Raw genomic sequence first — 50280 nt, 5'->3', positions numbered from 1 at the left:
GTTGATAGGCCGGATCTGGAAGCCTGGTAACAGGTGGAGGTGACCGGTACTAATAGGCCGAGGGCTTGTCCTCAGTTGCTCGCGTCCACTGTGTTAGTTCTGAGGCAACGAACCGTTGCCGGCTTTGAGCTGAACACACAATTGAAGAGTGTGCTTGTTCGCTCGAAACCATTAGGGTTTCGGTGGTCATAGCGTGAGGGAAACGCCCGGTTACATTCCGAACCCGGAAGCTAAGCCTTACAGCGCCGATGGTACTGCAGGGGGGACCCTGTGGGAGAGTAGGACACCGCCGAACAATCTTTGGAGGACCCTTGGTCCCAGCGACTTGCTGGGACCAAGGGTCCTTTTCTTTTTCCCGGAGCTCACCCGGGTACCCGGGTGAGCGAGAATGACTTGCGGTACCGAAGACAGGAGTCACCGATGTCCACCAACTCTCCCGACGAGCGTCCTGCGCGCGACCAGCGCCGGCGGGACAGCGGTGACCGCGGGGGCTATCGCGGGGGTCCGCGTCGCAGCGACGACCGTGGTGGCTACGGTGACCGGGGTGGGTATGGCCGCCGTGACGACCGAGGCAGCGACGATCGCGGTGGCTTCCGCCGTGACGACCGCCGTGACGACCGAGGCAGCGACGATCGCGGTGGCTTCCGTCGTGACGACCGAGGCGGCGACAATCGCGGTGGCTTCCGTCGTGACGACCGTCGTGACGACCGCCGTGACGGCCGAGGCGGCGACGATCGCGGTGGCTTCCGCCGTGACGACCGCGGTGGGTACGGACGCCGCGATGACGACCGTGACCGCGGGTTCCGCCGTGACGACCGTCGTGACGACCGTGACCGCGGTGGACGCCCCGGCTTCCGGCGCGACGACCGGCCGACCGGTCCCCGCCGTGACGATCGCGACCGCGGCTTCCGCCGCGACGGCGACCGCCCCGCTTTCCGCCGCGATGACCGTCGTGACGACCGTGGCGGGCACGTGCGCCGTGACGACGACCGGGACCGTGGGTTCCGTCGTGATGACCGCCGTGACGACCGTGGCGGGTATCCGCGTCGTGATGATGACCGGGATCGTGGGTTCCGTCGTGACGACCGTCGCGACGATCGCAGGGACGACCGTGGCGGATACGCGCGCCGTGACGACCAGCGCGGTGGGTACGGCCGCCGTGACGACCGTCGCGACGACCGGCGTGACGACCGTCGCGGTGACGAGCGCGGTGGCTTCCGCCGTGACGACCGAGGGGGATACGGGCGCCGGGACGACGACCGTGACCGCGGCTTCCGGCGGGACGACCGCGGTGCCCGTGGACGCGACGACAGCCGCGGTGACCGCGGCGGCTTCCGTGGACGGGACGAGCGTGGTGCGCGTGGCCCCCGTCGAGAGGAGCGCGGCAGCCGTCCTGGTGGCTTCCGTGGCCGCGACGACCGACGCGGTGGCGGCCAGTTCCGTGAGGAGCGGGAGCGCGACCGCGAGCCGATCAAGCGGCTGCCGATCCCGGAGGACGTCACGGGCGAGGAGATCGACAAGGATGTGCGGCAGGAACTGCAGAGCCTGCCCAAGACGCTCGCCGACGACGTCGCCAAGAACCTGGTGATGGTCGCCCGGCTCATCGACGAGGACCCCGAAGGCGCGTACGGGTACTCGAAGGTGGCGCTGCGTCTCGCGTCCCGTGTCGCCGCGGTGCGTGAGGCGGCCGGTTTCGCCGCCTACGCCAGCCAGAAGTACGGGGAGGCGCTCGCGGAGTTCCGTGCCGCTCGGCGCATGACCGGGAACCTCGACCTGTGGCCGGTCATGGCCGACTGCGAGCGGGGTCTCGGCCGGCCCGAGAAGGCGCTGGACATGGCCGGTGCGCCCGAGGTGCAGAAGCTCGACAAGGCAGGCCAGGTCGAGATGCGGCTGGTGGCGGCCGGCGCACGGCGGGACATGGGGCAGCTCGACGCCGCCATCGTGACGCTGCAGAGCCCGGAGCTGGCCTCGAACTCCGTCCAGCCGTGGACCGCGCGGCTGCGGTACGCGTACGCCGACGCGTTGCTCGCCGCCGAACGGGAGAGCGAGGCGCGCGAGTGGTTCGCCAAGGCCGTCGAGTCGGACAAGGACGGCACTACGGACGCCTCGGACCGGCTCGCCGAACTGGACGGCGTGGAGTTCGTCGACGCGCTCGACGAGAGCACGGGTGACGAGGACGGCACCGACGGCGGCTCCGAGGACGAGAAGGGCTGACCCCGGGGCCGTTCACCGCACTCAGAGCGCGTCGGGAGGCGTCAGGGCGCGCAGCACCAGCCCTGACGCCGGCTTCGGGCCGAACGACGTCGACTTCCGCGGCATCGTGACGCCCTGCCGGGCCAGTTCGCGCACGACGTCCTCGCGGACCGGATGCAGCAGAACGGCCGTGCCCCCGTCGCGCTCCGCCTTCTCGACCGTGGCGGCCGTGTCGTGGATGTACGCGATGTGCTCGGGAGAGTCAGGGATGTGCCAGACCTCCTCCAGGAGCGCGGCGTGCAGGACCGTCGCGTCCAACGTGCGCCAGGCATCCGGGCGGTCAGCCGGAACCGTACGGGCCAGCAGGTCCGGGGACGGCTGGTCGACGAGGTGGAAGGCACCGTCGCCGGCGAGCAGGAAGGCGTTGCCGGCGCGGGCCGCCTCGGCCAGCGCGTCCAGTGCGTCGGCGAGAGGGACGCGCAGGTCGCGCACCCGGAACAGACCCGTGAGCGTGGACAGCGCGTCGGCCACCGGCAGACGGTGCAGGAGGCGGTGGATGGCGCGCACCCGCAGGGGGTAGCGGGCGGTGTCCACCAGGAGGACCAGGCCGTAGTCCCAGGGGCTGGGGGAGGCGTGCTCCGCGCGCAGCCGCAGATACGTCGCCCAGCGGTGGTGGCCGTCGGCGATCATCGCCTGGTGCCGGGTCAGATCCCTCTGGACCTCGCTGATCTCGGCCGGATCCGTGACCGCCCAGAGGCGGTGGTCGAATCCGTCCTCCGTCGTCGTGCACACCAGCGGGGAGCGCCCGGAGGTGCGCTCGATGACGGCCGTCGCGCCGGTCCCGGGCCCGTCGCCGCGGTAGGTGAGCAGCAGGGGTTCGAGGTTGGCGCGGGTTGCACGCATCAGGGCCGCGCGGTCGGCGACGATGTGCGGCATGACGTCCTCGTGGGGCAGCACGACGCCGGCCGAGGGCTCGGACACCCGCAGGGCGCCGATGACGCCGCGTTGCAGGAGTCCGTCGCCGCGCTGCTCGTAGACGTAGAAGCCGGGCTCGGAGTCGGCGGTCAGCACGCCTTCGGCGAGCCAGCGGTGCAGGGTGTGTGCGGCCTGTTCGTTGCGCGCAGCGGGGGTGGGCGCCTGCGGGAGGATCAGGCGGACGATGTTGTGCGGATCGGCCGACTCCAGGTGGTGCAGCCCGTCGGGCCGTACGACGACGTCGTAGGGCGGGGAGGTGACCGCGGCGAGGCTGCGGACGCGGTCGGGGTTGTAGCGCAGGCCCCGGAAAGGGGTCAGGTCGAGGCCCATGCGCGTCGGTACGTCCCTGGGACCTGCAGTCTTCATTGATGCATGGTAAGTGCGCCGATGCCATGCGCGATGATCGGGGAAAGCGAGCGAACGAGGAGCGATGCACAATGAGCCAGACCGTCAGGACGCGGCCCGAGGCCAGCGTGCGGCCCCTGAGCGAGGCGTACGACACGGCCCTGCTCGACCTGGACGGGGTGGTGTATGCGGGAGGGAACGCGATCGCGCACGCCGTGGACTCGCTCGGCGCCGCCCGCGCGGCCGGGATGCATCTGGCGTACGTCACGAACAACGCCCTGCGCACCCCGGAGGCGGTGGCCGCGCACCTCACGGAACTGGGGATACCGGCCCATGCCTCGGACGTGGTCACATCGGCGCAGGCGGTCGCCAGGCTCATCAGCGAGGAGGTGCCGGCCGGAGGGCGCGTGCTGGTCGTCGGCGGTGAGGGGCTGCGTGCCGCGCTGCGGGAGCGGGGGCTGGAACCCGTCGAGTCGGCCGACGACGACCCGGTGGCGGTCGCACAGGGGTACGGCGGGCCGGAGCTTCCCTGGGGGCGGTTCGCGGAGGCGTCCTACGCCGTCGCGCGCGGGGTGCCGTGGTTCGCGTCCAACACCGATGTGACGATCCCGAGTGCGCGGGGGATCGCGCCGGGCAACGGCGCGGCCGTGGAGGTGGTACGCCTGGCGACCGGCGCGGAGCCGCGGGTGGCGGGCAAGCCGCTGCCGCCGATGCACCGGGAGACGGTTCTGCGGACCGGCGCCGAGCGGCCGCTGGTCGTCGGGGACCGGCTGGACACGGACATCGAGGGCGCGTTCAACGGCGACGTCGACTCGCTGCTCGTCCTCACGGGGGTGACGGACGGGGCCCGACTGCTCGCCGCCGCGCCGCACCACCGGCCGACGTACGTCGACGCGGACCTGCGCGGGCTGCTGGCCGGGCAGCCGGAGGTGGCCGCGGCCGGCGGCGGTTTCCGGTGCGGTGGCTGGACGGCGGCCGCGGGCGCGCAGCGGCTGCAACTGGAGGGGGAGGGTGAGGCCCTGGACGGGCTGCGGGCGCTGTGCGCGGCGGCCTGGACGGTGGCGGGCGACGGCTCCTGCACGCTGGACGGGGGCAAGGCGCTGGCGCGACTGGGGTTGTGAGCCGTACGGCGGCCACGGGCACCACCTCGCGGGCAAGGGTAGGCTAACCTAACTTCGTGTTGGTTGACGCTCCCACCGAACCATGCGCGGGCACGGGCGCCGCGCCTCCGATCCACCGGGCGGCACGGCCCCTCGGGCTCCTGGCCTCGGCGCTGATCCTTACGCTGGTCGCGCTGGCGAGCGTCGCGATCGGGGCCAAGGATCTCTCGCCGGCCCAGGTCTGGCACGGCCTGGCGCACGACTCGGGGACGTACGCCGACATCGTCGTCGGCGACCGGTTGTCGCGCACGTCCCTCGGACTGCTCGCCGGGGCCGCGCTCGGCCTCTCCGGCGCCGTCCTCCAGGCGCTCACCCGCAATCCGCTGGCCGACCCCGGCCTGCTCGGCATCAACGCGGGCGCGTCCGCCGCCGTCGTCACCGCCCTCACCTGGTTCGGCGTCACCAGCCTCAGCGGTTACGTCTGGTTCGCCTTCCTGGGCGCCGCCGCCGTCGGGACCCTGGTGTGGTTCCTCGGCGGCGGCCGCGGCGCCACACCGGTGCGGCTCGCGCTCGCCGGCACCGCGATCAGCGCCGCGCTCTACGGCTATCTCCAGGCCGTGATGATCACGGATGACGCGGCGCTCGGCACGATGCGCTTCTGGACGGTCGGCTCGCTGGCGTCGGCCACCGACGCGACCATCAGCCAGGTCCTGCCGTTCCTCCTGGCCGGCACGGTCCTCGCGCTGGCCCTCGCCCGGCCCCTGAACGCGGTGGCGATGGGCGACGACACCGCCCGCGCCCTGGGCGCCCACCTGGGCCGCACCCGCGCCCTGGCCATGGCCGCCGCCACCGTCCTGTGCGGGGCGGCGACCGCCGCCTGCGGGCCGATCGTCTTCGTCGGGCTGATGGTCCCGCACGCGGTACGGTCCTTCACCGGCCCCGATCTGCGCTGGATCCTGCCGTACGCGGCCGTCCTGTCGCCCGTGCTGCTGCTGGGCGCCGATGTCGTGGGCCGCGTCGTCGCCCGGCCCGCCGAGCTGCAGGTCGGCATCGTGACCGCGGTCATCGGCGGCCCGCTCTTCGTCCTCCTCGTACGCCGACGCAGGACGGCGCAGCTGTGAAGATCCCCCGCACCCCCGTCCTGCGCGTCCGGGGCGGCCTGTCCGTCCGGATCGACCTGCGCGCCCTCGCGGTCGTCGCCCTGCTCCTGGCCACCGCGCTCACCGCGAGCGTCCTGCTGATCGGCACCGGGGACTTCCCGATCCCCGCGAAGGACGTCGTCAGGGCACTGGCCGGCCATGGCAGCGCGGGCCAGGAGTTCGTCGTCACCGAGCTGCGGCTGCCGCGCGTCCTCGTCGGGCTGCTGGTCGGGTCCTCGCTGGGGCTCGGCGGGGCACTGTTCCAGTCCCTGACCCGCAATCCGCTGGGCAGCCCGGATGTCCTCGGCCTCGGACAGGGTTCGACGGCGGGGGCACTCGTGGTGATCGTGCTGTTCTCCGGGAGCGCCGCGCAGGTCGCGGCCGGGGCGCTCGCCGGCGGTCTGGCGACGGGGGCCGCCCTGTACCTCGCGGCCTGGAAGCGGGGCGTGCACGGGTACCGGCTGGTCCTCGTCGGCATCGGACTCTCCGCGGTCGTCACGGCGGTCAACGGGTACCTGCTGACCCGGGCGGACCTCGTCGACGCGGCCCGTGCCGTCCTGTGGACGACCGGTTCCCTGGGCGGCCGCGGCTGGGACCAGGTGTGGCCGCTGCTGGCGCTGTGCGCCGTGCTCGTGCCGCTCGTCCTCGGCCATGCGCGTGCCCTGCGGACCATGGAGATGGGCGACGACGTCTCGTACGCCCTCGGGGTGCGCGTCGAGCGCGTACGGCTGCTGCTGATGGTGTGCGCGGTGCTTCTCACCGCCGGCGCCACGGCCGCCGCGGGCCCGGTCGGCTTCGTGGCACTCACCGCCCCTCAGCTGGCCCGCCGGCTCAGCCTCCCGCGCCGCCTCGAGGGCGCCGGAGGCGGCCCCGTGCCCGGACCGAACCTGGGGGCCTCCATGGCCATGGGCGCCACCCTGCTGGTCGTCGCGGACTGGGCCGCACAGCGGGTCTTCGGTGCGGACCAGCTGCCCGTCGGCGTGGTCACCGGGGTCCTCGGCGGCGTCTACCTGCTGTGGCTGCTGGTCACCGAACGCCGGGCGGGCCGTCTGTGAGCGCCGTCGGCGAACCAGGCCGGACGCCTACGAGACAGACGCCTACGAGACAGACGCCTACGAGACAGACGCCCACGCCCACGACATGGACGCCGACGGCGGGGGCGCGGAGGGACACGGACGCCGACGACACGACGGATGTGAGCGACATGGAGACCAAGGACATGGACGGCAAAGACACGGACACGAAGGACACGGACGCCACGGACACGGACATCATCGACACCAGGAGCCCCGTGCACCGTCTCGCCGCCGACCACGTCACCCTCGCCTACGACCGGCGTGTGATCGCCGAGGGGCTGTCCGTGCGGATCCCCGACCGCTCCTTCACCGTGATCGTGGGCCCGAACGCCTGCGGCAAGTCCACACTGCTGCGCGCGCTGTCCCGCATGCTCACACCGGCCCGGGGGCGGGTGCTGCTCGACGGGCGGGTCATCCGGTCGATGCCGGCCAAGCAGGTCGCGCGGACCCTGGGACTGCTGCCGCAGTCCTCGATCGCGCCCGACGGGATCACCGTCGGGGACCTCGTCAGCCGCGGCCGCTATCCGCACCAGGGGATCCTGCGCCAGTGGTCGAGGGACGACGAACGGGTCGTGCGGGAGTCGATGGCGCGCACCGGCGTCGCCGACCTGGCCGACCGCCACGTCGACGAACTCTCCGGCGGGCAGCGGCAGCGCGTGTGGATCGCCATGGCGCTCGCCCAGCAGACCCCGCTGCTGCTGCTGGACGAGCCGACCACCTACCTCGACATCCAGCACCAGATCGACGTGCTGGACCTGTGCGCCGAACTGCACGAGGAGGAGGGGCGCACCCTGGTCGCGGTCCTGCACGACCTCAACCACGCCGCCCGGTACGCCACCCACCTCATCGCGCTGCGCGGCGGAGAGGTCGTCGCCGAGGGCGCCCCGGGCGACATCGTCACCGCCGAGCTGGTCGAGGAGGTCTTCGGGCTGCGCTGCCGGGTCATCGAGGACCCGGAGACCGGCTCACCGCTGGTGGTGCCGGCCGCGCGCGGGGCCCGCCCGCGCGCGGTGACCCGGAAGACGCCCTGACTCGGAAGACGCCTTGACCCGGAAGACGCCCTGACCCGGAAGACGCCCTGGCGGGCGCCCAGGGCGCGCGAGGTGGCTACAGCAGCTTCCGCAGGCGGAACAGATCCAGGAGGCCCGCCTCCAGCCGCACCCGGCCCGCCCCCCACGCCTTCGCGAAGTGCAGATCGCCGTCGACCATCGCCACCAGATCGTCGCCGGCCATCATCAGCCTGATCTGGGCCCTCTCGCGCGGCGGCCCCTGGATCGTGTCCAGCACCTCGATCCGGCCGTCCCTGAGGCGGCCGACGAAGGTGATGTCCAGGTCCGTGATGCGGCAGCTGAGCGAGCGGTCCAGCGCCGCGGCGGCGCGGACGTCCCCGTGGGCGCCCGCCAGGTTGTCCGAGAGCTTGTCGAGTGCCCTGCGGCACTCCTCGATCGTCGCCATCGTCAGCGACGGTACCCCAGCCCTTCGCGGTAGCGTCGGGGCATGAGCGACTCTGTGCCCGGGGCCGGGATCCCGGCGGAAGCAGTGGTGGCGGAGCCGGACGCTCCGGCCGACTCCGTGTACGAGCCGGAGCACGGCCCCGCCGCGCCCGCGCCCCTGGGCGTGCCCCGGACCCCCACCGGCAACGCGGACGTCGACGCCTGGCTGGAGCGGCTGACCGACGCCGACCACCTCGCCACCGACGGGCACGTCGAGGTGTACGAGGATGTGCATCGGGGGCTGCGCGACACGCTGACCTCCCTGGACGCCCGCCCGGGGCCTGCGGCGCCCGCCGCTGCGCCGGCCCCCGCCCCCTGATGAGACCCTTTGGGCCGCACTTCCGATCACCGTACGACCGCAGGAGCTGAACCGAACGTGGCAGGAGCCGCACGCCGACGTCTCGACGCGGAACTGGTCCGCCGGAAGCTGGCACGCTCACGGGAGCAGGCCGCCCAGCTGATCGCCGCGGGCCGGGTCACCGTCGGCAAGACCGTCGCGACCAAGCCCGCCACGCAGGTGGAGACCGCGGCCGCGATCGTGGTCGCCGGCGACGACAGCGACCCCGACTACGTCTCACGCGGCGGCCACAAGCTCGCCGGCGCCCTGACGGTCTTCGTGCCGCAGGGCCTCGCGGTCGAGGGGCGGCGGGCCCTCGACGCCGGCGCGTCCACGGGAGGCTTCACCGACGTGCTGCTGCGGGCGGGCGCCGCGCACGTCGTCGCCGTGGACGTCGGCTACGGACAGCTCGCGTGGACTCTCCGCAACGATGAACGCGTCACCGTCAAGGATCGTACGAACGTACGCGAGTTGACGCTCGAAGCGATCGATGGGGAGCCTGTGGATCTAGTCGTGGGGGATCTGTCCTTCATCCCGCTCGGACTGGTGCTGCCCGCCCTGGTGCGGTGCACGAAACCGGATTCCGACCTGGTGGTGATGGTCAAGCCGCAGTTCGAAGTGGGCAAGGAGCGGCTGGGCAGCGGCGGTGTCGTCCGCAGCCCGCAGCTGCGTGCCGAGGCGGTGTGCGGGGTCGCCGAACGGGCCGCGGAACTGGGGCTCGGGGTGAAGGGCGTGACCGCGAGTCCACTGCCCGGACCCTCGGGCAACGTCGAGTACTTTCTGTGGCTGCGAGCCGGCGCACCCGCACTGGACCCGGCCGATGTTGACCGTGCAGTGGCGGAGGGGCCGCGTTGACTCAGAACCGAGTTCGTACTGTTTTCCTGCTCGCCCACACCGGGCGGCCCGCGGCCGTCCGCAGCGCCGAGCTGGTGGTCAAGGGCCTGCAGCACTGCGGGATCAACGTGCGCGTGCTGGCGGCGGAGGCCGCCGACCTGCCCCTGCCGGACACCGTGGAACTCGTCAAGGAGGCCACACCGCAGTGCCTCGACGGCTGCGAGCTGCTGATCGTGCTCGGCGGTGACGGCACCCTGCTGCGCGGCGCCGAGTTCGCCCGCGCCTCCGGGGTGCCGATGCTCGGCGTCAACCTCGGAAGCGTCGGCTTCCTCGCCGAGGCCGAGCGCGACGACCTCGACCGGGTCGTCGACCGGGTGGTGATGAAGGCGTACGAGGTCGAGGAGCGCATGACCGTCGACGTCGTCGTGCACAAGAACGGCGACATCGTGCACACCGACTGGGCGCTGAACGAGGCGGCCGTGCAGAAGGTGTCCGCCGAGAAGCTCCTGGAGGTCGTCCTGGAGATCGACGGGCGGCCGGTGACCGGGTTCGGCTGCGACGGCATCGTGTGCGCCACCCCCACCGGCTCGACCGCGTACGCCTTCTCCGCGGGCGGGCCGGTGGTGTGGCCGGAGGTGGAGGCGCTGCTCATGGTGCCGATCAGCGCGCACGCGCTGTTCGCCAAGCCGCTGGTGACCTCGCCGGACTCCGTGCTCGCGGTGGAGGTGCAGCCCGACACCTCGCACGGGGTGCTGTGGTGCGACGGACGGCGCATGGTGGAGCTGCCGCAGGGGGCGCGGGTCGAGGTGCGGCGGGGCGCGGTGCCGGTGCGGCTGGCGCGGCTGCACCACGCGTCGTTCACGGACCGGCTGGTGGCCAAGTTCGCGCTGCCCGTGTCGGGATGGCGCGGGCGTCCGCACTGACCGTCCCGGGGGCACGGCGCCGCGCCAGGCGTCCCTCCCGGGGGTGATTTGGGCCCTCGGCGCCTTTCTGTCACCTGCCGCTTCGCAGCTGCGGGCCGGGGGCCGTCGCACATCTGCGCCCCGACCTCGTAAGGTCGTGTCCGTGTTGGAGGAGATGCGGATACGGTCGCTCGGAGTCATCGACGACGCGGTCGTCGAGCTGTCGCCCGGCTTCACCGCCGTGACCGGTGAGACGGGCGCGGGCAAGACCATGGTCGTCACCAGTCTCGGCCTGCTGCTCGGCGGCCGCGCCGACCCGGCGCTCGTACGGATCGGTGCGAAGAACGCGGTCGTGGAGGGGCGGATCGCCATGCCCGAGGGCGCCCCCGCCGCCGTCCGCGCCGAGGAGGCCGGGGCCGAACTCGACGACGGCGCGCTGCTCATCAGCCGTACCGTCTCCGCCGAGGGCCGCTCGCGGGCCCACCTGGGCGGGCGCTCCGTGCCCGTGGGCATGCTCGCGGAACTGGCCGACGAACTGGTCGCCGTGCACGGGCAGACCGACCAGCAGGGACTGCTCAAGCTGTCCCGGCAGCGGCAGGCGCTCGACCGGTACGCCGGCGACGCCGTCGCGGTACCGCTCGCCAAGTACGGGGAGGCGTACCGGCGGCTGCGGACGGTCACCACCGAACTGGAGGAGATCACCGCGCGAGCCCGGGAACGGGCCCAGGAAGCCGACATGCTGCGCTTCGGGCTCGACGAGATCGCCGCCGTGGAGCCGCGGGCGGGCGAGGACGCGGAACTGGCCGAGGAGGCGGAGCGGCTCGGGCACGCGGAGGCGCTCGCGTCGGCGGCGACGGCCGCGCACGCGGCGCTGGCGGGCAATCCGGAGGATCCCGAGGGCGTCGACGCGGCCACGCTCGTCGCCGGCGCGCACCGGGCCCTGGAAGCCGTACGCTCGCACGACCCGGTGCTGGCAGGACTCGCCGACCGGATCGGGGAGATCGGGATCCTGCTGGGTGATGTGGCGGGGGAGCTCGCCGGGTACGCCGACGACCTGGACGCCGATCCGCTGCGGCTGGCGGCGGTCGAGGAGCGGCGGGCCGCCCTCAACGCGCTCACGCGGAAGTACGGCGAGGACGTGGGCGCCGTGCTGGCGTGGGCCGAGCACAGCGCCGCGCGGCTGACCGAACTCGACGGTGACGACGGGCGGATCGGGGAGCTGACCGCCGAGCGGGATGCGCTGCGCGGCGAACTGGGTGCTCTCGCCCAGGAGCTGACGGACGCGCGGACGGAGGCCGCCGAGCGGTTCGCCGCCGCCGTCACCGCCGAGCTGGCCTCCCTCGCGATGCCGCACGCGCGCGTGTCGTTTGCGATCCGGCAGACGGAGGACCCCGACGGCGTGGAGGTCGGCGGGCGCACGGTCGCCCACGGGCCGTCGGGCGCCGACGAGGTGGAACTGCTCCTCGCGCCCCACCCCGGCGCGCCGCCACGGCCCGTCGCCAAGGGCGCGTCCGGCGGTGAGCTGTCGCGGGTGATGCTCGCGGTGGAGGTCGTGTTCGCCGGCACGGACCCCGTGCCGACCTATCTCTTCGACGAGGTCGACGCGGGCGTGGGCGGCAAGGCGGCCGTCGAGATCGGCCGCCGCCTCGCCCGCCTCGCGAAGACGGCGCAGGTGGTGGTCGTCACCCACCTGCCCCAGGTGGCGGCGTTCGCCGACCGGCAACTGCTGGTGGAGAAGACGAACGACGGGTCGGTGACACGCTCCGGGGTGAAGGCCCTGGAGGGCGAGGACCGAATCCGTGAACTGTCCCGGATGCTCGCGGGCCAGGAGGACTCGGAGACGGCCCGGGCACACGCAGAGGAACTACTGGCGACGGCCCGTGCGGACCTGTAGGAGGGGTACGGGGAGAAGATGAGCGAGGTGGCCAGGTCGTGGGGGGTGGTATGAGCCGTCTCGCGTACCACCCGAATCCGCGACATGCCTCACCCGGGTGAGTGACCGCGTCCGCCTCCGGGCGCCCGGTCCGCCGTCGGCGCGCGCGCCCGCCGTTGCCGCAACACCCGCGCGCCCTGGCATCCTTGAGTCATCCGCCGAGCACCTCGCGCGGTCCAGTCCACCGCGCGAACCTTCTGTACGTTTCTTCGTGACCGTCCAGACGCCGAACCAGGAGCCCCGGCCACGTGAGCCTTGCGAGCAGCCACTCACCGCACGGCCGGCCGCCGCTGCGCACCGTGCAGGTGCTCGGCGGCGGCAGCGCGGGCAGCAGCGCGCATGTGCGGTCACTGGCCTCGGGCCTGGTCGCCCGGGGCGTCGGCGTGACCGTGTGCGCCCCCACCGAGGCGGAACGCGCCTACGGGTTCTCCGGTGTCGGCGCGCTGCACGTGCCCGTGCCCCGCAGCACGGACCCCGCCTCCCTGGCCGCGCTCCGCCTCGCCTGCGGTGACGCGGACCTGGTCCATGCGCACGGGCTGCACGCGGGCCTGCGTGCCGCGCTGGCGCTCGGCGGCCTGCACACCCCGCTCGTCGTCACCTGGCACACCCGCGTGCACGCCGAGGGCGCCCGCGCCCATCTGGTGCGCCTCCTCGAACGGCGGGTGGCCAGGGCGGCGTCCGTCGTCCTGGGCACCTCGTCGGACCTCGTCGACAGGGCCCGCCGCCGCGGTGCCCGCGACGCCCGGCTCGCCGCCGTCTCGCTCCCGGCGCCCCGCACCCCGGCCGAGCACGACGACCCCGACCGGACCCACCCCAAGATCCTCGCCGAACTCGGCGCAACCGGCCGCCCGTTGCTCATGGCCGTCGGCACCCTCGACCGGCACCGCGGGTACGACGTGCTGCTCGACGCCTCCCGCGCCTGGCGCCGCCTCGACCCGCTGCCGCTGATCGTGATCGCGGGGGAGGGGCCGCTGCGGACGGTGCTCCAGCGGCGCATCGAGGACGAGGAACTGCCCGTGCGGCTGCTCGGGCGGCGCGACGACGTGGCCGACCTGCTCGCCGCCGCCGAGATCGCGCTGGTGACGAGCACGTGGGAGTCCCGGTCCGTGCTCGCGCAGGAGGCCCTGCACGCGCGCGTGCCGCTCGTGGCCACCGACGTCGGCGGCATCAGGGAACTGGTCGGCGACGCGGCCGAACTCGTCCCCTACGGGGACGCGGAGGCCCTGGCCCGCACCGTGGTACGGCTCCTGGACGACCCGGCCCGCCGCCGGTTGCTGCGCGACAAGGGCACACGTCAGGCCGCCGGCTGGCCGACCGAGGACGAGACCGTGGCCCAGGTCCTCAGCGTCTACGACGAGTTGACCCAGGTGCGGCCCGTCCTCTGAGCGTTGCGGACCCGCGGACGACGCACCGGACTGCCCGCGGAGCGCTCAGGGCACGTGCCGGCGCGCCCGCAGCGCCAGGCCCAGGGCCAGCACCGTCTGCGGGTCGTCGAGGTCCGTGCCCAGCAACTCACCGATGCGGGCCAGCCGGTTGTAGAGGGTCTGCCGGTTCAGGTGCAGTTCGCGGGCCGTCTCCGCCTTGCGGCCCGCGTGCGCCAGATACGTCTCGAGGGTGGGCAGCAGCGGCGGCCTGGAGCGGCGGTCGTGGTCGAGGAGCGGGCCGACCGCGCGGTCCACGAAGGCCGCCAGGTCCGGGTGGTCGCGCAGCCGCCACAGCAGGAGGTCGATGTCGAGGCGGCGGGCGTCGTACCAGGGCCGCTCCGGGAGCCCCTGCGCCGCGGTCGCCGTCTCCGCCGCGTGCCGCAGCCCCGCCGAGGCCGCCGCCCAGCCGCCCGCGACGCCGACCACCACGACCGGCGGCGGCGCGCCCGGCCGCCGCATGCCGGCCCGCTCCACGCCCGCCCGCAGCGCCGCGGCCACCCGGTCGGCGACCGGGGAACGCTCCGACTCCGAGCGCAGGCCCAGCAGCAGCGGGACCCGGCCCTCCACCGGTCGTACGCCGAGCAGGACGGGCACGCCCACCGAGCTCAGCTCCTCGGCCACCGCCCGCGCCAGCACGGCCCAGCCGCCGCCGGCCGGGGACAGGCCGTCCGCCAGTCGCATCACCACCGGCAGCAGCGGGCTCCTGCCCGGCTTGAACCCCAGCACCCGGGCCTGCGCGGGCGCGTCCTCCGCGGTGATGCGGCCCTCGGCGAGGTCGGTGAGGAAGTCGCCGCGTCCGCGCGCCGCCAGCTCCTCCTCCTGCCGGGCCTGCATCAGCACCACGGCGAGGATGCCCGCGGCCCGCTCGGCGGCGATCCGGTGCACCGGCGCCACCGGCGCGCTGACCGGCAGCAGCACGAGCCGGGCCCGTACGGAACCCGCGCCGGCCCCGCCGCCGGGCACGTCCACCAGGGTCGTGCCGGCCGGGGGCGTGTCCTTGTGCTGGCCGCGCAGGCCCTCCCACACCTGGAGCGGGTCCGTGTCCGCGGGCCCGGACCCGGCGGCGTACAGCAGCCGGCCGTCGGCGGTCTCCAGGAACACCGGATTGCCGCCGAAGTCGGCCAGGATGCCCAGCACCTGGGGTACTCCGCCCCCGCCCAGCAGCGCCTCGGTACAGCGCCGGTGCACCTCCTCGGCCCGCTGGAGCAGCGCGTAGTGGCCGTTGACGATCTCGGTGTGGATCTCCTCCGTGACCGTGACGAACGGCACCTCGCGATGCAGCTGCACCAGCGGCAGCCCGGCCGTCCGCGCCGTCTCGACCAGGGCCGCGGGCAGCCGGGTGAAGCGCGGGCCCAGCTCCACGACCAGGGCGGCGATCCCCCGCTCGGCCAGCGTCCGCACGAACGCGCGCTGGTCGGCGGGGCGGGTGCCCAGGCCGTACCCGGTGGTCAGGAGCAGTTCGCCGCCCTTGAGCAGCGAGGCGATGTTCGGGACCTCGCCCGCGTGCACCCAGCGCACCGTGCGGTGCAGCCGGTCGGCGGCGGCCACCACCTCCGGCAGCCCGCTGCGCAGTCCGGGCAGCTCCAGCGCCCGCTGCACGGTGATCCCGGTGTCCAGGGTGCTCTGGGGGTCCGAACGGCTGTCCATGCGGCGACGCTACCTGCGTGGATGCCCCGAGCACACCTGGTGGGCCCCGGTCAGGCCGGCGCGATGTTGTGGTTGTACCGGAACACGTTGTCCGGGTCGTAGCGGCGCTTGACCCGCGCCAGGCGGTTGAGGTTCCCGGTGCCGAGGCCCGCCACCACCCGGTCCCTGCCCTCGTCCCCGACGAGGCTCACGCGGACCGCGCCGGTGCGCCAGAGGCGGACGTCGTCACGCAGGTCCCGGGCCCATCGCAGCACCCGCCGGTCGTCCGCCGGGTTCTCCCAGACACCGCAGGTCTGCACCGACCAGAGCGCGCCCCGGTGGGGGACCGGATACCCGCCCGGTCCGGCGGCGGCCGTGCCGCCGAGCGGGAACAGCATCTGCCGGCAGGCCGTGGGGACGGGCATCGTGCGCGCCCGCTCGCAGAAGGCGTCGATCAGCTCGTCGGGCAGGCCGGTCAGATGCCAGGTCCAGCAGTGGTTCCGCAGCCCGGGCGGATCGTCGAGCATGCACTGCACGTCGGCGTACGGCACGGCGGCCACGACCGCGGCCTCGTGCGGCAGCGCCAGCAGCGGCCGGACCAGCTCGCGCAGGGCGGCCCGTCGGCCGACGTAGGTGACCACCACCGCGCACAGCAGCGTCCCGACCAGGTGCCCGGGGACGAACGGCTCGGGCGGCCCGGTCAGGTACAGCACGGTGCCGCCTGCCTCGCGCGGCCCGGTGGCCATCAGGTCCCGCTGCACCCGGATCGCCTCCGGACCCGTCCCGGGCCGGAACAGCACCAGGGCCACGCAGAACTCGGGCAGCTCGTGCAGCCCCAGCGTGAGCGCGGTGGCGACGCCGAAGTTCCCGCCGCCGCCGTGCAGGGCCCAGAACAGCTCGGGGTCGCTCTCGGCACTCGCGCGGACGGCGGTGGCGTCCGCGGTCACCAGCTCCACCTCGAGCAGGTTGTCGACGGCCGGTCCGAAGGCCCGGTCCAGCCAGCCGCCGCTGCCGCCGCCGAGGACGAAGCCGGCGACCCCCGCCGCCGAGTAGCGGCTGCCGGTGGTCGCCAGGGCGTGCGGCTGGGTGGCCCGGTCCAGCTGGCCGGTCGGGGCGCCGCCCTCGACCCGTGCCGAGGCGGCGCGGGGACGGACGGTGACCTGGTGCATGCGGCGCAGGTCCACGACCATGCCGTTGTCGTTGACCGCCATGCCCGCGACACAGTGGCCGCCGCCGCGGACGGCGATCTTCAGGTCCAGGTCGCGGGCGAAGCGCACGGACCGGACGACGTCGGCCGTGCCCGCGCACTGCGCGATGACCGCCGGACGGCGGTCGATCATCACGTTGAAGACCGTCCGGGCCAGGTCGTAGCCCGGATCACCGGGGGCGAGGACATCGCCCGCCAGGTCCGCGCGGAGCGCGGCGAGCGCCGCGCCCGCCGTCGACAGGGGGGCCACGGCAGCCGCCCCCTCCCAACCGAGGACAGGACTGCCTTCAGACTAGCCGGGCGCGGGGTGCCGTTCCCGTTCAGCGGGTGTACGAGGCCCTGCACGCGCGCCGGCGGGCGTACCGGGCCGTGCCTGGCCCCGTACGCCGACGCGCCGTCCGTCCGCGCTCTCAGCCGCCGTAGGCGCCGGACGCCGTCAGCCGCAGTGCCGTGTCGATCAGCGGGACATGGCTGAAGGCCTGCGGGAAGTTGCCGACCTGGCGCTGCAGCCGGGGGTCCCACTCCTCGGCGAGCAGGCCGAGGTCGTTGCGAAGCCCCAGCAGCTTCTCGAAGAGCTTGCGGGCCTCGTCCACCCGGCCGATCATCGCGAGGTCGTCGGCCATCCAGAACGAGCAGGCGAGGAACGCGCCCTCGTCGCCCGGCAGCCCGTCCACGCCCTCCTCGTCACCTGAGGTCGGGTAGCGCAGGATGAAGCCGTCCGGCGTGGACAGCTCGCGCTGGATCGCCTCGATGGTGCCGATCACGCGCTTGTCGTCCGGCGGCAGGAAGCCCATCTGCGGAATCAGCAGCAGCGAGGCGTCCAGCTCCTTGGACCCGTACGACTGCGTGAAGGTGTTGCGCTCCTTGTCGTAGCCCTTCTCGCACACGTCCCGGTGGATGTCGTCGCGCAGCTCGCGCCACTTCTCCAGGGGGCCGTCCGCGTCCGCGGACTCGATGAGCTTGATCGTGCGGTCGACCGCGACCCAGGCCATGACCTTGGAGTGCACGAAGTGGCGCCGCGGTCCGCGCACCTCCCAGATGCCCTCGTCCGGCTCGTCCCAGTGCTGCTCCAGGTAGCGGATCAGCTTGAGCTGGAGCAGGGCCGCGTAGTCGTTGCGGGCCAGACCGGTCATATGGGCCAGGTGCAGGGCCTCGGTGACCTCTCCGTACACGTCCAGCTGCAGCTGGTGCGCGGCGCCGTTGCCGACGCGCACCGGCGCCGACTGCTCGTAGCCGGGCAGCCAGTCCAGTTCCGCCTCGCCCAGTTCCCGTTCCCCGGCGATGCCGTACATGATCTGCAGGTTCTCGGGGTCGCCGGCCACGGCGCGCAGCAGCCACTCGCGCCAGGCGCGGGCCTCCTCGCGGTAGCCGGTGCGCAGCAGCGAGGAGAGGGTGATGGCGGCGTCGCGCAGCCATGTGTAGCGGTAGTCCCAGTTGCGGACACCGCCGATCTCCTCGGGCAGCGAGGTCGTGGGCGCCGCCACGATGCCGCCGGTCGGCGCGTAGGTGAGTGCCTTGAGGGTGATCAGGGAGCGGATCACCGCCTCGCGGTAGGGGCCGTGGTACGTACACTGCTCCACCCACTCGCGCCAGAAGTCCTCGGTCGCCTCCAGCGACTGCTCGGGCTCCGGCAGCGGCGGCGGCTCCTTGTGCGAGGGCTGCCACGAGATCGTGAACGCGATCCGGTCACCGGGCGCGACCGTGAAGTCCGCGTACGTGGTCAGCGACTTTCCGTAGGTCTCGGTCCGGGTGTCGAACCACACGGAGTCGGGCCCGGCGACGGCGACCGTGCGCTCCTCGTGCCGGTGCACCCAGGGGACCACTCGCCCGTACGAGAACCGCATCCGCAGCGCGGACCGCATGGGCACCCGGCCGGTGACGCCCTCCACGATGCGGATCAGCTGCGGGGCGCCGTCACGGGGCGGCATGAAGTCGGTGATCCGGACCGTGCCGCGCGGGGTGTCCCACTCGGACTCCAGGATCAGGGACTCACCGCGGTAGGTCCGCCGGGTCGCTGCCGGCGGCCGGGCGCCCGCCGCGTGGGCCGGCCCCAGGCGCCAGAATCCGTGCTCCTCCGTACCGAGCAGTCCCGCGAAGACGGCATGGGAGTCGAAACGGGGCAGGCACAGCCAGTCCACGGTGCCGTCCCGGCAGACCAGCGCCGCGGTCTGCATGTCTCCGATGAGTGCGTAGTCTTCGATGCGCCCGGCCAATGCAACTCCAGTCGAACGGCCACGTCGCCCTGGCAGGGGCGGTCGGTCTTGCGGTCATGGGGTGGGTGAGAAACACGTTGCCCACCGACCCATTCGAAATTGATGCAGTCGATGTTCAACGCAATGACGAGCCCTTGTTGTTCCGGCGACGTGCGGGGGTGGTGCCGTTTTCCGGGAGCGGCTCGGCAGTGAGTGTCCGAGCAGGATACGACGCACGTGGGGGATCCGCGTGCCGCTCCGGGCAACGAGACTGGTCCGAACGAGTGGGGCGCGGGTGACCGTCGCGCAAACGTGGTGACACGTGTGCGGAGCGTGGCCGGGAGCGCCCCTGCCGCGGCGCTGATACCCTGGTAGCCCGTGGACCGGAGGGCACGAAACCCCCGAACCGCAGCGACGGCACCCCCGGAGACCTTCGGAGGGTGATGTGCATCGCACCCCATACCGCGACCACGGGAGCCCCCTCTTGGCCATGCCGCCCAAATCAACGACGACCAAGCACATCTTCGTCACCGGGGGTGTCGCCTCCTCGCTCGGCAAGGGCCTGACCGCCTCCAGCCTCGGGATGCTGCTCAAGGCGCGGGGGCTGCGCGTCGTCATGCAGAAGCTCGACCCGTATCTGAATGTCGATCCTGGCACGATGAACCCCTTCCAGCACGGTGAGGTGTTCGTCACCAACGACGGCGCCGAGACGGACCTGGACATCGGCCACTACGAGCGCTTCCTCGACCGCGATCTGGACGGCTCCGCGAACGTCACCACCGGCCAGGTCTACTCGACGGTCATCGCCAAGGAGCGGCGCGGCGAGTACCTGGGCGACACGGTGCAGGTCATCCCGCACATCACCAACGAGATCAAGCATCGCATCCGGCGCATGGCCACCGACGAGGTGGACGTCGTCATCACGGAGGTCGGCGGCACGGTGGGCGACATCGAGTCGCTGCCGTTCCTGGAGACCGTCCGCCAGGTCCGCCACGAGGTCGGCCGCGACAACGTGTTCGTCGTGCACATCTCGCTGCTGCCCTACATCGGTCCCTCCGGCGAGCTGAAGACCAAGCCGACCCAGCACTCCGTGGCCGCGCTGCGCAACATCGGCATCCAGCCGGACGCCATCGTCCTGCGCTGCGACCGCGAGGTGCCGACCGCGATCAAGCGCAAGATCTCCCTGATGTGCGACGTGGACGAGGCCGCGGTCGTGGCCTGCCCCGACGCCCGTTCGATCTACGACATCCCGAAGGTCGTGCACACCGAGGGCCTGGACGCCTACGTGGTCCGCAAGCTCGACCTCCCCTTCCGCGACGTGGACTGGACGACCTGGGACGACCTGCTCGACCGCGTCCACAACCCCGGGGTCGAGGTCACCCTCGCCCTCGTCGGCAAGTACATCGACCTGCCCGACGCCTATCTGTCGGTGACCGAGGCGCTGCGCGCGGGCGGCTTCGCCAACAAGGCCCGGGTCAAGATCAAGTGGGTCACGTCCGACGACTGCAAGACGCCGGCGGGCGCCATGAAGCAGTTGGCCGACGTGGACGCGATCTGCATCCCGGGAGGCTTCGGCGACCGCGGCGTCGCGGGCAAGGTCGGCGCCATCCAGTACGCCCGCGAGAACAGGATCCCGCTGCTGGGGCTCTGCCTCGGCCTGCAGTGCATCGTGATCGAGGCCGCGCGCAACCTCGCCGGCATCCCCGACGCGAACTCCACCGAGTTCGACGCGGGCACCGCCCACCCCGTGATCTCCACCATGGCCGAGCAGCTCGACATCGTGGCGGGCGAGGGCGACATGGGCGGGACGATGCGCCTGGGCATGTACCCGGCCAAGCTGGCGGAGGGCTCCCTGGTGCGCGAGGTGTACGACGGCAAGGAGTACGTCGAGGAGCGCCACCGCCACCGCTACGAGGTGAACAACGCCTACCGCGCCGAGCTGGAGAAGAAGGCGGGCCTCGTGTTCTCCGGCACGTCCCCCGACGGCAAGCTCGTGGAGTACGTCGAGTACCCGCGCGAAGTGCACCCTTACCTGGTGGCGACGCAGGCGCACCCGGAGCTGCGCTCCCGCCCGACCCGGCCGCACCCGCTGTTCGCCGGCCTGGTCAAGGCGGCCGTCCGGCGGAAGAACGGCGAGTGACGACGGAGCTGTACGGTGGCCGGGGTGCGCGTCCCTCGGGAGGCGTGCCCCGGTGCGTACGAGGGCGTGGGAGGAACAGGGCGACATGACGATCAAGGACACGGCCGAGGAGTGGGAGGTCAGGGCGAGCGAGAACCCCTTCGTCGGCAACAAGACCTCCGTCCGCACCGACGACGTGGTCATGCCCGACGGCACGGTCGCCCGCCGCGACTACCAGGTGCACCCCGGATCGGTGGCCGTCCTCGCCCTCGACGACCGGGACCGTGTGCTGGTCATCCGGCAGTACCGCCATCCCGTGCGCCAGAAGCTCTGGGAGATCCCCGCCGGCCTGCTCGACGTCCCCGGCGAGAATCCGCTGCGTGCCGCCCAGCGCGAGCTGTACGAGGAGGCGCATGTCAAGGCCGAGGACTGGCGCGTGCTCACGGACGTCTACACGACGCCCGGCGGCTGCGACGAGGCCGTGCGCATCTTCCTGGCCCGTGATCTGTCGGAGGCCGACGGGCAGCGCTTCGAGGTCGAGGACGAGGAGGCCGACATGGAGCTGGCCCGGGTCCCGGTCCAGGAGCTGGTGAGCGGTGTGCTCGGGGGCGATCTGCACAACAACTGCCTGGTGGTGGGTGTCCTCTCACTGGTCGCCGCGCGGAACGGGGACGGACTGGACGCGCTGCGCCCGGCCGAGGCGCCGTGGCCCGCGCGCCCCTTCGAGGCCTGAGGGCCTGTGCACAGGCCCTGAGACCGGCGCCGCCCGCCCGGCGTGGAGCTCACCGCCTCCCTTCACACCTCCCGGTCCTACCATCAGTTGATCCGATCGAGGGATGTGTCCGCCCTGCTCCGACGGGATCGTCGCAGAGCGTGAACTAGGCTCTGGTCGACGACCCGCCCAAGGCCCGGCGGGCCCGTGTGCGCAGTGGGACGGGAGCGTGGCCCGTGACGGATCAGGCGGTGGACACAGGCGGCGGCGAGCTGCCGGGGAGCGACCTGCCTCCCGCCGCCACGGAGAAACATTTCCTCGGGCGCACAAGGGAGTTGAAGGAACTCCGCGCCGACATCGAGCGCGCCGGGCTCGACACCATCTCCGGCCGCAAGGCGCCTCGCGCCCGGGTGCTGCTCATTGCCGGCCGGCCCGGCTGCGGCCGCACCGCGCTCGCCGAGGAGTTGGTGCGCCAGGTTGCGGACCGTTACCGGGACGGCGTGCTGCGCGCCCGCCTCAGCGAACCGGACGGCACGCCCGTACCGGTCGAGCGCACCGTGCGCGAACTGCTGACCGCCCTCGGCCTGCCCACCCCGGCCGGTGCCGACGAGGACGACCTGGCGCAGCTCCTGCGCGAGGCCCTCGCCGGGCGCCGCGTACTGCTCCTGCTCGACGACGCGGTGACCGCCGAGCAGGTCGACATGCTGCTGCCGGACTCGCCCGACTGCCTCGCCGTGGCCGTCTCCGAAGGCCCCCTGACCGGCATCGCGGACGTCCGCCCCTGCACCCTCGGCGGCCTCGACACCAAGTCCGCCCTGGAACTGCTCACCCACCACACCGGCTCCGTGCGCATCACCGTCGACCCCCGGGCCGCCGAGGGGCTGGTCGAGGAGTGCGCGGGCCAGCCCGCCGCGCTCGTCCTCGCCGGGGGCTGGCTGGCGGCCCGCCCCGAGGCCGCCGTCGCCGACCTCGCCAAGCAGTTGCGGGCCGAGGACGACGGGCCCCCACTGGTCCGTGTCTTCCGGTTCTCCTGCGCGGGGCTGCCGACCGCCGCACGGCGCGTGCTGCGTCTGCTCTCCCTCGCCCCCGCCGGTCTCGCCGACCCGCACACCGCCTCGGCGCTGGCCGGCTGCTCGGTCGAGGACGCCCGCGCCGTCCTGGACGACCTGACGGCCCTCGGCTTCCTGCGGCGCCTCGGCTCGCCGCTGCCGCAGTACGAGGTCCCCGGCTGTCTGCTGCCCATGCTGCGCGCCCTCGCCGAGAGCCAGGACCGGCCCGGGGAGCTGCAACTGGCCCGTGCCCGGATGCTGGAGCGGACCGTGCGGCTGCTGCAGTCGTGCCGCGTGATCACCGAGACCGACAGCCCGCAGGCCCGCGAGCGGCTCGCCGCGCTGCCCCGGGCCCTGCGCTTCCCGAGCCCCCGGGCAGCGGAGGACTGGCTGCGCCTGCGGCAGCCCGCGCTGCTGGCCGCGGCCCGGCTCGCGGTCCTGGACGGCCAGCTGGACACGCTGGCCCGGCGTCTGCTGGCCGCGCTGGTGAGGGCCATGGTCGCGCACTTCGGCACCCGGGCCGCCGCGCCGGAGCTGTACGGCATCCACCGGCTCGTCCTCGACATCGCCGAGCGGCGCGACCTGCCCCGCGAGCGGGCGGCGGCCCTGCTGAACCTCGCGGACCTCGACGCGCAGACCGGCCGCACGGCGGAGGCACTGGCCCGTTACCGGGCCGCTCTGGACGCCGGACGCGAGGGGAACGACCCGTACGCGACGGGCCGCGCAATGGAATCCGTAGGCGGCACCCACCAGGAGATGGGGGACTACGACCGGGCCGCCGACTGGTACGGCCGTGCCCTGGCCCAGCGGCTCGCCCGCGACGAGGACGCGGACGCCGCCCGGCTCTACGGCCGCATCGCCACCGTGCACACCTACGCGGGCCGCTACGGCGAGGCGCTGCGCAACTGGCGCGCCGCGATCGCCCTGCACCGCAGGAACGGCGATGTGGCCGCCCACGCGCGGGCGTTGAGCGAACTGGCCAGGGTCCAGGAGTACGCGGGCCGGCCCGAGGAGTCGCTGGGGACCTGCGGGCAGGCCGTCGAGTGGGCACGGCGCGCGGAGGACCCGCGGCTCCAGGCGGCGCTGCAGCTGCGGATGGCCGACACCCTGGAGCGCCTCGGCGACCCTGCGGCCGCCCGGCTGCACCGGGGTGCGGCCGAGCGCATGCTGGGAGACGACTACGAGGAGAGCGCACCGACCCCGGAACATCGCCCTAACGCCTGCGAAATCCGTAGTACATCCGCCGAAGATTAAAGTAATGGAAGGCTAGACAGCTAGAAATCCTTCATTAGACTGGCTCCGCCGCCGGTTCTCCAGCGGTGTCTCCCGGTGCGCTCCCCTGTGTCCGGGTAAGACATGCAATGACCGGGTGTGCTCTGCCCTGGGCGTGCACAGCCCCAGAACCCTCTGAGTCAAGGACCGTGATCGACGTGAAGGTCGGCATTCCCCGCGAGGTCAAGAACAACGAGTTCCGGGTGGCCATCACCCCCGCCGGCGTGCACGAACTGGTGCGCCACGGCCACCAGGTGGTCATCGAGCGGAACGCCGGCGTCGGCTCCTCGATCCCGGACGAGGAGTATGTGGCGGCCGGGGCGCAGGTCCTGGAGACCGCGGACGAGGTCTGGGCCACCGCCGACCTGCTGCTGAAGGTCAAGGAGCCCGTCGCCGAGGAGTACCACCGGCTGCGCAAGGACCAGACGCTCTTCACCTATCTGCACCTGGCCGCGTCCAAGGAGTGCACGGACGCGCTGCTGGAGTCCGGCACCACGGCGATCGCGTACGAGACCGTGGAACTGCCCAACCGTGCGCTGCCGCTGCTCGCGCCCATGTCCGAGGTCGCGGGCCGGCTGGCCCCGCAGGTCGGCGCCTACCACCTGATGCGCGCCGCCGGCGGCCGCGGTGTGCTGCCCGGCGGCGTCCCGGGCGTGCCGGCCGGCAAGGCCGTGGTCGTCGGCGGCGGTGTCTCCGGCTGGAACGCCGCCCAGATCGCCATCGGCATGGGCTTCCACGTCACCCTGCTCGACAAGGACATCAACAAGCTCAAGGAGGCCGACAAGATCTTCGGTACGAAGATCCAGACGGTCGTCTCCAACGCCTTCGAGCTGGAGAAGGCGTGCCTCGAGGCCGACCTCGTCATCGGTGCCGTGCTCGTCCCGGGGGCCAAGGCCCCGAAGCTGGTCACCAACGAGCTGGTCTCCCGGATGAAGCCCGGAAGTGTCCTTGTCGACATTGCGATCGACCAGGGCGGCTGCTTCGAGGACTCCCGCCCGACCACGCACGCCGAGCCGACCTTCCGGGTCCACGGGTCGGTCTTCTACTGCGTCGCCAACATGCCGGGCGCGGTGCCCAACACCTCCACCTACGCGCTGACGAACGCCACCCTGCCCTACATCGTGGAACTCGCCAATCGCGGTTGGGCCGAGGCGCTGCGCCGTGACGCGGCGCTGGCCAGGGGCCTCAACACCCATGACGGCAAGGTGGTTTACAAGGAGGTCGCCGAGGCGCACGGTCTGCCGCACGTGGACCTGGAGTCCCTGATCGGCTAGTCGGGCGCCGGGCCCGCCGACGGCCCGTGACCACAAGGCGACAGGTCAACTCGCCTCGTCAACACCGCGCATTCGGCCGGACCTTGCCCGACAAGGTCCGGCCGGCTGTGTGTATGGTCACTTTGCGACACTCGTTCAACTCGCCTCGAACGCAACTCTTCAACCGTTTCGCACACCGGTGAAACCTGGCGAACGATGCCCGGACACCCTTGACAGGGGGATGTTTCATTGCCGACACATCGGGCCGGGTCCGGCGGATTGTGTTGCTGCGGACCGCCGACACGCCATAGAGTCGCCAACCGTCGGCATGGTGCCACGCTGACCTATCTAGAAGTTTCCTGGTCACCAAGGAGGTAAGACGACTTGTGAATGAGTCGACATTTGCTCCCGGGGGTGGTCAACCAGGAATGCCTACGCGGGGCGCGGGCCCCATGGGGCTCGAGGCTGTCGGCTCCGTCGCTGTCCGTACCTTCGCTGCCCACCAGAGCCAGCGCCCCCACCTGGCTCAGACAGCACACCAGAGCTTGGATGGCCAACACGTGAACGCCATGGCCGGCAACGGAAGTGGCGAGGTCCACAACCACTTCGCCGACTACGACGAACTGCCCGACGGACACTTCTACGACCCGGACGCCGAATACGAGCCGGATCCCGAGTACGCGGCCACGCTCGCGCCCGACGCGGCCCGCCAGCGCCGTGAACGCATCGGCCCCACCGGCCGTCCGCTGCCGTACTTCCCGATTCCGGGCCCGCTGACCGACCACGGCCCCGCGAAGATCATCGCGATGTGCAACCAGAAGGGCGGCGTCGGCAAGACCACGTCGACCATCAACCTGGGCGCCGCGCTCGCGGAGTACGGGCGCCGGGTGCTGCTCGTCGACTTCGACCCGCAGGGCGCGCTGTCCGTGGGCCTCGGCGTCAACCCCATGGAGCTCGACCTCACCGTCTACAACCTGCTCATGGAGCGGGGCATGTCCGCGGACGAGGTCCTGCTGAAGACCGCGGTCCCCAACATGGACCTGCTGCCGAGCAACATCGACCTGTCGGCGGCCGAGGTGCAGCTGGTGTCGGAGGTCGCGCGCGAGTCGACGCTGCAGCGGGCGCTCAAGCCGCTGATGCCGGACTACGACTACATCGTCATCGACTGCCAGCCCTCGCTCGGCCTGCTCACCGTGAACGCCCTCACGGCGGCGCACAAGGTGATCGTGCCGCTGGAGTGCGAGTTCTTCGCGCTGCGCGGTGTCGCGCTGCTCACCGAGACCATCGAGAAGGTGCAGGAGCGGCTCAACCCCGAGCTGGAGCTCGACGGCATCCTCGCCACGATGTACGACTCCCGGACCGTGCACAGCCGTGAGGTCCTCGCGCGGGTCGTCGAGGCGTTCGACGACCACGTCTACCACACGGTGATCGGGCGGACCGTGCGCTTCCCGGAGACCACCGTCGCCGGTGAGCCCATCACCACCTACGCCTCCAACTCCGTCGGTGCCGCCGCCTACCGCCAGCTCGCCAGGGAGGTGCTCGCCCGGTGTCACGCCGAGTGAGTCTGCCGGGGGCCGACGAACTGTTCCGTACCACCGGGGGGATGGCGCTCCAGGCGTCCACCCCGAGGCGCCAGGCCAACGGCGAGGCCAGGGTGCCGGCCCCCGCGGGCGAGAGCGATCCGACGGCCGCGGCGGAGGACGCACCACCGTCGGTGCCCGTGCAGGGCGGCGACGGGGAGGGCGACGAGCACGTCGCGGCGGATCCCGCGGAGGCGGAGGCGGGGGAGTCCCGCACACGGGCGGCCACCGCCGAGCGTCCCGCGCGGCGCCAGGCGCCGCAGGAAGGTCCTGCCGGGTCCTCCTCCGGGGCCCAGCCGCGCAAGCGGGGGCGCGCGGCCGGGCGGCGGCCCAGCGGGCGGGAGCGGCACGACGAGAAGATCACCGTCTATGTGTCCGCGGAGGAGCTGATGGACCTGGAGCACGCGCGTCTCGTGCTCCGGGGTGAGCACGGGCTCGCGGTCGACCGCGGGCGGATCGTGCGCGAGGCGGTGGCCGTGGTCCTGGCGGATCTGGAGTCCCGAGGGGACGCGAGCATCCTCGTCCGTCGGCTTCGGGGGCGTTGAGCAGGTAGCCTGCGACGGCCATGACCTCGTACGACGGCTCCGCTCCCGCCACCGGCTCTGCCGGCCGTCGGCGCGCGCTGGGGCGCGGCCCCGGGGCCGGGCCGGCCACCACGCCTCCGGCGGAGGCGATGCCCCGCGACGACGCGCCGCAGCCGGAACCCCTGCCGTCCACGCCGGCCGCGCCGTCGACCGACGGCCCCCAGACCCCCACCGAGCCGGGACACGAGCCGGACACGCCACGCGAGGGCACCGACACCTCGACCCCTGACGGGGTGGTGGCCGCCGGGCCGGGCGGTGAACCGGGGACCGCGCCCGACGCGGCCGTCGCCGCCGCGCCGGGCCGTGCACCGCGAGCCGTGCCCGACGGGGCGGGGGCCGAGCCGGGGGGCGTCACCGTGCTCGTGCGGGAGGCCGTTACGGAGGCCGTCGCCGTCGCGCCGGGCCGTGCACCGAGAGCCGTGCCCGACGGGGCCCTGCCCGACGGGGCGGAGGCCGAGCCGGGGGGCGTCACCGTGCTCGTGCGGGAGGCCGTTACGGAGGCCGTCGCCTCCTCGGCGTCCGCGCCGGAGGCCGACGGGGGTACCCCCTGCCCGAGCGGGGCCGAGAGCTCGGGGGAGGGTTCCACCGCCGGATCCGCCCCCGCGGCCCCGGACGAGGCGGAAGGCGGCGACGGGGTCTTCACGGTCCGGCTCGCCAACTTCGAGGGGCCCTTCGACCTCCTCCTCCAGCTGATCTCCAAGCACAAGCTGGATGTCACCGAGGTCGCGCTGTCCAAGGTGACCGACGAGTTCATGGCGCACATCCGCGCCATGGGCCCGGACTGGGACCTCGACCAGACCACCGAGTTCCTCGTCGTCGCCGCGACCCTGCTCGATCTCAAGGCGGCCCGGCTGCTGCCCGCCGCCGAGGTCGAGGACGAGGCCGACCTCGCGCTCCTCGAGGCCCGGGACCTGCTGTTCGCGCGGCTCCTTCAGTACCGCGCCTACAAGCAGATCGCCGAGATCTTCAGCCGGCGCACGGAGGACGAGGCCCGGCGCCACCCCCGTACCGTCGGCCTGGAACCCCACCACGCCGAGCTGCTGCCCGAGGTCGTCATCAGCATCGGCCCCGAGGGCTTCGCCCGGCTCGCGGTCAAGGCGATGCAGCCCAGGCCCAAGCCGCAGGTGTACGTCGACCACATCCACGCCCCGCTGGTGTCGGTGCAGGAACAGGCCGGCATCGTGGTGGCGCGGCTGCGGGAGCTCGGCGCGGCCAGCTTCCGCGTGCTGGTGGCGGACACCGACGACACCCTCACGGTCGTCGCGCGCTTCCTCGCGCTGCTGGAGCTGTACCGGGAGAAGGCCGTCGCGCTGGAGCAGGAGGCCGCGCTGGGCGAGCTGGTCGTGCGCTGGACCGGCGGGGACGGGGACGAGGCGCCGGTGGTCACGGACGAGTTCGACCGGCCGCCCGAGGCGCCCGGCAAGAACGGCACGAAGACGGAGGAGAAGGCGTGAGCGAGGAGACCGCCGAGGTTCCGGCCGGCCTGAGCACCGTGGCCGGCCTCGACCTCAGGCCCGCCCTGGAGGCCGTCCTGATGGTCGTGGACGAGCCCGCCACCGAGGAGCACCTCGCGAAGATCCTCGAGCGGCCCCGGCGGCAGGTCGCCGACGCGCTGCGCGAGCTCGCCGACGAGTACACGGTGCAGGGGCGCGGGTTCGAGCTGCGCTTCGTCGCCGGCGGCTGGCGTTTCTACACCCGGGCCGCCTACGCCCCCGCCGTGGAGCGCTTCGTGCTCGACGGGCAGCAGGCCCGGCTCACCCAGGCCGCCCTGGAGACCCTGGCGGTGGTCGCCTACCGCCAGCCGGTCAGCCGCAGCCGCGTCTCGGCGGTCCGCGGGGTCAACTGCGACGGTGTCATGCGCACCCTCCTCCAGCGCGGTCTGGTCGAGGAGGCGGGCACGGAACCCGAAACAGGTGCGATCCTGTACAGGACGACGAACTACTTCCTGGAGCGGATGGGCCTGCGCGGCCTGGACGAGCTTCCGGAGCTCGCGCCCTTCCTCCCGGAGGCTGAGGCGATCGAGGCCGAGACCCAGGAGGGCGCTCTGTCGTTCGACCCGGATGCTCCCGACGCTCCGGACGCAGACGACGACCACACGACGAACACGACGACGGAACTGTGATGCGAAGCAGCGGCAGCGGCAGGAACGGCGGGCGGGGCAACTACCGCGGGGCCGGCAACGACAGGGACCAGAAACAGGGCCAGGGCCGCCCCCGCAGGCCCCGCCCCGAGGAGCGCCGCTACGACGTGGGGCCGGGCGCTCCACAGGACGGCCCCACCTCCGGGCGCGGCGGCTCGGCGCGCGGCGGCGCCAAGGGCGGCCCGAAGCAGTCGGAGCAGCGCGGCCGCGGCCGCACGGCTCCGGCGCGCTCCCGCGAGTACGAGACGCGCAGGGAGGAGCTCAACCGTGAGCGGTACGCGGGCAAGAAGGAGATCAGGCTGCCCAAGACCTTCCCGGGCGCGGAGCAGGAGGGCGAGCGGCTGCAGAAGGTGCTCGCGCGTGCGGGGTACGGCTCGCGGCGCGCCTGCGAGGAGCTGATCGAGCAGTCCAGGGTCGAGGTCAACGGTGAGATCGTCACCGAGCAGGGCAAGCGCATCGACCCGGAGAAGGACGAGGTCAGGGTCGACGGGCTGACCGTGGCCACGCAGTCGTACCAGTTCTTCTCGCTCAACAAGCCGGCCGGGGTCGTCTCCACCATGGAGGACCCGGACGGCCGCCAGTGCCTCGGCGACTACGTCACCAACCGCGAGACCCGGCTCTTCCACGTCGGCCGGCTCGACACCGAGACCGAGGGCGTCATCCTGCTCACCAACCACGGCGAGCTGGCGCACCGGCTGACGCACCCGAAGTACAGCGTCAAGAAGACCTACCTGGCGCACATCGTCGGCCCGATCCCGCGCGACCTGGGCAAGCGCCTGAAGGAGGGGGTCCGGCTGGAGGACGGGTACGCGCGCGCGGACCACTTCCGGGTGGTGGAGCAGACCGGCAGGAACTACCTCGTGGAGGTGACCCTGCACGAGGGCCGCAAGCACATCGTGCGCCGCATGCTCGCCGAGGCAGGCTTCCCCGTCGACAAGCTGGTGCGCACCGCGTTCGGGCCCATCGCCCTCGGCAACCAGAAGTCGGGCTGGCTGCGCCGCCTGTCCAACACGGAGGTCGGCATGCTGATGAAGGAGGTCGACCTCTAGGGCACACGCCAGTCCGACCGAAGCGGCCGGTTCCCGTGGTGACGGGGGCCGGCCTTCTTCTTGCGCCCGTCCCTCGCCCGCATTTATAGTCAATGTGACCATTAAGGGGGTGGGTGGGGGCATGCAGGACCACGGTGGCAAGGACGGCGGCAAGGACTACGACAAGTACGCCCACGAACCCTTCGCGGTCACCGTCGACCTCGCCGTCCTCACCATCCGCGCGGGCGCGCTGCACGTGCTGCTCGTCGAACGCGGCCAGGAGCCGTACGCCGGCCGCTGGGCGCTCCCCGGCGGCTTCCTGCTGCCCCACGAGTCCGCGGAGGACGCGGCCCGGCGCGAACTCGCCGAGGAGACCGGCCTCGCGGACGTCTCCGGGCTCCATCTGGAGCAGCTGCGCACCTACAGCGATCCCGACCGCGACCCCCGTATGCGGGTCGTCTCCGTCGCCTTCGCCGCGCTGTTGCCCGACCCTCCCGAGCCGCGCGGCGGCGGCGACGCGGCGCAGGCCCGCTGGCTGCCGCACGCCGGTGCCGGGCCGCTCGCCTTCGACCACGACCGGATCCTCGCCGACGCCCACGACCGCGTCGGCGGCAAGCTCGAGTACAGCTGCCTCGCCACCGCGTTCTGTCCGCCCGAGTTCACCCTGGGCGAGCTCCAGCGGGTCTACGAGACCGTGTGGGGCACCGCGCTGGACCGGCCCAACTTCCGGCGCAAGGTCCTCGCCACGCCGGGATTCGTCGAACCGGTCCCGGGCGCCGCCCGGCTGACCGGAGGCCGCGGCAAGCCGGCCGCGCTCTACCGCGCGGGCGCCGCCACCGCCCTGCACCCGCCCCTGCTCCGCCCCACCACGGAAGGACGGCCCTCATGACCACCACCGCCCTCGTCGAGCGCGCCGCCACCGGCTCCCTGCTCGGGCTCGCGCTCGGCGACGCGCTCGGCTTCCCGACCGAGTTCAACGACGTGCCGTCGATCCTGGCCAAGTGCGGACCGTGGCGGCAGATGGAGCTGCCCAGGCCCGCGATCGTCACCGACGACACGCAGATGACGCTGGCGCTCGGGCGCGGGCTGCGCACGGCCATGGGCCGCGGCAGCCTGGCACCGGAGCCGATGGAGCGGCCGGTCCGCCAGGAGTTCGTCGACTGGTACCGGTCCCCGGACAACAACCGCGCGCCCGGCCGGACCTGCCTGGTGGCCTGCAACCTGCTGGAGGACGAGGGCCGCCCCTGGCAGCGAGCCAGCCGGACCGGTTCCAAGGGCTGCGGGGCCAACATGCGGGTGGCACCCGTCGGCCTCGTACCCGGCCTCAGCGACGAACAGCGGGCGGGCGCCGCCCAGTTGCAGGCCGCCCTCACCCATGGCCACCCCACGGCGCTGGCGGCGTCCGACCTGACCGCCCACGCGATACGGCTGCTCGCTCAGGGCGCCGAGCCGACCGGCCTGGTCGGTCTGCTGCGCTCCTACGCGTACGACAACCGCACCCGCTACCACGAGCGGTGGCTCGGCGATCTGTGGACCCACGCCCATGACCCCTCGCCGGAGCACTTCATCGCCCGCGGCTGGGACGAGTGCCTGGACGTCCTCGAGCGCCTCCGGACGGCCGTCCGGACCGTCTCGCCGGAGACCGACCCCTGCCTGGCCACCGGCGAGGGCTGGATCGCCGAGGAGGCCCTCGCGACCGGCCTGCTGTGCTTCCTGCTCTTCCCCGACGAACCCCTCACCGCCCTGCGCCGGGCCGCCTGCACCGCCGGCGACTCCGACTCGATCGCCTGCCTGACGGGCGCCTTCGCGGGCGCACGCCTCGGCGCCGACGCCTGGCCGCGGGAGTGGACCGGCCGGATCGAGTACGGGGGCGAGCTGCGGGCCCTGGGCGCGCTCTGGGACGTTTGAGCGCCGGACGTCTCGCCAGGCGGGCGGTGCGGCCCGGGGCGTTCCGGCCTGACTACGCTGGGGGCAGACGTTTCGGCACACCAGCGAGGAGCATCACCGTGGCGGTACGAGCGGTCCGGGGCGCCGTCCAACTGGAACGGGACGAGGCCGGGCACATGGACGAGCAGGTCGGAGCCCTGCTCACCGCCGTCCTGGAGCGCAACGGCCTGACCACCGACGACCTGATCAGCATCTGGTTCACCGCCACGCCCGATCTGCACAGCGACTTCCCGGCGGCCGCGGCCCGCAAGATCGGCATCGTCGACGTGCCGCTGATCTGCGCGCAGGAGCTCGACGTCGAGGGCGCGATGCCCCGGGTCGTCCGCGTCCTCGCCCACATCGAGTCCGACCGGCCGCGCGCCGACCTCGCGCACGTCTACCTCGGCGCCGCGGCCGCCCTTCGCAAGGACATCGCCCAGTGAGGACCGCACTCGTCATCGGCACGGGACTGATCGGCACGTCGGCAGCCCTGGCGCTCGCCGCGCGCGGGGTGGCCGTGCACCTCACCGACCACGACCCCGAGCAGGCCCGTACCGCGGCGGCGCTCGGGGCCGGCACCGACGAGGCGCCCGAGGGACCCGTCGACCTCGTGATCGTCGCGGCTCCGCCCGCGCATGTGGCCACCGCGCTCGCCGACGCCATGCGGCGCGGCGTCGGACGCGGCTACCTCGACGTGGCCAGCGTCAAGGGCGGCCCGCGCCGCGAGCTGGAGGCACTCGGCCTCGACCCGGCGGTCCTGTCGAGGTACATCGGCACGCACCCCATGGCGGGCCGTGAGAAGTCGGGCCCGCTGGCCGCCACCGGTGACCTCTTCGAGGGCCGCCCCTGGGTGCTGACCCCGACCCGGGACACCGACACCGAAGTGCTGAACCTCGCCCTGGAACTGGTCTCGCACTGCCGGGCCGTGCCGGTCGTCATGGACGCCGACGCCCACGACCGGGCGGTCGCCCTCGTCTCCCACATGCCCCACCTGCTGTCCAGCATGGTCGCCGCGCGTCTGGAGCACGCCGAGGAGGCGGCGGTGCGGCTGTGCGGCCAGGGCATCCGGGACGTCACCCGCATCGCGGCCTCCGACCCGGGCATGTGGATCGACATCCTGTCCGCGAACCCGGGGCCGGTCGCCGATCTGCTGTCCGAGGTGGCCGCCGACCTCGACGAGACGGTGCGGGCCCTGCGCGCCCTCCAGTCCTCCGACGAGGTCAAGCGGCGCGACGGCGCCGACGGTATCGAGGACGTGCTGCGCCGCGGCAACGCCGGCCAGGTCCGGGTGCCCGGCAAGCACGGCAGCGCCCCGCGGGCGTACGAGACGGTGGCCGTCCTCATCGACGACCAGCCCGGTCAGCTGGCCCGCATCTTCGCGGACGCGGGCGTGGCGGGGGTCAACGTCGAGGACGTCCGCATCGAGCACGCGACGGGGCAGCAGGCGGGCCTGGTGCAGCTGATGGTGGAGCAGAAGGCCGCCCCGGTGCTGAGCGCGGCGCTGCGCCAGCGGGGCTGGTCGATCCGCCAGTAGGGCGGGCGCCCGCGCTGCCGAAGGGCCCGGCGGTCCGCCCGTCGTACCGGCTCCGCAGAGCCAGTAACCTTGTGCGGGGCGCCCTCGCGTCCCGCCCATCCACCACTCCGCACCAGGAAGGTGTCCCCCCGTGGAAAACGGCGCCCGGACCGCCCCGGCAGTGATTGTCGCCATTGACGGCCCCTCCGGCACGGGCAAGTCGAGCACCTCGAAGGCCGTGGCCGCGCAGCTCGGGCTGAGCTACCTGGACACCGGGGCCCAGTACCGGGCGATCACCTGGTGGATGGTGAACAACGGCATCGACACGACCGATCCCTCGGCGGTCGCGGCCGTGGTGGGCAAGCCGGAGATCGTCTCCGGCACCGACCCCTCCGCGCCCGCCATCACCGTGGACGGCGTGGACGTCTCCGGACCGATCCGCGGACAGGAGGTCACCTCCAAGGTCAGCGCCGTCAGCGCGGTCCCCGAGGTGCGGTCCCGGATCACCGAGCTGCAGCGCTCCATCGCCGCCGCCGCGGAGCACGGCATCGTCGTCGAGGGCCGGGACATCGGCACGACGGTGCTGCCCGACGCCGACCTGAAGATCTTCCTCACCGCGTCCCCGGAGGCGCGCGCCGCCCGCCGCCACGGTGAGCTGAAGGGCGCGGACCTGCACGCCACCCGTGAGTCCCTGATCAAGCGGGACGCGGCCGACTCCACCCGCAAGGCGTCCCCGCTGGCGAAGGCCGGCGACGCCGTCGAGGTGGACACCACCGACCTCACGCTGCAGCAGGTCATCGAGTGCGTCGTCACCCTCGTCGAGGAGAAGCGGGCCGGAAAGTGACCGAGGTTCCTTCGCCGCGCGGCGCCGACGTCGGCCGACGGATCGGCGTCGGCCTGATGTACGGGCTGTGGAGGCCGCGCGTCCTGGGCGCGTGGCGGGTTCCGGCGAGCGGCCCGGCGATCCTCGCCGTCAACCATTCGCACAACATCGACGGTCCCATGGTCATGGGCGTGGCGCCCCGGCCGACGCACTTCCTGATCAAGAAGGAGGCGTTCGTCGGCCCGCTCGACCCCTTCCTGCGCGGCATCGGCCAGCTGAAGGTCGACCGCCACAGCGCCGACCGCGAGGCCGTGACCCGGGCGCTGAGCGTGCTGGAGAACGGGCAGGTCCTCGGGATCTTCCCCGAGGGCACCCGGGGCGAGGGCGACTTCGCCTCGCTGCGCGCCGGACTCGCCTACTTCGCTGTCCGCTCGGGGGCGCCGATCGTGCCGGTGGCGGTGCTGGGAAGTTCCGAGCGGCGCGGGCGGTTGATAAAGGGGCTGCCGCCGCTGCGCAGCCGGATAGACGTCGTCTTCGGCGAGCCGTTCGAGGCGGGCGACGGCACGGGGCGGCGAACGCGCACGGCGCTCGACGAGGCGACGGAGCGCATCCAGAAGCAGCTCACCGCGCACCTGGAAAACGCCAGGCGCCTCACCGGGCGCTGAGCGACACTTCAGTAGTGGATCACCGTGGTCACGGTGCTCCACCGATCACCACGATGAACGAGGTACGGACTTCATGAACGACGACAGCAGGCCCGACGGCTCGGCCGCGTACGAGGACGGGCACGGGGCACTCGGCGACGCCGAGTACGCGGAGTTCATGGAGCTCGCCGCGGAAGAGGGTTTCGACCTCGAGGACATCGAGGGCGCCATCGAGGCGGCCGGACACGGCCCGCTGCCCGTGCTGGCCGTCGTCGGCCGCCCCAACGTCGGCAAGTCGACCCTGGTGAACCGCATCATCGGCCGCCGTGAGGCGGTCGTCGAGGACAAGCCCGGGGTGACCCGCGACCGGGTCACCTACGAGGCGGAGTGGGCGGGCCGCCGCTTCAAGGTCGTCGACACCGGCGGCTGGGAGCAGGACGTCCTCGGTATCGACGCCTCGGTGGCGGCGCAGGCCGAGTACGCGATCGAGGCGGCCGACGCGGTCGTCTTCGTGGTCGACGCCAAGGTCGGCGCGACCGACACCGACGAGGCGGTCGTACGGCTGCTGCGCAAGGCGGGCAAGCCCGTGGTGCTGTGTGCCAACAAGGTCGACGGCCCGAGCGGCGAGGCCGACGCGTCGTACCTGTGGAACCTGGGTCTCGGTGAGCCCCACCCGGTGTCGGCGCTCCACGGGCGCGGCACCGGCGACATGCTGGACGCCGTCCTGGAGGCCCTGCCGGAGGCACCCGCCCAGACCTTCGGCACCTCGATCGGCGGCCCGCGCCGTGTCGCACTGATCGGCCGCCCGAACGTCGGCAAGTCCTCGCTCCTGAACAAGGTCGCGGGCGAGGACCGCGTCGTCGTCGACGAACTCGCCGGCACCACCCGCGACCCGGTCGACGAGTTGATCGAACTCGGCGGCAAGACCTGGAAGTTCGTCGACACGGCGGGCATCCGCAAGCGGGTCCACCTCCAGCAGGGCGCGGACTACTACGCCTCGCTGCGCACCGCCGCCGCCGTCGAGAAGGCCGAGATCGCCGTCGTGCTGATCGATGCCTCCGAGACCATCTCGGTGCAGGACCAGCGCATCATCACCATGGCCGTGGAGGCGGGGCGCGCGCTCGTCATCGCCTACAACAAGTGGGACACCCTGGACGAGGAGCGCCGCTACTACCTGGAGCGGGAGATCGAGACCGAGCTCGCCCAGGTGCGCTGGGCACCGCGGGTGAACGTCTCGGCGCACACCGGACGGCACATGGAGAAGCTGGTACCGGCGATCGAGACCGCCCTGGAGGGCTGGGAGACCCGTGTCCCCACGGGCCGCCTCAACGCCTTCCTCGGCGAGCTGGTCTCCGCGCACCCGCACCCGGTCCGCGGCGGCAAGCAGCCGCGCATCCTGTTCGGCACCCAGGCGGGCACCAAGCCCCCCCGGTTCGTGCTCTTCGCGTCCGGCTTCATCGAGGCGGGCTACCGCCGGTTCGTCGAACGGCGGCTGCGCGAGGAGTTCGGCTTCGAGGGATCGCCGATCCACATCTCCGTGCGCGTGCGCGAGAAGCGCGGCAAGAAGAAGTAGGCACCCCCGCGGCCTCCGGGAGGGGCGGTCTGCGGGGCCGTCCCCTCCGCGGTCCGCTCACAGCCCCCTGCGCGGTGCGGGGGGCAGCGCGGGGAGGTGCTGCACCGTGGCCTGTCGTGCCACCCGCTCCCAGACGGTCGCCGTGGACGACTGCCCGTGCGGGGCGGCGGGCCGTCCGGTCGCGTGCTGAGGGGCGGCGTGGCGTGTGCCGTACGCGCCCGTGCGGTGGGCGGGGTGGGAGAAGGCGACGAAGTCCAGGTCCTCCTCCCCGCTGCGGTCGCCCGGGCACGCCCGGAAGGACCTGACGTACTCGGCGTAGAGCGCGTCGTAGATCGGCGTGGCCGAGGAGCCGGTGGAGAGGTCCTGGGCCGATCTCGCGGCGGGGATCGGCTGAGGGGACAGGCGGCGGGGGACGTCATATGCGTGCACGTAGGTGCCAACGACCCCGCCGCCCACAGGATGCGGTCGAGTACGCCGCCTTTGCAGGTCAGGCGCCTCGACGGGTGGTGCGCCCGACGGCTCAGGTGCCCGCCAGCGGCAGGGCGGCGGCCACGAGCCTCCCGTTCGCCGCGGCCTTGTCCAGCGCGTCGCGCAGCAGGTCCTCACGCGGCTGGCGGCCGATCGAACCCACCGGTGCCGCGAACATCAGCACCTGCTGGTGCTTGTTGGCGGCCGCCCGCCACCCCTCGGTGACCTGGAGCGGCTGGTGCGCCTGCCACCAGGCCACCGGCTGGCCACCGTTGGCACCGGGTTGCAGCACGGCGTGCAACTGGCCCATGGCGAGCAGCACGGACCAGCCGTGCAGCACGGGCGGCACCGACGCGATCTCGGTCAGCGGCATGAAGCCCTGCTCGACGAGCAGCGTCAGGAAGTCGTCGCCGACGCTCGTCGAGCCCGGGCGCGCGATGGGAGCGGTGGGTTCCACGACGAGTGCCGGGTGCAACTCCCCTGCGATCAGGACGAGTCCGCTGGTGACGCCCAGCACCGCCTGCTCGTGAGCCGCCGTGGGGAGGTCCTCGCCGGCGGTGATGGAGCGGACGGCGCCCTGCAACTGCTCCTCGGTGACCTGGACGACCTGGGAGGGCAGACAGGTGGCGTGGGCGAAGGCGAGGACGGCGGTCTCCTCGCCGACGAACAGGACGGTGCTGGTGCGCTCCTGCTCGGAGTCGCCCGGGGTGCGGCAGGACGTGCAGTCGTAACTGCCCGGGGCGTTCTCTCCGGCGAGCAGCCGGTCGGCTTCTTCGTCGCCGATCTCGGCGCGTACGGCGTCGCTGACGTCGAGCATGCGCGGCACGGGTGGCTCCCTCGGGATGCGGTACGTGGCGTGCCGGGTGGCTCCCGGCCATGAGCCCGGAGGGTTCCCGGCTCATGGAGAAGACAACGGACGATCTGTGGCCGGAGTCACGCCCGCGAGCGAACGGAATCGAACCATCCGACGCGCAGGGTGAGCAGGCGCCCGGAATTCGTCACTCCATGCCAACTTCCGGAGAAGTGAGGGAAGTTGATTTGGTGAGGTGGCTCACAGATCACCGGGTGCGCTGGTCGACAAATCCGGAAATCAGCGAATGAAATGGGTGGCCTGAAATCGCCGCTACCATCGGTAACATCGAACTGGCCTGGAATGACAAGGAGTTGGTTGAAAACGGACGGTCCACCTGCCTAGATTCCTCCGCCGTGTGCAACGAGCACCGCCCGGGAACGTCCACCGGTCGCGCCGCACAGCCGGCGCGCAGCACCACCTCCGGCGGACGGGGCGGCGCGCGACGACCGCGCCCCACGCGCGGGCCGACGCGCCCCGCCCTGGGGGACCCCGGGTTCGTGGAGAGGGAATTACATGTCCGAATGTGCCGATGACACCCGTAAGGCCCGTACGACCCGTACGACGGCGGTCCTCGCCGGCGCGGCCCTGCTCGCGCCGTTGGGGCTGCTCGCCGCGGCCGGCAACGCCGCCGCGGCGGACAGCGGGGTGTGGGACCGCATCGCCCGGTGCGAGAGCGGCGGGAACTGGCACATCAACACCGGCAACGGCTACTACGGAGGTCTGCAGTTCGCCGCCGGCACCTGGCGCGCGTACGGCGGCACCGCCTACGCCCCGACCGCCGACAAGGCGTCCAAGCAGGCGCAGATAGCCGTCGCGACCAAGGTGCGGAACGCGCAGGGCTGGGGGGCGTGGCCGGTCTGCTCGGCCCGCGCCGGAGCCTACGGAAGCGCGCCCGCCGCATCGGGGGCCCGGGCGGCCGCACGCCCGTCCTCGGGTTCGGCCACCACCGAGTCCGCATCCGGATCCGCCCCGTCGAAGCGGTCGTCGAAGCAGTCGTCGAAGGCGCCGGGGCACTCGACGGGACACACCGCGCGCGGTTCGTCCCGCGGCGACTACACCGTGCGCAGCGGTGACACCCTCAGCGGTATCGCCGAACGGCACGGCACCACCTGGCAGCAGCTCTACGCACGCAACAAGGCGGTGATCGGAGCCGATCCCGACCTGATCATGCCCGGACAGCGACTCGACGTCTGACCGCGCGTCCGCATCACAACCCCACCCAGGCCCTGGGGCCCTGCCGTCCGCTGCGACGGCAGGGCCCCGTGCGTCGCGCCGCGACGCTCTTCCCGGCCGCGCCGCACGGGGCTTGCGGACGGCAGGTGTCCGCAAGGGACGGCAGACTCGGTGCCATGCTGGAGACCTCGGCCCGACTGCTGCGTCTGCTGTCCCTGCTCCAGGCCCACCGCGAATGGTCCGGAGCCGACCTCGCCGATCGCCTCGGCGTCAGCCCCCGCACGGTGCGCCGGGACGTGGAGCGGCTGCGCGAGCTGGGGTATCCCGTCAACGCGAGCCCCGGCACCGGCGGCGGCTACCAGCTGGGGGCCGGGGCCGAACTGCCGCCGCTGCTTCTGGACGACGACGAGGCCGTCGCCGTGGCGGTCGGGCTGCGCACGGCCGCCGGGCAGGGCATCGAGGGCATCGGCGAGACCTCCGTACGCGCCCTCGCCAAGCTGGAACAGGTCCTGCCGAACCGTCTGCGCCACCGGGTGAGCGCGCTGAACGCGTTCACCGTGCCGATGCTGCGCGGTCCCGAGCCCACCGCCGTCGACCCGGCCGTCCTCACCGAACTGGCCCATCTGTGCCGGGACGCCGAGCGGCTGCGCTTCGAGTACCGCGACCACGGCGGTGCCCCGTCCCGCCGCACGGTCGAGCCGTACCGCCTGGTGTGCACCGAGCGCCGCTGGTACATGGTCGCCTGGGACCTCGACCGTGACGACTGGCGCACCTTCCGCGTGGACCGGATCACCCCGAAACCGCCGCACGGCCCGCGCTTCGCCCCGCGGACACCCCCGGCCGACGACCTGGCCGACTATGTGTCGAAGGGCGTCTCCACGGGCGCGTACGCCGCCCGGGCCGTGGTGCGGCTGCTGGTGCCCCTGCGTGAGGCGGCCGGGCGGATCTCGCCGTCGGCGGGGACCCTGGAGGCGGAGAGCGACGGCAGTTGCCTGCTGCGCACGGGGGCGGCGACCCTCGACGTGATGGTGATCCACGTCATGATGATGGGGTTCGAGTTCGAGGTGCTGGAGCCCGCGGAGCTGACCGAGACGGTCAGGACGGCTCGGGACCGGCTGTCGCGGGCGCTGGAGCGGGCCCGACCGGCGCGTGCCGCGGGTGACGGGGCCCGAACGCCGGGGACGCCGGAGGCTCGGGGCGGATCCGGGGCACGGTGAGGACCTCGTGCCGCAGCGGCGGGCCTCAGACGGCCCCGGGCCCGCCGGAGCCCACGACGCGGCGCTCCCGCCGGCTCACACCGCGAAGCGCGGCCCCGCCCCGCCCTCCGGCGGGGCGCGTGCGTGGGTTCTGTGTCGAAGACGTGTATTTCCTCTGCACGGTCAGCTGCCCGTCACCGTGCACGAGAAATGGGAAATGGGTGGCGAGAACCGCGCGGCGCGCTTTCCGGCGAAGGTTTTTCCGTCCCTTCGACGATGATGATCAAGCCTCTCCTGAATTCCGTTCGGCCGGGCGCGTGGCGCATGCAGAACCGCTCGATCGTGTGACGCCGTTGGGGCGAAACGGGTGTCGTGGATCCGTGACAGAAGCGTGACCGTAGAGGGATGTGGGGCAGGAGAGGCGGCCCGGACTTCCACGGCCGCGCCTCGCCGCCTAACGTGATCCCATGGCATCCATTCCCACCCCCGGCGCGGAACCCGAGGACTCCCCCGAGGAGTACGTCGGCCTGGCGGCGCACCACGCCGAACGGCTCGCCCGTGAACGCGGCTGGCGCACGGTCCGCTCACTGCCGCCGGGCACGGTCATCACCATGGAGTACCGCTTCGGACGGCTGAACTTCGAGGTCGACGGCGGCAGGGTCACGCGCTGCTGGAAGGGCTGACGGGCCGCGGCCGAAGCCGCGCGGCCCCCGGCCCCATGACGCAGGCCCCGGCTCCTGGTGAGCCGGGGCCTGCGTCGTGCGGGGAGGCTGTGCGTACCGTCCCCGCGGGCCGGCCGCTCAGCCGCCCGCCAGAGGTCGCGCAGGGGCGGCGCCGCGCACCCGGTCCGAGTGCGGCGGGCGGCGGCTGCCCGCCGGGGTGACCGGGGTGCGCTCCGCGCGGGTGGTGTACGGGCCGGGAGCCAGATAGACCGGTGCCCGGGGCGCACGGGCGGCGGCCACCGGCTCCCGGGCCGGTGCCGCGTCTCCCTCCGCGGCCGGAACCGGGGAGAGGGCGGGCGCCGGCGCGTCGACCGGGACCGGGACGGGCACCGGGGCGGCGCGGCGGCTGCGGCGGCGGTCCCGCACCGCGAGGATGCTCGTCTCGGCGCGGGCGATCAGCGGCTCGAACCACGGCAGCGCCAGCAGGATCAGCAGGCCCGCGGCCCAGCCGAGGAGCACGTCGCTCAGCCAGTGCGTACCGAGGTAGACCGTGGTCAGTCCGACGCCGAGGGAGGTCACGGCGGAGAGCGCCGACAGCCAGCGCCTGGCCCGTGGCGTCGAGGCCAGATAGGCCAGGATTCCCCAGGTCACGACGGCGTTCGCGGTGTGCCCGGAGGGAAATATATCGCCGCCCCGCCACATCTCGTTCGACCCGATGACGGTCGCGTAGTGCGGGCCGAGGCGGCCCATGCCGTACTTGGCGGCCCCCACCGTGATGTTCAGCAGGAGCAGTGCCGCGCCCAGGGTGAGCAGCGGGCGCAGGGTGTGCTGACGCCACGAGCGCCAGCCCAGCCAGGCCGCGACCATCACCGCGGTGGGCCCGCGCTGGCCCAGCACCACGTAGTAGTCGAGGAACGCGTGGATCTGCGGCCACTGCTGGTACGGCCGGAAGAACATGACCTGCCAGTCGAGCCGGACCAGCCAGGAGGAGACGACGACGGCCCAGACGATCGCCGCGTAGAAGGCCAGGGTTCCCGAGAAGAGGACGACTCGGTGCCGGCTCATCCTGGGCACGTCGATGTGGGCCGGTCGTTCCGGCTCACGGTCCAGCCGGGCGAAGACCCGGTCCAGACGCCTCAGGTTTGGTTCGGTACGCACTCAATCGACGTTACAGCGAGTGAGCTCGATGCCCACCCGAATCCCCGGCTTTGTGATGACGATGTGATGTGGGATTCCTCTCAGCGGGGTCGCCGATTTCCATGGAATCCCTAATAGGGCCGGGGCATGGCCACTGAATTCATGGCCCATGGCCGATCGCTGTTTTATGGCGCTTGTCAATTCGTTCACCGAATGCTGGCGTGGAATTCCCCGATCGCTCACGGACGGTTACCGCCGATCATGGCGGGCCGGAGCCGTTGAGCCAGAACGCCCCATAGAGGGCCGAAGCCACGGCGACACCGCCGAGCACCGCCGCCGACCTGGAGGGACGCGCCCGCGCCAGGGCCACGGCGAGGGGCAGCAGCAACGGGAAGGCGGGCAGCAGCAGCCGTGGTTTCGAGCCGAAGTAGCTCGATGCGCACAGGGCGAGCGCGGTGACGGCGCCCGCGTACACGAGCAGGGGCAGCGGCTGCCCCTGCCGTACGCACGTCGCGTACAGCCCGGCGATCAGCGCGACCCCGGCGATCAGCCCCACGCCGGCCAGGGCCGAGGGGAAGGAGGTGAACCTGGCCGCGACGAAGCGGGCGAAGGCGTAGCCGCCGTCGAAACCGTTGCGCCAGCCCGCCTGGACGTCCAGATAGCCGAGGGGACCCCTGCCGGTGCGGTGGCCGACCCACAGGACGTAGCCGGCGGTGCCGAGGGGCGCGAGGACCGCGCCGAGGGCACGGCGGCCGCGTGACATGCCATGGCCGCGCGGCACGCCTCCGGGCGGGGACGCCCGGCACTCCCGTACGTACGACGCGATCGCCGCCGCCCACACGGCCGCGACGACGGCGGCCCCCACCGGCCGGGTCAGGCCCGCCAGCGAGGCGAGCAGGCCCGCGGTCACCCAGCGGCCGGTCAGCACCGCGTACAGCGCCCAGGCGGCGAGCGCGGTGAACAGGGACTCGCTGTACGCCATCGACTGCACGATCCCGACCGGCAGCGCCGCCCACAGCAGGACCAGGCACACGCCCACCCGGCGGTCGTACACGTGCTCCGCGACGGCGAAGACGCCCCAGGCGGCGGCGAGCGAGGCGAGCGCCGAGACGACGAGGCCCGCGTCGGCGTACGACAGCGGGGTCAGCGCCGCGCCCAGCCGCTCCAGCCACGGCAGCAGGGGGAAGAAGGCGAGGTTGGAGTGCACGTCGCCGTTCGGCAGGCGCACCTCGTAGCCGTAGCCGAGCGCGGCGACCCGGGTGTACCACAGCGAGTCCCAGCGGGCCGCCAGCAGGGTGTGCGGGCTGGTGCCGCGCGCCGCGCTCCACAGCGCGAGCACGACCAGGCCCAGGGCGCGGACGGCCGCATGGCCCGCCAGGGCGGGTGCGGCCCGGCGCGCGGCGCCGTGGCGGGGCGGCGCCGCACACGTTGCAAGATCGGTCACGCGCCCGATTATCGGCGCCGTGCGGAACCGGACGGACCCACCCGGCGTGCTGGACCGGGGGAGGAGTGGCGCATGCCACACCTCCTCCTGGAGGAACGTGAGAGCTCTGCCACGCGACGGCCGCCGGAACTCGCGTACCCTGGCGATTCACTCGCTTCGTTGCGTGGGCCCCGGGAGTACCGCTCCTCCCGGTCGCCGTCGCGGGGCGTCCCCACCCCGCGTTCCGCCGAAGTGAGGGACCACCTGGGAGGTACGTACATGTCCGGGACGACCACGGCCGCCGCTGCGCTGCGCCGTCGGGCGGCCGGGGACGGAGCGGACCGCTGGGTCGTCCTCGTCGTCCTGTGTGTGAGCCTGCTGCTCGTCGCGCTCGACGCCACCGTGCTGCATGTCGCGATGCCCGCCGTCACCGAGGACCTCAAGCCCGGTGGAATCCAACTGCTGTGGATCGTGGACACCTACCCGCTCGTCTGCGCCTCGCTGCTCATCCTCTTCGGCACACTGGGCGACCGGATGGGCCGCCGGCGGGTGCTGCTGCTGGGATACGGCATCTTCGGAGTCGCGTCCGGCGTCGCGGCCCTGGCGCAGGACGCCCAGGCGCTGATCGCGGCGCGGGCGCTGCTCGGCGTGGGCGGCGCGATGATCATGCCCGCGACGCTGTCCATCCTGCGCCAGGTCTTCCCCGACCGGCGCGAACGGGCGCTGGCGATCGGCATCTGGAGCGCCGTGGCCGCGGTGGGAGCGGCGGTGGGCCCGCTGCTGGGCGGCTTCCTGCTCGAGCACTTCTGGTGGGGTTCCGTCTTCCTGATCAACATCCCGCTGATGCTGGTCAGCCTGCCGGTCGGGCGGTTGCTGCTGCCGGAGTCGAAGGGGGACCGCGACGGGCCCTGGGACGTGGTGGGCGCGCTCATGGCGGCGGCCGGCCTCTTCGGGCTCGTCCTGGGCGTGAAGCGGCTGGGCGGCGGGGACGCGCCGCTCGGCCCCGGCACCCTGCTGTCCCTGGTGGCGGGCGCGGCCCTGCTGGCCGGCTTCGTGCGCCGCCAGCGCCGCCGCGCGCACCCGCTCGTCGACCTGCGGATGTTCGCGCGGCCGGCGTTCAGCACATCGGTGGGGTGCATCGTGCTCGCGATGCTCGCGCTGGTCGGCCTGGAGCTGATCGCGGCGCAGTATCTGCAACTGGTGCTCGACCTCTCCCCGCTTCAGACGGGGCTGCGGCTGCTGCCGCTGACGTTCGCGGCGATGGCGGCGGGCCTGGCCGGCTCCAGCGTGCTGCACCGCCTCGGCCCCCGGCGCATGGTCGTCTTCGGCTTCTGCCTCACGGCGGGATCGGTGGTCGCGCTGACCGCGATGGGCGGCCACGACAACCCGGGGCTGCTGCTGTTCGGTTTCGTCCTGCTGGGCTTCGGCCTGGAGACGACGCTGTTCGGGGCGTACGAGTCGATGCTGAGCGAGGCGCCGGCGTCGCAGTCCGGGGGAGCGGCGGCCATCGGCGAGACCTCCTACCAGCTGGGTGCGGGCATCGGCATCGCCCTGCTGGGCAGCGTGATGAACGCCGCGTACGCACCCGGCCCGGCCTCGGTGCCGGGCGTCCCGCCGTCGGCCTCCAGGGCCGCGGGTCATTCGCTGGGCGAGGCGTACGAGGTGGCCGGCCGGCTGGGCGGTGCGCGGGGCGAGGCCCTGCGCCGTGCGGCCCGGGACTCCTTCGTCCACGGCCTGCATGTGACGCTCCTGGTCAGTGCCGGTCTGCTGCTGCTGGGTGCGGTCATGGCACTGCGGCTGCCGCGGGTCATGCACTGCGAGCAGCCTCCGGCGGGCTCGGCGTCGGCGGTTCCCGCCCCGCGGGGGATCGCGGACTCCCGGGTCTCGGCATGAGCGGGTACGGCGCTCGGGTCCACCGGTACTGGACGCGTGGCGCGGGGCGTCGTACCGTCGGCCCGTCCCATCCTGACTAGCGCTGCTAGTTTTCAGTGTCACGGAGGCTCTCCATGTCCGCGTCCCCGACGTTGCCGTCCTTCGACCCCGCCGACCCGCTGGGGATCGACGACCTGCTGGACGCCGAGGACCTCGCCATCCGCGACACCGTGCGCGGCTGGGCGGCGGAGCGCGTGCTGCCGCACATCGCCGAGTGGTACGAGAAGGGCGAGATGCCCCACATCCGCGAGCTCGCCCGGGAACTCGGCTCCCTCGGCGCTCTCGGCATGTCGCTGAACGGGTACGGGTGCGCGGGGGCCAGCGCCGTGCAGTACGGCCTCGCCTGTCTGGAGCTGGAGGCCGCCGACTCCGGCATCCGCTCCCTGGTCTCCGTGCAGGGGTCCCTCGCCATGTACGCCGTCCACCGGTTCGGCAGCGAGGAGCAGAAGCAGCAGTGGCTGCCCGGCATGGCCGCGGGCGAGATCATCGGGTGTTTCGGGCTGACCGAACCCGACCACGGCTCCGACCCGGCCTCGATGCGCACCCACGCCGAGCGGGACGGCGCGGACTGGATCCTCAACGGCCGCAAGATGTGGATCACCAACGGGTCCGTCGCGGGCGTCGCCGTCGTGTGGGCGCAGACCGACGAGGGGATCCGCGGATTCGTCGTCCCCACGGACAGCCCCGGTTTCGCCGCCCCCGAGATCAAGCACAAGTGGTCCCTGCGGGCCTCGGTGACCAGTGAGCTCGTCCTCGACGACGTGCGGCTGCCCGCGGACGCCGTGCTGCCCGGTGTCGTCGGGCTCAAGGGCCCGCTCGGCTGCCTCTCCCACGCCCGCTACGGGATCGTGTGGGGGGCCATGGGCGCTGCCCGGTCCTGCCTGGAGACCGCGGTGGACTACGCCAAGAGCAGGGAGCAGTTCGGCAGGCCCATCGGAGGGTTCCAGCTCACCCAGGCCAAGCTCGCCGACATGGCGGTCGAACTGCACAAGGGGATCCTGCTCGCCCACCATCTGGGGCGGCGCATGGACGCGGGACGGCTCCGTCCCGAACAGGTCAGCTTCGGCAAGCTCAACAACGTGCGCGAGGCCATCGAGATCTGCCGCACGGCGCGTACGGTCCTCGGCGCCAACGGGATCTCGCTGGAGTACCCCGTGATGCGGCACGCCACCAACCTGGAGTCGGTGCTCACCTATGAGGGCACCGTCGAGATGCACCAGCTCGTGCTGGGCAAGGCGCTCACTGGGCTCGACGCCTTCCGGTGACGGCCGGTGGAGCGGGCAGGGCCGATGAGCGGCCCTGCCTCAGCTCTGGTTGAAGAAGCCGTCGGGCCGCCGGCTCGCGGCGTCGCCGCTGACGATCTCGGTGTCCGCGGGCGTCAGCAGGAAGACGCGGGTGGAGACACGGTCGATCGAGCCGCGCAGGCCGAAGATCAGGCCGGCGGCGAAGTCGACCACGCGCTTGGCGTCGGCCGGCTCCATGTTCGTGAGGTTCATGATGACGGGGACGCCGTCCCGGAAGAGCTCGCCGATGGCCCGGGCGTCCCGGAAGCTGTCCGGGGTGACCGTGCCGATCCGGCGACCGGTCTCCTCCGCCGTGTCGGACGCGACCTTCACATGCGGGTCGGTCACCCAGGCATCGCCCTGCTCCTGGCCCTCGGCGTAGTCGTCGTCGTAGTAACGCTCGTCATCGTTGTTGTCGTCGACGAGGCCAAGCCAGGCACTCGCCTTGCGCACCGATCCCATGGACGCCTCCTCTCACAGCGGTCTTTCCGGCCGTCCGCATCCCCATGGTCGTCCATGATGCGGATGTCGCGCCAAGGGGATAGGCGCCGCGCGGGGGGTTTGTGACGGTACTGGTGCACAGCGCGTCCGTCGAGAGTCCGTGTGCCCCAAGGGCCCGGCCGTACACGGCTGCTGACTGAGAGTGAAATATTATCTGCGACGGTGGACGGGTGACGGGTGGTGCGTACGAGTGAACGAGGTGGCAGATACGATGCCGCGGCTCAACATCGTACGAAGCGTGGGGGGATGTCGTGTTCGGAATGGTCCGGCCCTGTCGGCACCGGCTGGGTGAGGGACTGCGGACCCAGTGGATGGCGCACCTGTGCGGGCTCTGTCTCGCGCTGCGCGCGGACCACGGGCAGCTCGCCCGGGTCGTCACCAACTACGACGGCCTGCTCGTCTCGGTCCTGACGGAGGCTCAGGCCGAGCGGGCCGAGGGAGGGCGCCGCACGGCCGGACCCTGCCCGCTGCGCGGTATGCGCACCGCCTCCGTCGCGCGGGGCGAGGGGGCGCGGCTCGCGGCCGCGGTCTCCCTGGTGCTCGCCTCGGCGAAGGTGCGCGACCACATGGCCGACGGGGACGGACTGTTGGCGCGGGGGCCGGTGGCGTTCGCGGCGCGCCGGGTCGCCACGAACTGGGACAGAGCCGGCGCCCGTGCCGGCTCCGACGTCGGGTTCGACACCGCCGTCCTGGTGGACGCCGTGGACCGGCAGACCGGGATCGAGGCGCTCGCCGGGCCGGGCACCCCGATCCTGACGATCACCGAACCGACCGAGACCGCCACCGCCGCCGCCTTCGCGCACACGGCGGTCCTCGCGGGCCGGCCCCGCAACGCCGAGCCCCTCGCCGAGGCGGGCCGGCTCTTCGGGCGGCTTGCCCATCTGCTGGACGCCGTGGAGGACCGGGAGGCCGACGCCGCGTCGGGTGCCTGGAATCCGCTGACGGCCACCGGCACCTCGACGGCGGAGGCCCGCCGTCTCGCCGACGACGCGCTGCACGGGATCCGGCTCGCGCTGCGGGAGGTCGAGTTCACCGACGGCAGGCTCGCGCATGTGCTGCTCGCGCACGAACTGCGGACCTCCGTGGACCGTGCCTTCGGCACGACCACCTGCTCGCATCCGCTCGGCGCGTCCGGGCCGTACGCGCCCGGCGCGCCCGGGGGTCCGGCCGGTCCGCCCCCGCCTCCGGAGCCGCCCCGCCGCGACCGGCGCGGACTGATCGCGGGCTGCGCGGTGTGGACGGGGCTCGCCTGCACCTGTCAGCTGTGCTGCGGCACGTACGAGGACCCGTGGAGTCGCGAGCGCAAGGACGGCTTCTGCCGCGACAACGACTGCAGTGACTGCTGTGACTGTTGCGACTGCTGCAGCAACTGTGACGGATGCTGCTGCGACGGCTGCGACTGCGGCTGCGACTGCTGACGGCCGCCCGACGCGTCCCGCCTTGTGCGACGCGGTGGCGTCGGCCCGTCGCAGGGGCGGCGCCGCACGCCTCGTACGCGGCGGGCTCGGCGAGTTGGGAGGCCCGTTGTGTCCGGTGTGCGAGGGTTGATCGCATGACGACCGACGCGTCCGACGAGTGGAAGCAGTGGCACGAGCGCCGCACGGCGCAGGTGTCGGCGCCCCACGGGCCCCTTGCGCTGACCGGCACCCACTGGCTGGAGGATTATCCGGAGGGGCGAATTCCGGACACCCCGGGGCGGTGGACGGCCGACGGGGACGCGGTGGTGCTGACGGCCGGCGAGGACGACGGGCTGACCGTCGACGGAAAGCCCTTCACGGGTGAGACCCGCCTCGGCGCCGATCCCGGACCCGTGACCGCGGCCCGCGTCGAGGCCGGCGAGCGCCGCCTGGTCGTCATGGAGCGCGAGGGAGCCTGGGCCGTACGCGACTACGACCCGGCGGCGCCCGCGCGCCGGGCCTTCAAGGGCATCCACGCCACGCCCCACGATCCGCGCTGGTCGGTGGAGGGGCACCTCACCCCCTACGGCGAGCGTCGCACCGTGCACGTCGAGAACGCCGACGGCCGCCACCGCGGACTCGCCCTGGGCGGCGTGCTCGCCTTCACCCTGGACGGGCAGGATCTCACCCTTCAGGTGTCGGTCCGGGGCGACGGTTCGCCGTGGGCCGTCTTCGCCGACGCCACCAGCGGGTACACCAGCTATCGCTTCCGGTTCCTGTGCCCGCCCGTGCCCGACGTCGAGGGCACCACGACGGTGGACTTCAATCGTGCGCTGCTCCCGCCGTGTGCCTTCGCGGACCACTTCCTCTGCCCCTTCCCGCCACCGGGCAACACGCTGGGTCTCGCCGTCGAGGCGGGGGAGCGCGGCGTGGCGTAGAGGCCCCGTCAGAGTGGGGGGTTCTGCCGCAGGTTGAAGGCTGCACGGCCGAAAGGCGCTCTTGCGCCTCTCGGGCGGCGGCCGAATACTCCCCCTCAGCGCTTGTCAGGGGCACGGCATGTTCGGAATCCGGACGGCACGGCCCCCGACTGCGACTCACGGGCCCCATCTCCCCCACGCGGGCCCCCGACTTCCCTTGGAGGGAACGACAAGTGAGGATCAAGCGCACCAACCCCACAAGCGGACTCGCGAGACGGACCCGGCTGATCGCCGTGGCCGCCGGACTCGTGGCCGCGGCCGCGTTCGCCGTCCCCACCGCGAACGC

General features: G+C 72.9%; 45 protein-coding genes and 1 rRNA gene (1 of these 46 running past the window's edge). 36 read left to right on the top strand and 10 right to left on the bottom strand.

The genetic code is table 11. From position 1 onward, the window contains the following. The first annotated feature begins 178 nt into the window (after positions 1-178). From rrf to ACFYMU_RS11450, 3 genes are all read left to right on the top strand, one after another. A 5S ribosomal RNA gene (gene rrf / locus ACFYMU_RS11460) occupies positions 179-295 on the top strand. A 255-nt stretch (positions 296-550) separates the two neighbouring features. Next, complete coding sequence (locus ACFYMU_RS11455) at positions 551-1588, top strand: hypothetical protein (protein WP_388371417.1); 1038 nt, start codon at positions 551-553, stop codon at positions 1586-1588. Then, the gene (locus tag ACFYMU_RS11450) at positions 1480-2214 is read left to right on the top strand and encodes a hypothetical protein (protein ID WP_388371414.1); all 735 of its coding nucleotides are present in this window, start codon (positions 1480-1482) and stop codon (positions 2212-2214) included. Before ACFYMU_RS11455 ends, ACFYMU_RS11450 begins: the two co-directional genes overlap by 109 nt. Positions 2215-2235: 21 nt before the next feature. Here the strand turns inward: ACFYMU_RS11450 and ACFYMU_RS11445 are convergent, their stop codons facing one another. Then, positions 2236-3534: a DUF1015 family protein gene (locus ACFYMU_RS11445; protein ID WP_388371374.1), complete on the bottom strand. Its 1299-nt coding sequence runs from the start codon at positions 3532-3534 to the stop codon at positions 2236-2238. 71 nt (positions 3535-3605) lie between these two features. On the opposite strand from ACFYMU_RS11445, the gene ACFYMU_RS11440 reads away from it, so the two are divergent. The 4 genes from ACFYMU_RS11440 to ACFYMU_RS11425 all read left to right on the top strand — a co-directional run bounded on the left by ACFYMU_RS11440 (position 3606) and on the right by ACFYMU_RS11425 (position 7859). After that, positions 3606-4634 (top strand): HAD hydrolase-like protein, encoded by a 1029-nt coding sequence (locus ACFYMU_RS11440; RefSeq protein WP_388371371.1) that lies wholly within the window; start codon positions 3606-3608, stop codon positions 4632-4634. A 56-nt stretch (positions 4635-4690) separates the two neighbouring features. After that, positions 4691-5734, top strand: a complete 1044-nt coding sequence (locus tag ACFYMU_RS11435; RefSeq protein WP_388371369.1) for a FecCD family ABC transporter permease — start codon at positions 4691-4693, stop codon at positions 5732-5734. After that, positions 5731-6807, top strand: a complete 1077-nt coding sequence (locus ACFYMU_RS11430; RefSeq protein ID WP_388371366.1) for a FecCD family ABC transporter permease — start codon at positions 5731-5733, stop codon at positions 6805-6807. The genes ACFYMU_RS11435 and ACFYMU_RS11430 overlap by 4 nt, the downstream gene beginning before the upstream one ends. A 164-nt stretch (positions 6808-6971) precedes the next feature. Beyond that, positions 6972-7859: an ABC transporter ATP-binding protein gene (locus ACFYMU_RS11425; RefSeq protein ID WP_388371411.1), complete on the top strand. Its 888-nt coding sequence runs from the start codon at positions 6972-6974 to the stop codon at positions 7857-7859. A gap of 76 nt (positions 7860-7935) precedes the next feature. On the opposite strand, the gene ACFYMU_RS11420 is transcribed toward ACFYMU_RS11425, so the two are convergent. Further along, a complete protein-coding gene (locus tag ACFYMU_RS11420) occupies positions 7936-8283 on the bottom strand; it encodes a sterol-binding protein (protein ID WP_388371364.1) in 348 nt (115 codons plus the stop codon). Between the two features lie 42 nt (positions 8284-8325). Here ACFYMU_RS11420 and ACFYMU_RS11415 point away from each other — a divergent pair, with 42 nt between their 5' ends. The 5 genes from ACFYMU_RS11415 to ACFYMU_RS11395 all read left to right on the top strand — a co-directional run bounded on the left by ACFYMU_RS11415 (position 8326) and on the right by ACFYMU_RS11395 (position 13712). After that, positions 8326-8640 carry a hypothetical protein gene (locus ACFYMU_RS11415; protein WP_388371362.1) on the top strand — a complete coding sequence of 105 codons (315 nt, stop codon included), beginning with the start codon at positions 8326-8328 and terminating at the stop codon, positions 8638-8640. Positions 8641-8697: 57 nt separating this feature from the next. Beyond that, complete coding sequence (locus tag ACFYMU_RS11410) at positions 8698-9513, top strand: TlyA family RNA methyltransferase (RefSeq protein WP_388371359.1); 816 nt, start codon at positions 8698-8700, stop codon at positions 9511-9513. Beyond that, the gene (locus ACFYMU_RS11405; protein WP_388371356.1) at positions 9510-10415 is read left to right on the top strand and encodes an NAD kinase; all 906 of its coding nucleotides are present in this window, start codon (positions 9510-9512) and stop codon (positions 10413-10415) included. The genes ACFYMU_RS11410 and ACFYMU_RS11405 overlap by 4 nt, the downstream gene beginning before the upstream one ends. Positions 10416-10569: 154 nt before the next feature. Further along, a complete protein-coding gene (recN, locus tag ACFYMU_RS11400) occupies positions 10570-12288 on the top strand; it encodes a DNA repair protein RecN (protein ID WP_388371409.1) in 1719 nt (572 codons plus the stop codon). A 287-nt stretch (positions 12289-12575) separates the two neighbouring features. Beyond that, positions 12576-13712, top strand: coding sequence for a glycosyltransferase family 4 protein (locus tag ACFYMU_RS11395; protein ID WP_388371354.1), 1137 nt, complete (start codon positions 12576-12578; stop codon positions 13710-13712). A gap of 45 nt (positions 13713-13757) precedes the next feature. Here ACFYMU_RS11395 and ACFYMU_RS11390 read toward each other — a convergent pair whose 3' ends face one another. The 3 genes from ACFYMU_RS11390 to ACFYMU_RS11380 form a co-directional block, all read right to left on the bottom strand. Further along, positions 13758-15398, bottom strand: coding sequence for a PucR family transcriptional regulator (locus ACFYMU_RS11390; RefSeq protein WP_388371351.1), 1641 nt, complete (start codon positions 15396-15398; stop codon positions 13758-13760). 50 nt (positions 15399-15448) lie between these two features. Beyond that, positions 15449-16834 carry an FAD-binding oxidoreductase gene (locus ACFYMU_RS11385; RefSeq protein ID WP_388371349.1) on the bottom strand — a complete coding sequence of 462 codons (1386 nt, stop codon included), beginning with the start codon at positions 16832-16834 and terminating at the stop codon, positions 15449-15451. 160 nt (positions 16835-16994) lie between these two features. Then, on the bottom strand, positions 16995-18797 hold the full coding sequence (locus ACFYMU_RS11380; RefSeq protein WP_388371346.1) for a glycoside hydrolase family 15 protein: 1803 nt from the start codon (positions 18795-18797) through the stop codon (positions 16995-16997). Between the two features lie 469 nt (positions 18798-19266). On the opposite strand from ACFYMU_RS11380, the gene ACFYMU_RS11375 reads away from it, so the two are divergent. From ACFYMU_RS11375 to der, 16 genes are all read left to right on the top strand, one after another. Beyond that, positions 19267-20916: a CTP synthase gene (locus tag ACFYMU_RS11375; protein ID WP_388371344.1), complete on the top strand. Its 1650-nt coding sequence runs from the start codon at positions 19267-19269 to the stop codon at positions 20914-20916. A gap of 85 nt (positions 20917-21001) precedes the next feature. Continuing rightward, entirely contained in the window at positions 21002-21628 is a 627-nt protein-coding gene (locus ACFYMU_RS11370) for an NUDIX domain-containing protein (protein WP_388371342.1), read from the top strand. 215 nt (positions 21629-21843) lie between these two features. Continuing rightward, the gene (locus ACFYMU_RS11365) at positions 21844-23910 is read left to right on the top strand and encodes a tetratricopeptide repeat protein (RefSeq protein ID WP_388371340.1); all 2067 of its coding nucleotides are present in this window, start codon (positions 21844-21846) and stop codon (positions 23908-23910) included. Between the two features lie 167 nt (positions 23911-24077). After that, positions 24078-25202 carry an alanine dehydrogenase gene (gene ald, locus ACFYMU_RS11360; RefSeq protein ID WP_388371337.1) on the top strand — a complete coding sequence of 375 codons (1125 nt, stop codon included), beginning with the start codon at positions 24078-24080 and terminating at the stop codon, positions 25200-25202. A 407-nt stretch (positions 25203-25609) separates the two neighbouring features. Then, positions 25610-26743: a ParA family protein gene (locus tag ACFYMU_RS11355; protein ID WP_388371334.1), complete on the top strand. Its 1134-nt coding sequence runs from the start codon at positions 25610-25612 to the stop codon at positions 26741-26743. Further along, positions 26728-27306, top strand: coding sequence for a hypothetical protein (locus ACFYMU_RS11350; protein ID WP_388371331.1), 579 nt, complete (start codon positions 26728-26730; stop codon positions 27304-27306). Before ACFYMU_RS11355 ends, ACFYMU_RS11350 begins: the two co-directional genes overlap by 16 nt. A gap of 401 nt (positions 27307-27707) precedes the next feature. Then, positions 27708-28799: a segregation and condensation protein A gene (locus tag ACFYMU_RS11345; RefSeq protein ID WP_388371407.1), complete on the top strand. Its 1092-nt coding sequence runs from the start codon at positions 27708-27710 to the stop codon at positions 28797-28799. Continuing rightward, the gene (gene scpB, locus ACFYMU_RS11340; RefSeq protein ID WP_388371328.1) at positions 28796-29467 is read left to right on the top strand and encodes an SMC-Scp complex subunit ScpB; all 672 of its coding nucleotides are present in this window, start codon (positions 28796-28798) and stop codon (positions 29465-29467) included. The genes ACFYMU_RS11345 and scpB overlap by 4 nt, the downstream gene beginning before the upstream one ends. Continuing rightward, positions 29467-30534 (top strand): pseudouridine synthase, encoded by a 1068-nt coding sequence (locus ACFYMU_RS11335; protein ID WP_388371326.1) that lies wholly within the window; start codon positions 29467-29469, stop codon positions 30532-30534. Before scpB ends, ACFYMU_RS11335 begins: the two co-directional genes overlap by 1 nt. Positions 30535-30655: 121 nt before the next feature. After that, positions 30656-31402 carry an NUDIX domain-containing protein gene (locus tag ACFYMU_RS11330; protein WP_388371323.1) on the top strand — a complete coding sequence of 249 codons (747 nt, stop codon included), beginning with the start codon at positions 30656-30658 and terminating at the stop codon, positions 31400-31402. Next, positions 31399-32421, top strand: coding sequence for an ADP-ribosylglycohydrolase family protein (locus ACFYMU_RS11325; protein WP_388371321.1), 1023 nt, complete (start codon positions 31399-31401; stop codon positions 32419-32421). The genes ACFYMU_RS11330 and ACFYMU_RS11325 overlap by 4 nt, the downstream gene beginning before the upstream one ends. 98 nt (positions 32422-32519) lie before the next feature. Further along, entirely contained in the window at positions 32520-32882 is a 363-nt protein-coding gene (gene aroH / locus ACFYMU_RS11320; protein ID WP_388371319.1) for a chorismate mutase, read from the top strand. After that, positions 32879-33973, top strand: a complete 1095-nt coding sequence (locus ACFYMU_RS11315; protein ID WP_388371317.1) for a prephenate dehydrogenase — start codon at positions 32879-32881, stop codon at positions 33971-33973. The genes aroH and ACFYMU_RS11315 overlap by 4 nt, the downstream gene beginning before the upstream one ends. A 130-nt stretch (positions 33974-34103) precedes the next feature. After that, positions 34104-34796, top strand: coding sequence for a (d)CMP kinase (cmk, locus tag ACFYMU_RS11310; protein WP_388371314.1), 693 nt, complete (start codon positions 34104-34106; stop codon positions 34794-34796). After that, positions 34793-35440 carry a lysophospholipid acyltransferase family protein gene (locus tag ACFYMU_RS11305; protein ID WP_388371312.1) on the top strand — a complete coding sequence of 216 codons (648 nt, stop codon included), beginning with the start codon at positions 34793-34795 and terminating at the stop codon, positions 35438-35440. The genes cmk and ACFYMU_RS11305 overlap by 4 nt, the downstream gene beginning before the upstream one ends. A 73-nt stretch (positions 35441-35513) precedes the next feature. Next, positions 35514-36992, top strand: coding sequence for a ribosome biogenesis GTPase Der (der, locus tag ACFYMU_RS11300; protein WP_388371310.1), 1479 nt, complete (start codon positions 35514-35516; stop codon positions 36990-36992). Positions 36993-37049: 57 nt separating this feature from the next. Here the strand turns inward: der and ACFYMU_RS11295 are convergent, their stop codons facing one another. Both ACFYMU_RS11295 and ACFYMU_RS11290 read right to left on the bottom strand, forming a co-directional pair. Next, positions 37050-37421, bottom strand: coding sequence for a hypothetical protein (locus ACFYMU_RS11295; protein WP_388371307.1), 372 nt, complete (start codon positions 37419-37421; stop codon positions 37050-37052). 91 nt (positions 37422-37512) lie between these two features. Further along, entirely contained in the window at positions 37513-38286 is a 774-nt protein-coding gene (locus ACFYMU_RS11290) for a hypothetical protein (protein WP_388371304.1), read from the bottom strand. A gap of 540 nt (positions 38287-38826) precedes the next feature. Here ACFYMU_RS11290 and ACFYMU_RS11285 point away from each other — a divergent pair. The 3 genes from ACFYMU_RS11285 (at position 38827) to ACFYMU_RS11275 (ending at position 41365) form a co-directional block, all read left to right on the top strand. Beyond that, a complete protein-coding gene (locus tag ACFYMU_RS11285; RefSeq protein ID WP_388371302.1) occupies positions 38827-39507 on the top strand; it encodes a transglycosylase family protein in 681 nt (226 codons plus the stop codon). A gap of 155 nt (positions 39508-39662) precedes the next feature. Beyond that, a complete protein-coding gene (locus tag ACFYMU_RS11280; protein WP_388371299.1) occupies positions 39663-40703 on the top strand; it encodes a helix-turn-helix transcriptional regulator in 1041 nt (346 codons plus the stop codon). A gap of 446 nt (positions 40704-41149) precedes the next feature. Then, entirely contained in the window at positions 41150-41365 is a 216-nt protein-coding gene (locus tag ACFYMU_RS11275) for an I78 family peptidase inhibitor (protein ID WP_388371296.1), read from the top strand. Positions 41366-41482: 117 nt separating this feature from the next. Here the strand turns inward: ACFYMU_RS11275 and ACFYMU_RS11270 are convergent, their stop codons facing one another. Then, complete coding sequence (locus tag ACFYMU_RS11270; protein WP_388371293.1) at positions 41483-42502, bottom strand: phosphatase PAP2 family protein; 1020 nt, start codon at positions 42500-42502, stop codon at positions 41483-41485. A 238-nt stretch (positions 42503-42740) separates the two neighbouring features. After that, positions 42741-43925, bottom strand: a complete 1185-nt coding sequence (locus ACFYMU_RS11265) for a glycosyltransferase family 39 protein (protein WP_388371291.1) — start codon at positions 43923-43925, stop codon at positions 42741-42743. A gap of 258 nt (positions 43926-44183) precedes the next feature. On the opposite strand from ACFYMU_RS11265, the gene ACFYMU_RS11260 reads away from it, so the two are divergent. Together ACFYMU_RS11260 and ACFYMU_RS11255 are read left to right on the top strand one after the other, a co-directional pair. Further along, entirely contained in the window at positions 44184-45797 is a 1614-nt protein-coding gene (locus tag ACFYMU_RS11260; RefSeq protein ID WP_388371288.1) for an MFS transporter, read from the top strand. Between the two features lie 113 nt (positions 45798-45910). Beyond that, positions 45911-47101, top strand: a complete 1191-nt coding sequence (locus ACFYMU_RS11255) for an acyl-CoA dehydrogenase family protein (RefSeq protein ID WP_388371286.1) — start codon at positions 45911-45913, stop codon at positions 47099-47101. Positions 47102-47140: 39 nt separating this feature from the next. On the opposite strand, the gene ACFYMU_RS11250 is transcribed toward ACFYMU_RS11255, so the two are convergent. Beyond that, positions 47141-47581 (bottom strand): cell division protein SepF, encoded by a 441-nt coding sequence (locus ACFYMU_RS11250; protein ID WP_388371283.1) that lies wholly within the window; start codon positions 47579-47581, stop codon positions 47141-47143. A gap of 290 nt (positions 47582-47871) precedes the next feature. On the opposite strand from ACFYMU_RS11250, the gene ACFYMU_RS11245 reads away from it, so the two are divergent. The 3 genes from ACFYMU_RS11245 to ACFYMU_RS11235 form a co-directional block, all read left to right on the top strand. Continuing rightward, entirely contained in the window at positions 47872-49038 is a 1167-nt protein-coding gene (locus ACFYMU_RS11245; protein ID WP_388371281.1) for a DUF5685 family protein, read from the top strand. 134 nt (positions 49039-49172) lie between these two features. Continuing rightward, positions 49173-49955 (top strand): DUF1684 domain-containing protein, encoded by a 783-nt coding sequence (locus ACFYMU_RS11240; protein ID WP_388371279.1) that lies wholly within the window; start codon positions 49173-49175, stop codon positions 49953-49955. A 212-nt stretch (positions 49956-50167) separates the two neighbouring features. Continuing rightward, positions 50168-50280, top strand: the 5' end (the start) of a protein-coding gene (locus ACFYMU_RS11235; RefSeq protein ID WP_388371276.1) for a S1 family peptidase. Its footprint extends 793 nt past the window's final position; 113 of the gene's 906 nt are visible here — the first part of the coding sequence; it begins with the start codon at positions 50168-50170; its stop codon lies off the right edge, out of view.

This window comes from Streptomyces sp. NPDC007264 (assembly GCF_042869095.1).
Classification (GTDB): domain Bacteria; phylum Actinomycetota; class Actinomycetes; order Streptomycetales; family Streptomycetaceae; genus Streptomyces.
The sequence above is the reverse complement of the archived record's forward strand: the minus strand, read 5'-3'. Positions and strand labels throughout refer to the sequence as shown.

Coding starts and splice junctions, on each gene's coding strand:
- der (WP_388371310.1), top strand. CDS start 35,514: ATGAACGACGACAGCAGGCCCGACGGCTCGGCCGCGTACGAGGACGGG.
- ACFYMU_RS11455 (WP_388371417.1), top strand. CDS start 551: ATGGCCGCCGTGACGACCGAGGCAGCGACGATCGCGGTGGCTTCCGCC.
- ACFYMU_RS11275 (WP_388371296.1), top strand. CDS start 41,150: ATGGCATCCATTCCCACCCCCGGCGCGGAACCCGAGGACTCCCCCGAG.
- ACFYMU_RS11440 (WP_388371371.1), top strand. CDS start 3,606: ATGAGCCAGACCGTCAGGACGCGGCCCGAGGCCAGCGTGCGGCCCCTG.
- ACFYMU_RS11325 (WP_388371321.1), top strand. CDS start 31,399: ATGACCACCACCGCCCTCGTCGAGCGCGCCGCCACCGGCTCCCTGCTC.
- ACFYMU_RS11280 (WP_388371299.1), top strand. CDS start 39,663: ATGCTGGAGACCTCGGCCCGACTGCTGCGTCTGCTGTCCCTGCTCCAG.
- ACFYMU_RS11285 (WP_388371302.1), top strand. CDS start 38,827: ATGTCCGAATGTGCCGATGACACCCGTAAGGCCCGTACGACCCGTACG.
- ACFYMU_RS11335 (WP_388371326.1), top strand. CDS start 29,467: ATGCGAAGCAGCGGCAGCGGCAGGAACGGCGGGCGGGGCAACTACCGC.
- ACFYMU_RS11370 (WP_388371342.1), top strand. CDS start 21,002: ATGACGATCAAGGACACGGCCGAGGAGTGGGAGGTCAGGGCGAGCGAG.
- ACFYMU_RS11425 (WP_388371411.1), top strand. CDS start 6,972: ATGGACGGCAAAGACACGGACACGAAGGACACGGACGCCACGGACACG.
- ACFYMU_RS11255 (WP_388371286.1), top strand. CDS start 45,911: ATGTCCGCGTCCCCGACGTTGCCGTCCTTCGACCCCGCCGACCCGCTG.
- ACFYMU_RS11330 (WP_388371323.1), top strand. CDS start 30,656: ATGCAGGACCACGGTGGCAAGGACGGCGGCAAGGACTACGACAAGTAC.
- ACFYMU_RS11260 (WP_388371288.1), top strand. CDS start 44,184: ATGTCCGGGACGACCACGGCCGCCGCTGCGCTGCGCCGTCGGGCGGCC.
- ACFYMU_RS11355 (WP_388371334.1), top strand. CDS start 25,610: ATGCCTACGCGGGGCGCGGGCCCCATGGGGCTCGAGGCTGTCGGCTCC.
- ACFYMU_RS11240 (WP_388371279.1), top strand. CDS start 49,173: ATGACGACCGACGCGTCCGACGAGTGGAAGCAGTGGCACGAGCGCCGC.
- ACFYMU_RS11250 (WP_388371283.1), bottom strand. CDS start 47,581: ATGGGATCGGTGCGCAAGGCGAGTGCCTGGCTTGGCCTCGTCGACGAC.
- ACFYMU_RS11415 (WP_388371362.1), top strand. CDS start 8,326: ATGAGCGACTCTGTGCCCGGGGCCGGGATCCCGGCGGAAGCAGTGGTG.
- recN (WP_388371409.1), top strand. CDS start 10,570: ATGCGGATACGGTCGCTCGGAGTCATCGACGACGCGGTCGTCGAGCTG.
- ACFYMU_RS11390 (WP_388371351.1), bottom strand. CDS start 15,398: ATGGACAGCCGTTCGGACCCCCAGAGCACCCTGGACACCGGGATCACC.
- ACFYMU_RS11375 (WP_388371344.1), top strand. CDS start 19,267: ATGCCGCCCAAATCAACGACGACCAAGCACATCTTCGTCACCGGGGGT.
- ACFYMU_RS11420 (WP_388371364.1), bottom strand. CDS start 8,283: ATGGCGACGATCGAGGAGTGCCGCAGGGCACTCGACAAGCTCTCGGAC.
- ACFYMU_RS11445 (WP_388371374.1), bottom strand. CDS start 3,534: ATGAAGACTGCAGGTCCCAGGGACGTACCGACGCGCATGGGCCTCGAC.